Below are 57,671 nucleotides of genomic sequence, written 5' to 3' on the forward strand. Positions count from 1 at the left end.
TTGAGCCGGCCGTCGGCCAGGAGCATGTGCAGTCCGCTCTCGCGCAGGCGGGAGCCCAGGCCGTCGAGGAGTTCCACGAACCAGGGGTTGCGCAGGTCGTTGAGCAGGACGCCGACCGAGCGGGTCCGGCGCTCACTGAGACTGCGGGCGGCGGCGTTGGGCCGGTAGCCGAGTTCCTCGACGGCGGCCAGCACGGCCTGCCGTTTCTCGGGTCGCACCTGCTCGGAGCCGCGCAGCACCAGGGAGACCAGGGATTTCGACACACCGGCCCGTTCGGCGACATCACGGATGGTCGCTGGTCTCATGGTTGGACCGTTCCACGCACCCCGGGCCGCTGTCAAAGACATCCGAAAGTATTGACATAAGGACTAATGAGTTCCAGTGTGACTGAAACAGCTTATGGACCGGTCCAAAGAAGGGCAGTCATGGTGACCTCGCTCGGTGTTGCCGTCGTGGGATTCGGGTGGATGGGGCGGGTGCACACCCAGGCGTACGCGAGGGTCCCGCACCACTTTCCGGAGCTGACCCTGCGGCCGCGACTGGTGACGGTCGCCGAGGACGTGCCCGGGCGGGCGGAGCAGGCGGCCGAGCAGTTCGGTTTCGCCGCCACCACCCGCGACTGGCGCGAGGTGGTCGCCGACCCGCGCGTGCAGGCGGTGAGCATCACCGCGCCGAACTTCCTGCACCGCGAGATCGGCGTCGCGATGGCGCGGGCCGGCAAGCACATCTGGATCGAGAAGCCGGTGGGCCTGTCCACGGCGGACGCCTCCGCCGTGGCCGACGCGGTCGCCGAGGCGGGCGTCCAGGGCGCGGTCGGCTTCAACTACCGCAACGCGCCCGCCGTCGAGGCCGCCCGCGCACTGATCGCCTCCGGTGAGCTGGGCACGGTCACCCACATCCGCGTCCGCCTCTTCAGCGACTACGCGGCCCACCCGGACGGCGCCCTGACCTGGCGCTACGAGCTGGAGCGCGGCGGCCACGGAGTCCTGGGCGACCTGGCCTCGCACGGCGCCGACCTGGCCCGCTTCCTGCTCGGCGAGATCGCCTCCCTCGCCGCCGACACCGCGATCTTCCTGCCCCAACGGGCCCGCCCCACCGGCGCGACCGCCGGCCACGCCCTGGCCACCGGGGGCGAGTTGGGCCCGGTGGAGAACGAGGACTACGTCAACTGCCTGCTGCGGTTCGCCTCCGGCGCCCGGGGTGTCCTGGAGGCCTGCCGGGTCTCGGTCGGCGAGCAGAACAACTACGGCTTCGAGGTGCACGGCACCAAGGGCGCGGTGTTCTGGGACTTTCGCCGGATGAACGAGCTGGCCGTCAGCCGCGGCACGACCTACCAGGATCAGCCCGTCACCACCGTGTATGTCGGCCCGGGCGACGGCGAGTTCGGCGCGTTCCAGCCGGGCGCGGCGAACGCGATGGGCTACGACGACCTCAAGGTCATCGAGGCGTACCGCTTCCTGCGGTCCGTCGCCGAGGGCAAGCCGTACGGCGCCACCCTCCCGGACGCCGTACGCGGCGCGGCTGTCGTGGACGCCATGGTGCGCTCCGCGGAGACGGGCACCTGGGTGAGCCCGGCGTGAGGGGCTCACCCGGCCGGAGGGTCAGCCGCGTTCGGCCCGCTGGTACATCGTCTTCGCCGTGGCGCCCAGGATCTCGCCGTACATCTTGGTCGGTTGCAGGCTGTCCAGTCCGCTGTTGACCGACACGAGGGTGCCCTTGCCGGTCCTCGCGTCGAAGCCGGCCAGCCACGGGCCGCCGCTGGAACCGCCGGTCATGTCGCAGGGGATCATCTGCTCCCCGATCTCCTTCTTCGCCGTACCGACGCAGCGCAGGAGTTCCTCGCCGAGCTGAGGGTGGGTGGCGGGGTAACCGAAGGCGGAGACGGTGCCGCCGACCGGACGGTTGAAGGCGATGGGCGTGGCGCCCACCGCATCGGTGAGCTTACGTCCGTCCCTGCCGGCGTCGACGACGAGCGCGGCCACGTCGTTCGTCCCCTCCTGCGCGAAGGTGCGCGGGGCGAGGGCGGTGCGGACCGCGAAGGCTCCGTAGGGCTGCTTGCCCTTGCTGTAGGCGGGGACGAACACCATCCTCGTGCTGGTGTTGTCGGGTGAGGCGAAGCGACGGGCGCAGTGTGCCGCGGTCATCACGACGGAACGGTTGGCACTCGTCACGGCGGTGGCGGTGCACCAGGTGTCGGCGCCCTGGAAGTTGACGAAGAAGAGCCGCCCCACCGTCTTCAACTGCGGCCCCGTCCACGTCTTGCTCTTCGGCCCGGTCGGACCGAGGTCCACGGACTTTCCTACGGCCTTGATCCGGGCCGGCGTCCAGTAGGCGAGTGCCTGCCGGCGTTCCGCTGCGGTGAACGTCATGGTGGCCACCGGGTCGGCGGCCCGGGCGGCATGGGTCGCGCCGGACACGGCCGTGGCTTGGACCGGGACAACGAGGGCGAGGGCCGTGCCGGCCACGGCGAGCACCGTGACCCGGCGCGGCAGGCGCCGGGTCACGGAAGGGATGCTGTCGTGCATGGGGGTGTCTCCTCGGCTGGTGCTGATCGCGGCCCTGCTGTCCGCGTCCAAGGAGAGGGGAATCAACCGATCCGGGTTGCTTCGTCAGCAGTAGAGGTTGCCTCCCGGGCTGGTCCCGAGGATCGCGGTGAACCGGTTGTAGGCGTCCACCCGGCTCTGCACCTGGGCGGGGTTGCGGCCGTCGCACTCCACCGAGCCGTTGATACTGCGGATGGTCTGGCCGAAACCGGCGCTGTTGACCATCGCGTTGTGCGGGGTCATGGAGCCGGGGCCGCTCTGGGTGTTCCAGTACCAGAGCGCGGTCTTCCAGGCCACGGCCGAGTCGTTCTGCACCAGCCAGGGGTTGCCCAGCAGATCGATGCCCAACGCGTCGCCCGCGGCCTTGTAGTTGAAGTTCCAGCTCAGTTGCAGGGGACCGCGCCCGTAGTAGGCGGCCTGACCTGCCGGGCAGCCGTAGGACTGGCTCCAGTCGCAGTACGTCGGGTAGTTGGCGGTGTTCTGCTCGACGATGTACACCAACCCGCCCGTCTCATGGCTGACGTTGGCGAGGAAGGCGGCGGCCTCCTGCTTCTTCACGGTGTCGCTGCCGGTGTTCGCGAACCCCGGGTAGGCGCTGAGCGCGGCGGTCAGACCGCTGTACGTGTAGAACGGGTTCCGGCTCGGGAACATCTGGTTGAACTGCGCCTCGCTCACCACGAAGGTGCCGTTGGGCGTGGTGGAACCGCCGTCACAGGCGTACGGCTCCCAGTACCAGGTGCTGATGACGGGGTCGTAGCCCGGGTTGTCGTGCTCGGCGATGTAGGCCTTGCCGTCGGTGTAGCGGACGATGTTGCCGGTGACGTACGACTGGCCGGCCACCCAGTTCGGATAGCTGGAACACGAGGCCGCGGACGCGCCCGCGGCCGGAAGGACCACGGGGGTGAGGCTTCCGAGGACGAGCGCGGTCAGGACCGCGGCGATACGACGTCTCGACACAGGGGTCAACTCCTCTGCGGAGCACGGCCGTACCCCGCCACCGGTGTGGGGGGTACGGCCGCGGTGGGGGATGTCGCGGCCCACTCAACCGCCTTGGTCTGTACCAGTCAAGGGTATAGACCAGTCAACTCGCATCTCTACAGGTCAGTTGTGGTAAGCGCCGGGTCGGCGGCGATCTCCGCCTGGGTGAAGCGCTCGGTGACCCACTGTTTGCGGGAGAAGAGGCGGGTCTGGTCCGAGAAGTGGGGCGAGGCCGGGTTCGCGGACTCGCCGTAGGTGAGGAGGGTGTGGGCGCGCGGGCCGTCGGCGGTGAGTTCGACGGTCATCAGGAAGCTGGTGCCGAAGGCTCCGGCCGTCGGGGTACCGGTGCCCGAGCCGGGACCCGCGTCCACGACGTCGAAGCAGCCCACGTCGCAGCCGGGCAGCGGGATGTTGTCCCACTTCTGGACGGCGCCGAGTTCGACGTCGACCGGGAGGTCGCGGGCCGCGAGGTCCTGGACGGCGTCGGCCAGGGCGCGTTGGACATGTATGTCGTCGCCGTTGATGCCGCGTGGTGTGGTGAGCGGGTGGGCGGGGTCGTAGGGGACGCGGTGCCAGGTGTCGAGCGGGCCGTCGTCGACGAGGTCTTGGTGGAACGCGGTCCAGAGCACGATGCCCCGGCTGGTGGTGTCGGCGCGGGCGTCCCAGCGTGCGAGGGTCGCGCACGCCTGTCGTACGTCGACCTCCTGGCCGTCGGTGGCCGTCAGGCTCGGGTGGGCGCGGCACATGGCGACCACGTCGTCGCGGCCCGTCTCGGCCGACAGCACGCGGTTGCCGAGCATCGACTCTCGGAGGGTGCTCTCGGTGAAGCCCGGGGCGCCCAACCCGTCGGTGCCGTCCCGGCGTTGGGCGATCATGCTCAGTCCGAGCTGGGCGCGTTCGTCGAGGCGGGGATCGGTGTCGTAGACGCCGGGGAGGCCGGTGCTGGGCGCCTCGGGATTGACGTACTGAGGACCGTTGTTGGAGTTGGCCACGTAGTCGGTGCGGCTCGACTTCGGCTGGTGGGAGGGGCCGTAGACACCGGGCACGACCGCGTCGGGGTCGCTGCCCCAGGCGCAGGCCGATGTGGAACCGTCCAGGGCGGTGGGTCCGTCGTCGTCCGCGAGGGTGCAGTGGGCGAGTTGTACGTCGGTGAGGTGCGGGACGGCCGAGGAGTCGGTGAAGTAGGTGCCGCCACTCGTGTCGGCGGCGAGGGTGTACGTCCAGGGGATGCCCTGGGAAGCCTTCTGGGCGGCGCGGAGTTGGGCGAGGTTCCTGGCCTTGCCCATGGCCAGCCAGGTGTTCATGGAGCGCAGGTTGTCGGCGTTGGCGTCACGGATCGCGTAGGCGGTGGTCGTGGTCCAGCCGGAGGACAGGACCGGTCCAAAGCGTGAGGTGTACACGGTCCGGTCGACGGTCGACAGAGCGCCGTTGGCGTCCCGGACGGTGACCGGAACCGTACGGCGTCGCATGCGCACCGGCTTGCCGTCGAGGAGGTAGCTGGTCGGGTCGCCGGGGACGAGTTTCAGGGCGTAGACGGACGCGTGCTGGGCGTCGCTCGCGGTGTGCGTCCAGGCGAGGGTGGCGTTGTGGCCGATCTCCACCAGAGGGGTGCCGTAGAGGCCTGCGCCGGACACGTCCAGGGTGCCGGGGATCGTCAACTGCACCTGGTAGAACCGGAAGTAGCCCACGGCCCAGGGCAGGTGCGGATTGGCGAGGACCATGGCGTCGCCGGTGCGGGTGGCGTCCCGGCCCAGCGCCCAGCCGTTGCTGCCGACGTCGGCGGAGGCGAGGCCGAGCCCGCTGGCGAGTGCCGGAGTCGCGGGCGTGGCAAGGGAGTTCGCAGACCTCGCCGGGGGCGTCGCGGAGCCGATGTCCGGCGCGAGCGGTACCGTCGCGGTCACCCTGTTGACGTCGTAGACGACGTTCCACAGGTCGAGCGCGGTGATCGGCCGCACCCAGGGCTTGCCCTTGCAGCGCGCGTCCGGCAGGTGGTCGACGCCGGTGTCCCGGAGATAGCGGTTGTACCCGGCGGCGTATCCCTCGACCATGCGGCGCAGCTCCGCCGTCGGCCCCAACGGCGCTTTCCGGTCGAGCAGTTGACGCACCGTGCCCGCGCGGGACTGCGCGCCGTAGTAGGTGTCGCTCGCGAGGTTGGAGCCCGCCACCTCGCCTTCGCCGGACTGTCCGTCGGGCCCGAAGAACCGGGACCGCTCACCTCTCAAGGTCACCACGTGGTCGGCGAGTTCGCACACGTTGTCCTGCGCGAACGCGTACCCGTATCCGTATCCGAGCCCGTCGAAGTCCCGGGCCAGGATGTGCGGGACGCCGTACTCGGTCCGGCTGATCCGCACCGCGTGCCCGCCGTCGGTCAGGGTCTCGGCGGCCGAGGCGGTCGCGGGTAACACGGCCACGCCGGCCGAGGCGAGACAGAGAGCGGCCACGAAGGTCGCCAACTTGCCTGTCAGAGATCTATTGTGACGGTCCGTCACATCTCTCGGTTCATCCATGCCCGACACCCTCCAGGGTGAGCGGACGGGCGACATCGGGCCCGCGGCGGATATCCGAGGCGCATGTCAGTCTCCGGATGTACGCCTGTGGGCGTGGTCGGCGCCGCATGGCCAAAAGCCCCATGCCAGGCCTCGGTGGCGGCGACGTGATCGATGCGGATCCGCCCGGATCGTGGTCAACTGTGCCCCCGGCGCTGCCGCGCGGAGCGGTGGTTCCGGATCCGCTCGACGAGAAGAGGGGTTCAGCCCAGTGAGCTTCAGAATCCAGCCGACCGCCCAGGTCGACGAGACGGCCGCGGTCGGCGAGGGGACGACGGTCTGGGATCTGGCCCAGATCCGGGAGAACGCCCGCCTGGGCAGCGGCTGCATCGTGGGCCGGGGGGCCTACGTCGGCCCGGGGGTGCGGATCGGCGACAACGTGAAGCTCCAGAACTATGCCCTGGTGTACGAGCCCGCGGTGCTCGGCGACGGGGTATTCGTGGGCCCGGCGGCTGTGCTCACCAACGACTACTTCCCGCGCTCGGTGGACCCGCAGGGCCGGTTGAAGCGCGGCGACGACTGGCAGGCCGTGGCCGTGGAGGTGGCCGAGGGGGCGTCGCTCGGGGCCCGGTCGGTGTGTGTGGCGCCGGTGCGCGTCGGCCGGTGGGCGCTGGTCGCGGCGGGCGCCGTGGTGACCCGGGACGTGCCGGACTTCGCCCTCGTGGCCGGGGTTCCGGCCCGCCGCATCGGCTGGGTCGGCCGCGCCGGCGTCCGGCTGGTCGAGCGTGAGGGCGAACCGGGCAACTGGGAGTGCCCCGAGACAGGCGAGTTGTACGACGAGAAGGACGGCGAACTCGTCGCGCACACGTGACGCCCGTCGCTCCCAAAACGCTATTCATCGAACATCTACCGGCATAACATGTGTGCGATCTGTGCAGACCCGGCACAATGAGCGCACAGACCAGTCGTGCCCAGGGGGGTTACCGGGTGGGGGACACCTGTGCCTGAAGCCAGGAGCGGAAGCCGCTCCTCAAGCTGACATCTCACATCTGCCTTGCGCCGCGCGCCCGTTCGCGCCGCGGCGATCACCAGTCTGTTCACAACACAGGACCCACAGGGGGGTTGGTGTGTCCGAACGATGACCCACACACGTCTGGCGGCACTCGGTCATGAGGAACCGCCGCTGCTCGCACTCGCCCAACGACTGCTCACGGTCGCCGAGTCGGGGCTGCCGGCCATGCTGCTCCCCGGCGGCGAGGCCTTCGCCTTCACCATGGCCGGGCACCGGGCGGCCGACGGTTCCTGGACCCTGGAGCGGCGCGGCACCAGCACCCGGTACGCGGCCATCACCGCGCTGGGGGTGCGCTTCCTGCCCGAGGACCGGCAGCGCGCGGCGCTCGGCGGGCGGACCGCCGAGGAGTTCACCGGCCTGCTGATCGAGTCGCTGCCCGGGGTGAGCAACCTCGGTGACGCGGCGCTCATCGCCTGGGCCGCCGCCGAGACCGGGCACCCCAAGCTCTCCGACGCCCTCGCGCAGGTCGACGCCCTGGACGAGGAGGGCAGGCCGCAGTACACCGTCGAGGCGGCGTGGGTGCTGTCCGCCCTCGCGGCGGCCCGCGACACGGTCGATGTGGAGAGACGTTTCAGCTCGGTCCGCGACCGGCTGCTCCGGGCCCGGCTCGGGGACGGCCCGCTGTTCCCGCACGCCACCGGCCCCGGCCTGGTGCCCGGTTACCGCGCCCATGTGAGCTGCTTCGCCGACCAGACCTACCCCCTCCAGGCGCTGGCCCGCGCGCACGCGAGCGGCGACGGCGATCCGGAGGCGCTGGCCGCGGCCGAGGCGTGCGCGGCGCGGATCTGTGAACTCCAGGGCGACGGCGGGCAGTGGTGGTGGCACTACGACGCGCGCACCGGCCGCGCCGTCGAGGGCTACCCGGTCTACAGCGTGCACCAGCACGCGATGGCGCCGACCGCCCTGTTCGACCTGGCCGACGCGGGCGGCTCGGACTTCGGTGCGTCGATCCGCAAGGGCCTGCGTTGGATGACGGACGTGCCCGAGCTGGCCGAACACCCGGAGAAACAGGAGCCGTTGATCCTCGACGAGCTCGGCGCCACCTGGCGCAAGGTCTACCGCGGCGACCCGAAGAAGGCCGTACGCGCCGTCCGCGGAATCGGCACCCGGGCCGTCCCCGGCCTCCGGCTGAAGTGGCTGGACCGGGTGTACCCGCCGCTGGCCGTGGACCGCGAGTGCCGGCCCTACGAGTTCGGCTGGATGCTCTTCGCCTGGCAGGGGGGCCGGATATGACGGAGCGTCAGACCCTGTTCGGTGTCGAGCTGGATCCGCTGACCATGGACGAGACCGTCCAGCGCTGCCTCGAAGCGGTGCGGGACGGGCGGCAGTTGGAGATCGGGGTGGTCAACGCGGCGAAGCTGGTGAACATGCGGCGCGACCCCCGCCTCGCCGAAGCGGTGGCCGGCTGTGATCTCGTCCTCGCCGACGGCCAGGCCGTGGTGTGGGCCGGCCGTATCCTGCGCGCCCCGCTGCCCGAACGCGTCGCCGGTATCGACCTGTTCCTGCGCCTGCTCGCCGAGGCGGAGTCGACGGGCATCCCCGTCTACTTCCTCGGCGCCAAGGAGGAGGTGCTGGAGCGGATGCTGCTCCGCGTCGCCGACCGCTTCCCGGGCCTCAAGGTGGCGGGCAGCCGCAACGGCTACTTCGACGACTCCGAGCAGGAGACCATCGCGGACGGCATCGCGCGCAGCGGCGCCCAGATGCTGTTCCTCGGCATGACCTCGCCGAAGAAGGAGATCTTCACCGCCGCCCACGGCGCCCGCACCGGCGCCCGTGTGGTGCACGGCGTCGGCGGCTCCTTCGACATCCTGGCCGGCGTCACCAAGCGGGCCCCGAAGCTGTGGCAGCGCTGGGGGGTCGAGTGGCTCTACCGCGCGCTCCAGGAACCGCGTCGCCTCGGCCGGCGCTATCTCACCACCAACATCGCCTTCCTTCTCATGACGGCCCGCGAGCTGTTCCGGCTCACCCCGCAGGCCGCGCCCGCGAACAGGAGCCGCTGATGCGTGTCGTCGTGGTTGGACAGGGATATGTCGGCCTGCCGCTGGCGATCCGCGCCGCCGAGGTCGGACACGAGGTGATCGGCTACGACGTCGACGCCCGGCGGATCAAGAGCCTGGCCGCGGGTGAGTCCTTCGTCGAGGACGTCTCCTCCGAGCGGATCCGTACGGCGCTGGACAACGGCAGTTACCGCCCGAGTGAGTCGGCCCGGGACTGCGGCGGTTTCGACATCGCCGTGGTCACGGTCCCGACCCCGCTGCACGAGGGCACCCCCGATCTCCGCTACATCAAGGAGTCGGCGGTCGCGCTGGCCCGCTATCTGCGCCCCGGGGCCACCGTCGTCCTGGAGTCGACGACCTATCCGGGCACCACCCAGGAGCTGTTCGCGCCGATCCTGGAGGAGGGTTCGGGTCTCGCCGCGGGCAAGGACTTCCACCTCGGCTACAGCCCGGAGCGGATCGACCCGGGCAACGCCGTCTGGGGTTTCAAGGAGACCCCGAAGGTGGTGTCGGGCGTCAACGAGGCCTCCCTGAAGGCGGTTCAGGACTTCTACGGCCAACTCGTCGACACCACCGTGCCGGTGAACTCGCCGAAGGAGGCCGAGCTGGCCAAACTTCTGGAGAACACCTTCCGGCATGTGAACATCGCTCTGGTCAACGAGATCGCGATGTTCGCCCACCACCTGGACATCGACGTCTGGCAGGCCATCGACGCGGCCTCCTCCAAGCCGTTCGGCTTCATGAAGTTCACCCCGGGACCGGGCGTCGGCGGCCACTGCCTGCCGATCGACCCCTCGTATCTGTCCTGGCGGGTGCAGCGCGAACTCGGCCAGAGTTTCCGCTTCGTGGAGCTGGCCAACGACATCAACAACCACATGCCGGAGTATGTGACCCGCCGTATCACCGACCTGTTCAACGAGAGACGCCGGTCGGTGAACGGCTCGCGCATCCTGCTGCTCGGCCTGGCCTACAAGAAGAACACCAGCGACGCCCGCGAGTCGCCCGCGCTGCGCATCTCCCAACTTCTCCTCGACATGGGGGCCCAGGTCAGGGCCGCCGACCCGCATGTGGTCGAAAGCCTGCCGGTGGACGCCCGGTTGATCCGGGTCGAACCGGGACCGGAGGAGCTGGCCGCCGCCGACGTGGTGGTCCTGCTCACCGACCACGACGCCTTCGACTACGAACTCGTCGCCGAACACGCCCCCTTCGTCCTCGACTGCCGCCGGCGGCTGGCGTCCGGACCCACGATCGAGGTGCTCTGAACCATGCCGCGCATCGTCTGCGTAGCGGGGGCACGCCCCAACTACATGAAGATCAAACCGGTGATGGACGCCCTGGAACGCCGGGGCGCCGAGGTGATCCTCGTCCACACCGGCCAGCACTACGACCCGGCGATGAACGACGTGTTCTTCGCCGACCTCGGCATCCGGCCGCCCGACCGCTTCCTCGGGGTCGGCTCCGGCTCGCACGCCGAGCAGACCGGACGCGTGATGACCGCGTTCGAACCGCTCCTGTCCGAGGTGTCCCCGGACATCGTCGTCGTGGTCGGCGACATCAACTCCACCCTGGCCTGCGCCCTGGTCACCGCCAAGGCGGGACCGCTGCTGGCCCATGTCGAGTCCGGTCTGCGCAGCCGCGACTGGAGCATGCCGGAGGAGGTCAACCGGGTCGCCACCGACCGTGTCAGCGACTATCTGCTGGCCCCCTCCCCCGACGCCGTCGAGAACCTGCGCGCCGAGGGGTACCGGGACGACCAGATCCACCTCGTCGGCAACGTCATGATCGACACGCTGCTGGCCAACCTGGAACGGTCCAGGACCTCGGACATCCTCGATCGATACGGGCTCACCAAGGGCGAGTTCGGCCTGGTCACCCTGCACCGGCCCGCCAACGTGGACGACCCGGAAGTCCTCACCGGGCTCCTGAAGGCGCTGGGCGAGATCGCCGGCCGCTGTCCGCTCGTGCTGCCGGTGCATCCGCGCGCCTCCGAGCGGCTGGCGGAGATCGGCGTCCCCGGGGGCATCAAGCTCGTACCGCCCGCCGGATACCTGGACTTCATCGCCCTCCAGGGCTCGGCCCGCCTGGTGCTGACCGACTCCGGCGGTGTGCAGGAGGAGACCACCGCACTCGGCGTGCCGTGCGTGACCCTGCGGGACAACACCGAGCGGCCCATCACCGTCGAGCAGGGCACCAATGTGCTGGCCGGCCGTGATCCGGCCCGCATCGTGGCCACCGTGAACCGGGTGCTGGACGCCCCGCCCGCGCCGCGCCGCCCGGACCTGTGGGACGGCCGCGCGAGCGACCGCATCGCCGATGTGCTGCTGGAGGGGGGCACCGCACGCACCCGGCCCAGACCGACCGACCAGCCGGCCCCAGCCGATCCGACGTTCCCCATATGATCCGCTTGCCACATATGCTCGTCGAACACCAGGTCGCTAGGGGGGACCATGGATCTCGCTGAGATCTTCCGGGTGATGCGCAGGCGCTGGTACGTCCTGCTGCCCGGACTGCTGCTGACCGCCGGCCTGATGGTCGCCGTGCAGATGGTGGTCCCGGTCACCTATCAGTCGCAGAGCACCGTGGTGCTGCTGAACTCGAAGAAGGCCACCGAGGCCTACGACGGCAACCCGTTCCTCAGCACCCAGACCTCGCTCACCGGCATGGCCGACAGCCTGGCCCGCAACCTCAACTCCGACGGCTCCATCAGGGACCTCAAGTCCCGTGGCGCCACCGGCACGTTCGAGGCCAAGCTCGCCGACAACGCGCAGGGTCCGCTGGTCTGGCTCACCGTCACGGGCACCGACAAGGCCGCCGTCCTTGCCTCGGACCGCATCCTGAGCGCGTACGCCAAGGAACGGCTGCTGCAGTTCCAGGAACAGCAGTCCGTGGCCGCGCCGGCCAGGATCCAGATGGCGACCATCGTGCCCCCGCAGACCCCGGTGGCGCAGACCAAGACCCGGCTCGAATACCTGGTCATGGCCGGGGTGTTGGGCCTGGTGCTGAGCCTGGTCGCCGTCTTCTACGCGGAGGCGCGCCGCCGCTCCCGCACACCGCTGCCGACGCCGGAGCCCGCGCCGCCGCTCGCCACCCCCGAACCAGCGCCAGTGGAACCGCCGGTGGACCAGACGATGGCGCTGCGGACGCCGCCCGCCTGGTCCCGGTCCGCGGAGAACAGGTCCGCGACGGAGTCCCGTACCGGCCGATCCGTCATGACCGTGGCACCCGCCGCCGAGCCGCTCGACGAGGAGTCGACTCATGGACAGCGTTCGCACACCGGACAGCGGGACCGCTGACGAAACCCCCGCCGAAGCGAGCGTCACCCCGGCTCCCGCTCCGGAGGCCTTCGGCCGCAAGGTCCGTTCGGCGGCCCGCTGGAGCCTGATCAACACCGTGGTCATGCGCCTCGGCAACTTCGCCACCGGCATCCTGCTGGCCCGCTTCGCACTCGGCCCCGCGGAATGGGGTGTCTACGGCATCGCCCAGACGGTGCTGCTGGTCCTGCTCTCCGCCAACGAACTCGGCGTCGGCCTGGCCATCGTCCGCTGGGACGGCGACCCCCGCCGCTTCGCGCCGACCGTACTGACCCTGGGCACCCTGTCCAGCGGCCTGCTGTACGCGGCGATCTTCGTATCGGCGCCGACGGTGGCCGGACTGCTCGACTCCCCCGGGGCGTCCGGCGTCCTGCGCGTGATGTGCCTGTGCCTGGTGATCGACGGCATCGCCCAGGTGCCCGCGGGCTTCCTCACCCGGGAGTTCGCCCAGGGCAGGCGGATGGTCATCGACGCGCTGAACTTCGTCCTCTCCACCACCGTGACCCTGGTGCTGGCCTTCGCCGGCTGGGGCGCGATGAGCTTCGCGTGGGGCGCGGTCGCGGGCAACATCGCCGCCCTCGTCGGCTGCGCGCTGGCCGCCCCCGGCACCCTGCGCTTCGGCTGGGACCGCGAACAGGCCCGCGCACTGCTGAAGTTCGGGCTCCCGCTGGCCGGCGCGAGCCTGCTCGCCCTCGCCGTCGTCAACGTGGACACCATGGTCGTCGGCTCGACCCTCGGTCAGGTCTGGCTCGGTTTCTACGTCCTGGCGTTCAACATGTCGGGCTGGCCGGTCCGCATCATCTCCGAGGCCGCGCGCCGGGTCTCCTTCGCCGGCTTCTCCCGCCTCGCCGACTCCCCGCAGGCCCTCGCCCAGGGCTTCAGCCGCGCCCTCGGCGTCCTGGTCACCGGCACCGTCCCCCTGTGCGTCCTGCTCGCCGGCCTCGCCGGCCCGGTCGTCCAACTCGTCTACGGCGAGCAGTGGTTGCCCGCCGCGAAGGCCCTCCCCTGGCTGATGGCCCTCGGCCTGGTCCGCATCGGCTGCGAACTCGCCTACGACTGTCTCGTGGCCGCCGGACAGCGCCGCTCCCTCATCCTCGTCCAGGGCCTGTGGCTGGTGGCGCTCGTCCCCGTGCTGATCGTGGGCGCCCGGCTGCACGGCATCGTCGGGGTCTCCCAGGCCCATGTCCTGGTCGCCGTCGGCCTCGTCGTCCCCGTCTTCCTGTACGCCCTCGGCCGGGCCGGGATCGGCCTGTCCCCCATCGCCCGGGCCTGCGCCTGGCCGCTGTTCGGGGGAGCCGTGATGGGGCTGGTGATCCTCGCCGCGAAGCATCTCCTCGGCGACGGCGTCCTCGCCCTGTTCGTCATCGGCACGGCCGCGCTGGCCTGCTACGTGGTGTGCGTCCTGCCCAGCCGCCGCCTGCTGCTCGGCCCCCGTACGGCGGAGGCCGTATGACGAGGCTCCGCCTCCTGCTCGCCGTTCCGCTGCTCGCGCTGGCCACCGCCTGCTCCGGGAGTTCCGCCAAGTCCCCCGGGCCTACGGCCACTTCGGGCGGCGGCAGCACGGCCCGCACGGAGTCGGCGGCACCCGGTGAGGCGGGGTTCCCCGACGCCCACAGCACCGGACCCCGGACCGGACTGACCCCGCACTCCACCGGGAACCTCAGCATCAAGACCGACGGCACGGTCATCAAGGGCTGGGACATCACCGGCTCCCTCGACATCTACGCGGACGACGTCACCATCGTCGACAGCAGGATCACCTCCACCAACTGGTGGGGGGTCAACCTGCGCCCCGGCCACCGCGGACTCCGCGTCCTGCACAGCACCGTCACCGCGGTCCCCGGCAAGGGCCCGGACAACGGCGGCGAGGACTACGCCGTCTCCAACATGAGCACCAGCTCCGTCGAGGTCGGCTGGAGCGACATCTCCGTCTTCGGCAACGCCCTCTCCATGGGCCGGGGCAACCTCCACGACAACTACGTCCACGACCTCGTCCCCTTCCGCAACGCGGGCGGCGAGTGGCAGCACACCGACGCGGTGATCAGCGGCGGCAGCAACAAGGGCGAGCTGATCGTCCGGCACAACACCCTGCTCAACCCCGTCGCCGTGAACCGGGGAGCCTCCGCGGCCGTCGGCCTGTTCGCCGACACCGGGCCGGTCACCAACACGGTCGTCGACGACAACCTGTTGGCGGGTGGCGCGTACGCCCTCTACGGCGGCGGCAAGGGCGCCACCGGGATCAAGGTCACCAACAACGTCTTCTCCCGCCGCTACCACCGCTTCAGCGGCGCCTACGGAGCCGTCGCCGCCTGGAACACCGGTGGCAAGGGCAACGTCTGGCGCGGCAACCGGTTCTCCGACGGCACCGCGATCACCCCCGAACCGGCCGGCTGAGGAAGAGGATCATGCGACGCATCGCCCGCGCCCCCTGGGAACTCCTCAAGCGCGCCTTCGGCTGGCTGGTCCTCTTCGAACTGCGCAACAAGGTCCTCCTCGCCCCCTCCGCACTACGGCTCCGCCGCCTGGAATCCGCCGAGTCCCGCCGGCTCGCGGCCACGACCTCCGTTCCCGAGGCCCTGGTCGCCACGGTCGTCGCCACCCACCGCCGCCCGGACGAGGTACGGGCCGCCGTCCGCTCGGCGCTCGCCCAGACGGTCCGCGACCAGGTCGTCATCGTCGTCGACGACGGCGCGGGCCTCCCCGAACTCCCGGATGATCCAAGACTGTTCGCCGTTTCGCTGAGCCGCAACACCGGTGTGGCAGGCGTGGTGCGCAATGTGGGCATCCGCCTCACCCGCTCGCGGTACGTGGCCTTCCTGGACGACGACAATCTGTGGGAACCCGACCATCTGGAACGGGCGTTGGAGGTCCTGGAGTCCCCCGACGGTCCCGACGGCATCTACACGGCACTGCGTCGTGTGTTGCCGGACGGGACCCAACGGGACATCCTGTCCGTGCCGTTCGACCGCCACCTCGCCGCCCGGGAGTCTTTCCTCGACACCAACGCGTTCGTCGCCCGGCGGAACAACGCGCTGCACTTCAGCCGGCTGCGGCGGACGCCGGAGGTGATGCCCCGGGAGGACTGGGAACTCGTGTACCGGTACAGCCGCAAGCACAGCGTGCGCCATGTGCCGTATGCCACCGTGCGGTATCTGATGAACCCCGGGAGTTTCTACACCTCTTGGTTCGAGTGAGGGCCAGGAGTCGCACGCAGGGCGCCCGGTGTCAGCAGGGCGGTCGCCGCAGCGCGGCTGACCTTGCGGCCGAGGGCGGCGCGTGACGCCTCGCGCAGGAACACGGCACCCCGGAAGCAGAGGGTGGCGACGCGGCCGTGCCGACGCCCGTACAGGCGGACCCGGTTGAGGGTGAGCAGGGTCCACAGATGGGGCGACATCTGGGAGTCCCCGCCGAGGTGGACGGCCTCGGCGGACGGCTCCAACTGAGTGGCGTAGCCCAAGTCCCTTGCCCGCAGGCAGTATTCGGTCTCCTCCGAGTAGAGAAAGAAGGACTCGTCCCAAGGACCGGTGGCGGCACGGCAGTTCGCCGATATGGCCATGAGCGCGCCGGTCGCCCAGTCCGCGCGGGTGGGCCGCTCGTAGGCGGCGGGGTCGGTGACGAGTTCGCTCAGGCGAGGGAAGCGTCCGGCCCGCCGGTTGCCGATGGTGGCCTCCCCCAGCGCCCGGAGCACGGTCGACTCACGCCGTAGCGAGAAGTGGGGCACGTTCCGGCCCTCGTCGTAGAGGAGCGGTACGGCGATTCCCACGTCCTCGCCCAGCCGGTCGACAAGGCGTTTGGCGCAGCCCTGCCGCATGCGGATGTCGGGGTTGCAGATGAGCACCGTGTCGTGTGGGTCGACGGCGGTGAGCGCCGCGTTGACCCCGGCCGCGTATCCGGCGTTGCGCCCGGTCCGGACGACGGTGGCGTCCGGGGCCAGTGCGCGCAGCACCTCGACCGTGTCGTCGGCCGACTCGTTGTCGGCGACGACGAGCCGCCAGTCGAGGCCGGCCATGCCGTCCGGGAGGGCGGCGAGGAAACCGGGCAGCACCGAGGCGCTGTTCCAGGTGACGGCTATGACGGCGACGGGGCTCAACGGGACTCCACGAGTTCGGGCAGGGGGACGTCGGCGGTGTCGGCGGGGGCCGGGTCGACGGCGGTCGCCGCGCGCCGGAGCAGGCCCAGATAGCTGCCCCCCGCCCCCAGCATCAGGAAGAACATGCCGGCGAACATGGGGAAGCTGAGCGAGTCGAAGGTGGCGCTGATGACCAGGGCGACCAGCGAGGAGGCGAAGAAGGCCTGGCCCAGTTCGCGGTCGGACTCGGTGCGGGCCAGCCGCCGGATGCCGCCGCCCTGGTGGATGCCGGTGATGAAAAGGGTGAACAGGGCGATGAGCCCGAGGACGCCCATCTCGGCCGCCGTCAGCATGTACTGGTTGTCGGTGAAGAAGTACAGGTCGGGCGTGAAGGTGCCGAACCCCCGCCCGAACAGCGGGTGTTCCTTGAGATAGGGCACGATCGCGCTGTACTTGACGGTACGGGCCTGGGTGCTGCTGTCGGAGTTGGACAGGAACGACGCGAACAGGCCGGTGATCGTGCCGATCAGCCCGGGGATCAGCACCTTGAAGACGGCCACGGAGGCGGTCATCACGCCGATCGCACTCCAGCGCCGGGCCGGCTTCCAGCGCGGCACCATCACCAGGGCGACCAGCAGGATGCCGATGATCGAGGTGCGCGACACCGTCAGGGGCAGCGCGCCGGCCATGAGCAGGACCGGCCCCCAGCGGCGCAGCGCGTGGCGGTGGGCGCGGATCGGATCGAGGGCCTGCTGGATCGCGAAGGGCAGCAGGATCGCCAGCATGCCGCCGAACTCCAGGGGTTGGGCGGTGGTGGAGCGCGGCCTGGTGAAGGAGCCGCGGTCCATGACGGTCACCTGGGCCACGCTGGTCTGGAGGCCGGGGATGTGGATGGAGTCGGCGATGTTGGTGGCCGCGAAGAAGTCGTAGAAGCCGATCGCGGCGACCACGGAGCCGAGCACGACCACACGGCGCATCAGCACGTCGAGTCGGGCGCGGTCCTGTATGCCGGCCGAGGTCAGCACGACCAGCGACACCCAGACCAGGAACCCGATGAGTCCGCGGTCGGCCCCGAGGATCTCCTCGTGCGAGCTCTCGCGCATGGCGTCGGCGACGTAGGCCGCCAGGACGGCCGTGCCGAGGACGCACATCGCGACCCTCGCGAGCCTGGTGCCCGGTGCGGGCAGGACCCGGCCGCCGAGCCAGGTCGCGAGGTACCACAGCAGGCCGAGCAGGGCGAAGACGTTGGCCGGGGTGCCGACGCCACCGAGCGCGGGCAGGGCGAGGTTCGAGGGGATGAAGAAGGCGAGCACCAGATAGACGGTGAGGATCGCGGTCGCGTCGACCCGTCGGTGCACGGCTCCCGTCCGCACCCGGTCGGGATCGCCGTTCTCACGGGGTCGTCGCGCGACGGTCTTCACCAGCCGGCGCCGGCGGCGGACCACCGCGACGCCCTCCATCAGGATCGACAGCAGGAACGCGCTGACGACGCCGAGGATGACCACGGCCGCGATGTCCTGGTAGCGGCTCTTCGACTTCGCCACCGGGGTCTGCGGCAGGACCACCGGGGCCGTCTGCACGGTGTACGGGGCCGGGACCTTGGCGGCGACCTGGAGCGCGTTCAACTGCTCGCCGGCGAAGGTGGTGAGGGTGCTGGTCTCCTTGAGGACCTTCTCGCGGTCGGTTCCGGTGACGCTCAGCACGAGCAGCGGGCTGTCGCTGGCCGGCGCGAAGCCGGCCGTGTACGGATCCGTGACGCCCCGGCCGCGCAACTCCTTCGCCGCGTCGTCCGATTCGAGGGTTCTGATCAGTACGTCGGCCGTGACGATCAGCGAACCGCCCGCGTTCGAGATGGGGTTGCCGAAGGTGGGCGCGAGGCGGGCCACGGCGGAGGAGTCCAGCAGCGCGACGGAACTCTGCGACTGGTAGGAGACGGGGACGGTCGCGTAGAGATAGCCGCCGGCGAGCAGGCTGAGCACGGTGATGGGCACCATGAAGTACCAACGTCGGCGCAGAATGGCCCATATCTCACCAAGGCTCACGAACCATCCCCCCATTCGGTGGCATCCCGCCGCACGTCCTGCCAGTATCGGGGGCGACGGAAGGAACTCACATGTCGCCCGGGAACGTCGCCGACGCGCTGCTCCGCCGCTGGTACGTGCTGGTGGTGGCGCTGCTGCTGACGGCCGTCGGCGCGTACCAGGTGGTGCGCCCGGCCCCGCAGTACGTCGGCTCCGCGGTGGTCGTCCTCAAGCCGCCGGTGACACAGAACCAGCCCAACCAGCTCACCAATCTCCAGCCGCCGCTCGCCGTGGTCTCCTACGGCGTCATCCAGCAGCTCCAATCCCCGGCCGGGGCCGAGGAGTTGAGCGCGGCGGGCGTCCACGGGACCTACCATCTCGTCCCCCGCAACAGCGGCACCAGCGCGACCCCGCGCTATCTGATCCCCTCCTTGCAGGTGCAGTCGCAGGCGTCGGATCCCGGCGCCGCCACCACCGCGGTGCGCCGGATCATCGGCGTCTACACCCGGCACGTCGAGGAGTTGCAGACGGCGCAGAAGGTCCCCGCGGCAGGGCGGATCACCGCCTCCGTGCTGGTCTCCCCGAGCGCCGCCATGGTGCAGGGCAACAAGAGCCGGGGCCTGGCCGGGGTCGCCCTGCTGGGCGCGGCCGGCGGGGTCGTCGGGGCGCTGTGGCTCGACCGGTTCCTGATGGGCCGTCACCGGAGGGCCGCCGTGGACCACCGGCGCACCGCCGGTCCGGTCCCGGCGGCCCTCTGAGCTGAACTGACGGTTCATCAGATACCGCGGCGCTTCCACGACTCCCACCACAGCGCCTCCCGCCCGCGCTCGGCCACGGCCGACCACACCAGGGGCTGCAGATACGGCATCGCCTTGGCGCCGATCCGCCGCCGCAGCCGCAGCGCGCGGTACTCGGGCAGCTTGGCGTACCCCGGCAGGCACTCCTCGGCGAAGGCCACGCACTCGTCGACCGGTACGACGCCGGTGCGCCCCCGGTCGTAGGCGCGGTAGGCCCGGCGCAGCGCGAAGCGGGCGAGCCTGGTGTGGACCTGCTGGGCCAGGCGCTCGGCCTGGGGCAGTTGGTCGGCGCACTTCACCAGCACCGAGTCGAAGGCCACCAGGCGTTGGCGCAGGTCGTCCAGTTGGCCGCCGAAGTCGGTCGTGGACATGTTCTTGCCGTGGACGCGGTAGAAGGCCTGGTCGGCGCCGCGTACATAGCCGACGTCGGCGTGTGCGGCGAGCCGCATCCACATCTCGATGTCGCCGGCGTGCGGCAGGGCCGGGTCGTAGCCGCCGACGGCGCGCTGGAGGCTGGTGCGGACGACGACTTCCGGTGAGGTGATGCAGCCGGTGCCCTCGCTGAAGCGCCGCTCCAGCCACCACTGCCCGGGGTAGACGACGGAGCCGGTGCTCCGTGTGCGGGCGGCCGGCAGGGGGCCGCCGTGCTGGAAGCGGAGGGGGCGTCCGTAGGCGAAGCCGGCCTCGGGGTGGGCGTCCAGGAGTGCGGCGGACCGGACCAGGGCTCCTGGGACCAGCCGGTCGTCGGCGGACAGGAGCGCCACGTAGTCGCCGTCGGCCCATTCGAGCAGGCCTTCGTTGTAGGTGGCGATGTGGCCCTTGTTGGTCTCGTGGACCAGGACCTCGATGCGGGGGTCGGCGGCGGCGAGCTTGTGCGCGGTCTCCGCGGAGTCGTCGGGCGAGGCGTCGTCGATGATGAGGACCCGGACGTCAACGCCGTCCTGCTCGTCCAGGACGCTGCTCACGCAGTCGGCGAGGAAATGGCCGTACTTGTAGCAGGGGATGACAACACTGACGGTACTCATCGGTGGGAAGGCCAATCCCCGGTGGCGGCCCCCGGGTTGGAGGGGGCCGCCACCGGTGGGTGCTAGTGCTTCTTCTTGCGGACGGTCTTGCTCTCCATGGACCAGGTGTGCGACCTCACCGTGTGCCGGTGCTTGTCCGTGACCGTGACCGTGATCTTGAACCGGGCGCCGTCCGGCAGCGGTGCCGACAGATGGACGGACGCCTTGTGCGTGGCCTTGTCGTACGACACGACGGCGGTGACGTGGAGCTTCCTGGCGGCGGCCGCTCGGGCCCCGGGCAGGATCGTCACCGTCGCCTTGACCGACGACACATCGGTCTTGGCGGGCAGCGTCGTGACCAGGGCACCGGCCGCGTCGGCGGTGTGCGTCAGCGAGGACGCGGTCACCTCCGAGGCGGCGGTCTCCGCGGCCAGCGATCCGCTCGGGTCGTCGGCGGTGAAGACCGGGCCGACCCAGTAGTTCGCGGATCCGTAGGAGCCGTTGGGGAACGCGACGTCGGAGCCGTAGCGGTAGAGACCGTTGTGCGCCGAGGCCGTGTCGGCGGTCGCGGTCAGCGGATAGGACTGGTGGGCCGCGGCGAAGTAGCCGCCGTCCACCGCGTAGTTGCCGTTGGGCGCGTGGTACGAGACGACGTACGACGTGTCCGCGGTGACCGCCACCGGAGAGGCGAAGGTCAGCGTCTGCCAGCCGGTGGCCGTCTCGTTGGTGAAGGTGCCCGACGCCAGCAAAGTGCCGTCGTCGGACCAGAGACTGCCGGTGTGGGTGCCGGTGTTGCCGGTCCCCTTGTAGAAGGTGACGCCGGTGATCCAGCCGGCCGCCGAGGACTTGAACCGGGTGCCCAGCTCAAGGGAGTTGGAGTCCCCGGTGACATCGGTCGTGGCCGGCACGATGGAGGCGTTCCACAGGGTGCACGGGCAGGTGACCGCGGGCGGGGTGGAACTGGTGTGGAAGGTCCACGTCACCGGGGCCGTCATGGCGTTGCCCCACAGGTCGGAGGCCTGGACGGACGCGGTGTAGGTGGTGTTGAGCTCCAGTTCCGTCGACGGGGTGAAGGTCGCCTTGTTCGACGAGGGGAGCGTCACAGCCCCTGGCACGGTGTTGCCGTCCGGGTCCTTCACGGTGAACGTGAGGCTGTCCGCGTCGACGGCCGAGCTGAACGTCGCCGACACCGGTGCCGTGATGGACACACCGGTCGCCCCCGAGGTCGGCGAGGTCGAACTCACCGTGGGCGGGGTCGTGCTGGCCGTCGAGGTGTCCAGCACCACGTCGACCCAGTAGTTGCTGCCCGAGGACGCCGAGGACGGAAAGGCGCTCGTCGAACCGTAGTGGTAGACGCCGTTGCCGCCGTCGGTGCCGGACTGGAGCGCGGTGAGCGGGGCGAGGCCGGCTGGGCCGTCGCTGAAGGCGCCGCCGTCGTAGGAGTATCCGCCGTTGGGGGCGAAGTACGAGGCGACATAGGTGGTGTTGGCCTTGACGGTCACCGGGGTGGCGAAGTTGAGCTGCTGCCAGCCGGAGGCCGTCTCGCCTGTGAAGGTGCCGGTGGCCAGGCGGGTGCCGGAGGCGCTCCACAGGCTGCCGGAGTGGGTGCCGGTGTTGGCCGGCGACTTGTAGAAGCGGACCCCGGTGATCGAACCGGCCACCGTGGTACGGATCTTGACACCCAGCTCCAGCGAACTGCCGTCACCCGCGTTGACGGTGCCGGGCACCGCCGAGGCCGGCCAGATGGAGCAGGGGCAGGCCTGCGGGCCGACGGTCACCGGGACGGTGGTGACGGCGCCGATGTTGACGCTGTCGTCCACCGCGCGGACCTTGATCGACTCCGAGCCCGGGGTCGTCGGCGTCCAGCTGTAGCTCCAGGACGTCAGACCGCTGGCGGCGTTCCAGGTCGTGCCGCCGTCCGTGGACACCTCCACGCGGGCCACCACGCCCCCGCCGGAGTCGGCGGCGGTACCCGTGATGGTGACCGGCTTCAGCGCCGGGACGGTGACCCCGGAGGCCGGAGCCGTCACCGTGACGGCCGGGCCGGTGGTGTCGGTCGTGGCGGTGGCGGCGACGAGGTTGCTCTGCAGGGTGTGCGGCTGGACACCCATGTCGGCGAGGACGTTCACCGTCGCCTGCTGCATCCGGGCGTCCTCGGTGACCACCGTGTCGTCGGGGTTGTAGGTCGGGATGTTGGTCAGACCCCACGACCACTGCACGGTTCCGGCCCCGAACACCAGGGCCCCGGAGTCCTGGTCGCGGAACTCGACGAGATTGTGCGTCGCGGTGCCGTTGCCGTAGACGTTCCCCCAGTCCATGCGGAGCTTGGCGTCCTGGATGTCGACCGTCGTGGACGACACGTCGATCGCGCCGGCGGGTCTGGTGCTGTTGCCGATGTCGCTGTCCCACTCGTAACCGAGCGTGCCGGTCGGGAAGGTGGCCGTCTGGCTCGACGTGAGGTTCGCGATGGAGGTGTTGCGCCAGATCCGATTCCTGCCGTACGAGCCGGGGACGGTGATGGCGTCGCTGCGGTAGCCGTTCACCGTGAACATGGAGCCGGTGAGGATGTTCGGCGGCTGGTAGCTCTGCCCGTAGTTCGTGCTGGCCGGGTCCATCCAGGTACCGGTCCACGTGCCGCTGGGGTCGGCGATCCCGTTGGACTGCGCCATCTTGGTCATCTTGTAGCAGACCAGGGTGCGGTCGGCGGTGTTGGTGCCGTCGATGCTCGGAGCGAGCCTGGTCTTCCAGAAGACCTCGTTGCCGCTGAAGAACGCCTGCTGGACGCCGGCCTTTCGCGCGGCCAGGACATTGGAGTACTGGCTCTGCGTCCAGTACTCGTCATGCCCGGAGGACATGTACACCTTGTGTTTCTCCAGCAGGGCGGCGCCGGTCGACGCCGAGACGTCCACGCCGGAGGTGTAGCTGACGTCGTAGCCGTTGCGCTCCAGCCAGGACAGCATCATGAACTCGGACCCGTAGATGCCGTTGTCGCCGCCGATGTCCAACGGCCGGTTGTAACTGACCTCGTAGGCGCGGCCGTCCGGCGCGGGGCCCAGGCCTCCGTAGAGGTCCTGGCCGCCGTAGTCGTTGTAGGCCTGCCAGGTCTGGTCGCTGGTCTGCACGACGACGTCGGAGGTGGAGGAGTCCTTGCGGACGACGAACGGGTACGGCATCAGGCCGTCGCCGTCGGTCTGCGTCAGGTTGGCGATGTACAGGCCGGACACGGCGTCGCTGGGAACGGTCCAGCTCGCGGTCACGGGCCAGTTGCCGCAGTCGACCAGGCCGGTGTTCTTGGTGGTGCAACTGGCCGGGCTGGTGGTGAAGTTGGCGGGGTGGGTCACGGCTGCCTGGGCCGCGGTCGACATCTCGCGCGCGCCGTCACCGCCGTACCAGCCCAGTCGGTAGATCTCGACGGTGTAGGAGACCTTCGACTGGACCTTGAACTGGACGGTGTCGCCCGCCTGGACGCTCTCCTTGGTGGAGAAGCCCTGGATGTCACCGTAGGCGTTGGGCGAGAACCAGTCGGACATCGGGCTGCCCGTCTTGGAGTTCTCGCAGACGATGGGGTTGCTGCCCGATCCGCAGGGATCGGACACCGCCTGGGCGGACCCGGCCAGCGGGAGCACCGCCAGGATCAAGGCTGCTATGACGGCGAGGCGGCCGCCCCGGAGCCGTCTGCTCCATCTTTTCATGTGTACCTCTCAGCAGTGCTGTGCTGGACCGACCCCTGGGGGCGGGTCGTGTTGCTGAACCTCAGGGGACCGGTCAGCGGCCGAGGGCGTCGGTGAACACGTCCACGACTCGTCGCTGCTGGTCGGGGGTGATCTGCGGGTAGAGCGGCAGCGAGAGGATCCGGTCCGCCGCCCGCTCCGCGTTCGGGAAGTCGCCTCGGCCGTAACCGAGCCCGCGGTACGCCTCGGTGAGGTGGACCGGTGCCGGGTAGTGCACTCCGGCACCGATGCCCTCGGCGTTGAGCTTGCCGACGACGTCGTCGCGGTCGGCGCCGGCGACCTGGACGACGTACAGGTGCCAGACGTGGAGGCTGCCGGGCGCCGTGGTCGGGAGGACGACCCGTCCGGCGGCGGCGAGTTCGGCGAGCAGCTCGTCGTAGCGGGCGGCGGCCGTGCGCCGGGCCGCGTTGCCGTCGGCGAGCCGGGCGAGCTTGGCCCGCAGGACGACGGCCTGGAGTCCGTCGAGGCGGCTGTTGAACCCGGGGACGTCGTGGCGGTACTTGGCGACACCGCCGTGGTTGGCGATCGCCCGTACCAGGTCGGCGAGTTCACGGTCGTCGGTGAGGACCGCGCCCGCGTCGCCGTAGGCACCGAGGTTCTTGCCCGGGTAGAAACTGGTGGCCGCGATGGAGCCGCTGCCCGGCGTCCGGCCGTCGCGGGTCGCGCCCTGGCACTGCGCGGCGTCCTCCACGACCCTTACCCGCTCGGGCAGTTGGGCCGTCAGCGCCGCCACATCGGCCAACTGCCCGTAGAGGTGCACCGGCACCACCGCGCGGGTCGCCGGGCCGACCGCGTCCAGCGCGGCCCGCGGGTCGAGGAGGTAGGTGTCGGGCAGGCAGTCGGCCAGGACGGGCCGGGCGCCGATCCTGGCGACCGCGCCCGCGGTGGCGATGAAGGTGTTGGCGGGGATCACGACCTCGTCACCGACCCCCACCCCGCTCGCGCGCAGGGCGAGTTCGAGGGCGTCGGTGCCGTTGGCGACGCCCACGCAGTGCGCGACCCGGCCGAAGTCGGCGTACTCGCGCTCGAAGGCCGCCACCTCGTCGCCGCCGACGAACGCGGTGTTCGCCAACACCCGCTCGAAGCCTGCGCGTACGTCGTCGGCGACCTCGGCGTGGGCCGCCTTCAGATCCACCAGCGGTATGTGGGTCATGCGACTGGTCCCCCCCGGTTGCTGTGTCGACAGTTCGTCCAGTGCGGGCGCGGGCGCCGCGCGCAGTCTGCGGGCCGGGCTCCCCGCCCAGACCTCGCCCGGCGGTATGTCGCCGAGCACCGTGCTCCCCATGCCGGTCAGCGACCAGGCGCCGACCGTCCTCCCCTCCCTGACCAGGGCCCCGGCCCCCACATAGGCGCCGCGCTCCAGCCGGACCCCGCCCCCCAGGCGGACGCCGGACGCGAGCGTGGCGTAGTCCTCGACCACGTCGTCGTGGGTGAGGACGACCTGCGGCATCACCGCGACCTGCGCGCCCACCCGTACGGCGGCGGTCAGGACGCAGTGCGCGAGCAGGACCGAGCCGGGGCCGACCGTCGACGTCCGCGACACGGAGGCCGTCGGGTGGATCACGGTGGCGTAGCGGTCCGCGGGGAGGGCGAGCCGGCGGACCAGCCGGGCGCGGGCCGCGTAGTCGCCGGGGTTGCCGACGCAGATCACCACCCGTGCCTCGGGCAGTTCGTGGACGAGGTCGCAGCCGCCGAGTACCGGCACGCCGTCCATGTCGGTGCCGTGCAGGGCCGGGTTGTCGTCGAGGTGTCCGAGCAGCTTGAACTCGCCCGTGTCCGCCACCGCCTGTGCGGTCTCCCGCGCGAATCCGCCCGCGCCGACGATGACAAGTCCGTTCATCTTCGGGCCTGTTCGCGCAGTGCCGCGACGACCCGGTCCTGCTGGGCCTCGGTCATCGTGTGGAACAGCGGCAGGATCAGCGACCCGCGGCTGATCCGCTCGGTGACCGGCAACGGCCTGGCGGGGTGGTCGGCGTAGGCGGGTTCGAGGTGCGAGGCCATGATGCCGCGCCGGGCGGAGACACCGGCCTCGGCGAGCGCGGCGAGGAGGTCGTCGCGGCCGACGGGGAAGTCGGCGGCCAACTGCACCCAGTAGGACTGGTAGTTGCTCTGCCCGTGCGCGGGATCGGTCACCGGGGTGAGGCCGGGGACGTCCTGGAGCAACGCGGTGTAGCGGGCGGCCAGTTCACGTCGGCGGGCGATCATCGTGTCGAGCTTGCCGAGTTGGACGAGGCCGATCGCGGCCTGGACGTCCGTCATCCGGTAGTTGTAGCCGACCTCCAAGTACTGCTCAAGGACAGGCTTGTTGCTGGCATGGCGCTCGGCCGCCGAGGCGTTCATCCCGTGCTCGCGCAGCCGGCGCAGGCGGGCCGCCCACTCGGCGTCGTCGGTGGTGATCATGCCGCCCTCGCCGGTGGTGACCACCTTGCGGGGATGGAAGGACCAGGCGGCGATCAGCGCGCCGTGCCCCACCGGTTTGCCGCCGACGGTCGAGCCGATGGCGCAGGCCGCGTCCTCGACCAGCGGCAGGTCCCAGTCGGCGCAGGCGGCGCGCAAGGCGTGGACATCGGCGGGCACCCCGCCCTGGTGGACGGCAAGTACCGCCCTGGTACGGGGAGTTCGTACGGCGTCCACGGTGGCCGTGGTCAGGTTGCCGGTGGCGGGCTCGACGTCGGCGAACACGGGCTCGGCCCCGACGTAGCGCACGGCGTTGGCGGTGGCGATGAAGGACAGCGAGGGCACCACGACCTCGTCGCCGGGTCCGAGGCCGAGGGCGACGAGCGAGAGGTGCAGGGCGGTGGTGCAGGAGCTGACGGCGATGCCGTGCTCGGCGCCCACCCGTTCGGCGAAGGCCCGCTCGAAGGCGGCGACGCGGGGCCCCTGGGCGACCCACCCGGACAGCACGGCGTCGGAGGCTGCCTTCGCCTCGTCCTCGCCGAGCCAGGGGATCATCACGGGGATGCGGTCGGTGCTCACCGGGCGGCCTCCCGCTCCGCGCGCCACCACGCGACCAGATCGCGCAGTCCCGTGCGCAGGTCGATCTCCGCCGTGAAGCCGAGCCGTTCGGTGGCCCGCGAGGTGTCGGCGAGCCGCCGTACCACCGAGTTCACGCTGCGGGCGGGTCCGTGCACCGGTTCCAGACCGGTCGCCCCCATGGCTTCGAGCAGGCCGTCGGCCAGCTCGCGCAGCGAGGTCTCGGTGCCGCTGGCCACGTTGAACACCTCGTCGGTCAGGTCCGACTCGGCGGCCAGCACATTGGCCCTGGCGATGTCCCGGACGTCGACGAAGTCCATGGTCTGCGTGCCGTCGCCGAGGATCAGCGGCGGCTCGCCCGCCTCGATGCGCTCCATCCAGCGGATGAGCACCTCGGTGTAGAGGCCGTGGATGTCCATCCGGGGGCCGTAGACGTTGAAGTAGCGCAGCGCCACGTAGTCCAGTCCGGACATGGCGTGGAAGCTGCGCAGCATCCCCTCGTTGAAGGCCTTGGCCGCGCCGTAGAACGTGTCGTTGTTGTAGGCGTGATGGCGCTCGGTGGTCGGGAAGGTCTCGGCCATGCCGTAGACCGAGGCCGAGGACGAGGCGATCACCTTGCCCACTCCGGCCTCGACCGCCGCCTCCAGGACGTTGAAGGTGCCGTCGACCAACACCTCGTTGGCGAGCCGGGGTTCCTCGGCGCACTGGGTGATGCGGATCGCGGCGAGGTGGAACACCAGGTCGGCGCCCTCGGTGGCCTTCCGTACGGTGTCGGCGTCCCGGATGTCGCCCTCGACGACCTCGACCACGCCACTGGGCAGGGCCCGGGCGAGGTTGGCCGTCCGCCCGCGCACGAAGTTGTCGAGTACGACGACCTCGCGGGCGCCGCCCTCGGCCAGCAGGTCGACCAGGTTGGAGCCGATGGTGCCCGCTCCCCCGGTGACCAGGATCTTCTTGCCGCGTACGCTGCTCAACTGCTGTGCCCTCTCCGTGGTTTGGTTGCTCAACGCCCGGCGCGCAGACCGACGACCGCGCCCTTGAACGCGAGACTTCGCGACGCCGCTTCGAGGATGTCCAGCACGCGCAGGCCGGCCCGGCCGTCGGTGAGCGGTGCCCGGCTCTCGCCGATCGCGTCGGCGAACTCCTCGACCATGCTGCGCAGCGCCTCCTTCTCGCCGATGGCGGGCGCGACCATGTCGCCGGAGCGGTACGAGATGAGCGCGTCGCGGCGCTCGTCCGCGTCGATCTCCTGGGGCGCGGCCAGGTCCACGCCCCGGTCGTAAATGGCCACGCGCTGAAGGGGGTTGAGGTCGTCCCAGACCAAGGTGCGTTTGGCGCCGCCCACCATGGTGGTGCGCACCTTGGTCGGGGAGAGCCAGTTGACGTGCACGTGGGCGATGGCCCCGGTGTTGAGCTGGAGCGTCAGATAGGCCACGCAGGCCTGTCCGGCGCCGATCGGGTCGGCCCCGTGGGCGGCGACGGCGACCGGTTCGACGTTGTCCGGGAGGATGAAGTCCAGGATCGACAGGTCGTGCGGGGCCAGGTCCCACATCACGTCGATGTCCTTCTGGACGAGCCCGAGGTTGATGCGGACCGAGTCGACGAAGTGGATGTCGCCGAGTTCGCCGGAGCGGACCAGTTCCCGGATGCGGCCGACCGCCGGGGTGTAGCAGTAGGTGTGGTCGCACATCAGGGTGAGCCCGCGCTCCTCCGCCTCGGCCACCAGGCGCATGCCGTCGGCGTACGTCGCCGCGAGGGGCTTCTCCACCAGGACGTGCTTGCCGGCGCGCAGGGCGGCCAGGGCGATGTCGAGGTGGGTGCCGGCCGGTGTGGCGACGGCGACGGCCGCCACGGAGGGATCGGCGAGGACGGCCGCGTAGTCCGCGGTCGCCTGGACCGTCGAGTAGCGGCCCAGGACGCGTTCGGCCCGGTCCACGGCGAGGTCGCACAGCCAGCGCAACCGGAAGCGTTCACTGGCCTGGAAGTTGCGTACGAGGTTGGGCCCCCAGTAGCCGGCCCCGACGACCGCGACCCCCAACGGCTCGCTGCTCCGCGTCACTTGGTTCCTCTCTCTTTGGCCCCTTTGGCCCCTTTGGTCCCCGTGGTCCATCAGTAGGCCCCCGTTCCCCGCACCACCGCGGACCCGGTGCGCAGCAGAATCTCCAGGTCGAGGCCCATCGACCAGTTGTCCACGTATCCGAGGTCGAGCCGGACCGCCTCGTCCCAGGGCAGGTCGGAGCGTCCGCTGACCTGCCACAGCCCGGTCAGGCCCGGTTTGACGAGCAGCCGGCGCTTGACCTCCGGTGTGTACTCCTCGACCTCCTCGGGCAGCGGAGGGCGGGGTCCGACGAGCGACATGTGGCCGCCGATCACATTGATGAGCTGCGGCAGTTCGTCGAGCGAGGTGCGGCGCAGCAGCGATCCGACGCGGGTGACGCGCGGGTCCTGCTTCACCTTGAACAGCAGGCCGTCGCTGTTCTCGTTGAGGTGTTCCAGTTCCTCCCGCAGGGCCTCCGAATCCGGCCGCATGGTACGGAACTTGAGCATCGTGAAGTAGTCGCCGTAGCGGCCCGCGCGCTGCTGCCGGAACAGTGCGGGGCCGGGGCTGTCCAGCCGGACGACCAGGGCGATCAGCAGCATGGGCAGCGCGAGGAGTGCCAGGAGCAGGGCCGCGAGGGACCGGTCCAGCAGCTCCTTGGGCAGCCGGGACAGCCGGGAGAGGTTCGGTGCCTGGACCCGGACCAGCGGCACGCCGTTGGTGGGCCGTATCTCCAGCCGGGAGGCGGACACGTCGGTCAGTACGGGGGCCAGCAGGAAGTCGACGCCCTGGACGGCGGCCGTCCAGGACATGCGGCGCAGGACGGAGGCGTCGAACTCGGGCGCCGGGAGCGCCACGACGGTGCCGATGCCGAGGGCCGGGATGACGTCGTTCATGTTGCCGACGCCGCCGAGGACGGGGAGCCCCAACTTCCTTATGTCGGCGGCGTTCTCGGGATCGCTGAGGCAGACCCCGGCCGCGTGCAGCTCCTGTGCCGAGCCGCGCCGCAACACGGCGACCAGGTCCGCGACCCCGCGGGCCGGTCCGACCAGGAGCGTCGCACTGCCGCCCCGGCCCCGGGCCCATCTTCGGTGCAGTCGGCGGCGGAGCGCGTAGCGGGCGGGGAGGGCGATCGCCACGGCGGGCACCGCAGCCATGACCATGTCATGAAGGAGGCCCGAATCGTGGGCGAACAACCAGTAGGCGACGACGGCCGGCGCCGGCAGTGCGATCGCGCCGCGCAGTACCCGTCGGTACTCCTCGGTCCCCAGACCCAGCGTGCTGCGGTCGTAGGAGCGGTGGGCGGCCATGGCCGCGATCCAGGCCGGGGGCAGCACCAGGGCCACCGCCCAGCGGCCGTAGGCCGCGTGGATCAGGAAGGCCGCGGCGACCGCGGCGCAACTGTCCGCGACCAGCAGGACGATCCGGTACTTCTGTTCCCAGCGTCTTCGACGAGCTTGTGGACTTCTACGTTCCACAACCAGCGGCTCATGCGTGACCTCAATGGTCATGGCCCCCCACCACATGCGCGGTTACCGAAGTGCTCTCCTGCACCACGGCACAGAGAAAACGAGGGAGCTTCGGCGGTTCCCCAACCACCTCACGCACCCTGCATGTTGGTCACTGCGTGCACCCCCCAAACCGGTGCGGCGGCCCTCAATCTAGACCACTGACCGCAGTCGCGGGAACACTTGGACGAAACACACATCGCAATAGAGACACCGACGGCATACTGCACCAGGTGACGAGCATTGTGATACCGGCCCACAACGAAGAGCGGGTCATCGGCCGACTCCTCGACGCGCTGCTGGCCGATTCCGGACCCTCGGGTTCCTCCGGCGGCGAGCCCGACATCGTGGTCGTATGCAACGGCTGCACGGACGACACCGCTCGGGTCGCGGCCCAACGGGGGCCTCGGGTAAGGGTGGTGGAGATCCCCACCCCCTCCAAGCACACCGCTCTGCGGACCGGCGACGACCACGCGCGCGGCTTCCCGCGCCTGTACGTGGACGCCGACGTCGTGCTCGCGGGCGCCGATGTACGGGCGCTCACCGAGCCCCTGGACGACGCCGCCTCGGGCATCCTCGCCACCGCCCCCGAGCGGCGCATCCCGCTGGCCGGCTGCGCCTGGCGGGTGCGCGCCTACTACCGGGTCTGGCAGCGACTCCCCGCCGTACGCGAGGGGTTGTTCGGCCGGGGCGTGATCGCGGTCTCCCGGGCCGGGCACGCCCGGATCGCCGCGCTGCCCCCGCTGATGGCGGACGACCTGGCCGCGTCCCTGGCGTTCGCCCCCGAGGAGCGGCGCGTGGTCGGCGCGGCCAGTGTCGTGGTCCATCCGCCGCGCACCTGGCCGGACTTGATCAGGCGGCGGATCCGGGCCGCGGTGTCCACCGCCCAGGTCGAGGAGCACAAGGCTCCCGCACAGGCCTCGGCGCGCACCGGCACAGCGGATCTGACGGCCCTGCTCCGCGCGGAGCCGAGGCTGTTCCTGGGGGTCGTCGTCTTCGTCGCGGCCGCGCTGCTGGCCCGACGGAAGGCCGAAAAGGCCATCCGGGAACAGGACTTCGGCACCTGGCTGCGGGACGAGAGCAGTCGGCAGAACTGACCCGCACCGCACCAGGAGTTCTCGATCATGTATCTCACCGACCGCTCCACTCCGCCGAGTTCGGACACCGCGCAGCGCCGAAGACGCGGCCTGGGCTCCAGGGCCGCCCCGGTCGTGTTCGTCCTGGGCACGGTCAGCCTCATCACCGACATCTCCTCGGAGATGGTCACCGCCGTCCTACCGCTCTACCTCGTCACCACCCTCGGCTTCAGCCCGCTCGGCTTCGGCGCCCTCGACGGCGTCTACAACGGCTTCAGCGCACTGGTCCAGCTCATCGGCGGCCACCTCTCCGACCGGGTCCGCAACCACAAGCTGATCGCCGGGCTCGGCTACGGCCTCTCCGCGCTCTGCAAACCGCTGCTCCTGCTGGCGAGCAGTGTCGGCGCCCTCGGCACGGTCCTCGCCCTGGAACGCACCGGCAAGGGCCTGCGCACCGCCCCACGCGACGCGATGATCTCCCTGGCCACCGCGCCCGAGAACCAGGGCCGGGCCTTCGGCGTGCACCGCGCGATGGACACCACCGGCGCGATGCTCGGCCCCCTCGCGGCCTTCTTCATCCTGCGCGCGGCCACCGACGGCTACGACGCCGTGTTCGGGGTGAGCGCGTGCGTCGCGGCGCTCGGCGTGCTCGTACTGGTGCTGTTCGTACCCGGCAAGGAGCAGGGCGCCCGGCCCGCTACGGCCGCCGAGGGCCGGTCGGGCGGACCCGGTGACACGGACGTACCGCCCGCGGCCGTGGCGGAGGGCGAGCACTCCATCGACCCGGCCGCGCGCGGTGGGCAACCGAACCGGACCACCCCCACGGACGACAGCGGGCACCGCGTCGACCTGTCCCCGGCGCCGAACGCCCGCGCCGGGCGACCGGACCCGACCGCCGCCACGGATGACGGCGGCCCCACCGACGCCCCCGCGCTGCCGGCCCAGCGCGACGGTCGGCAGGACCCGCGACCGGCGGGCGGCAAGCGGCCCGTAGACCTCCGCGAAGCGCTCGCGCTCCTGCGCCTGCCCCGCCTGCGGGCGCTCGCCGGCTGTGCCGCGCTGCTCGGTCTGACCACCGTCAGCGACGCCTTCGTCTACCTGCTGCTGCAACGGCGCGCGGGCATCGGCGAGCAGTGGTTCACGCTGCTGCCGCTGGGCACCGCCGTCGTGTTCCTGCTCCTCGCGATGCCCGTCGGCGCACTGGCCGACCGGATCGGGCGGCGCACCGTCTTCCTCGCCGGGCACGCGGCGCTGCTCACCGGCTACGCCCTCCTGCTCTGGGCCCCGGCCACCCCTGTCCTGCCGCCGCTCGTCCTCGCCCTGCACGGCATCTTCTACGCCGCCACCGACGGCGTGCTCCCGGCCGCGCTCGCCGACATCGTGCCCGAGCAACTGCGCGCCACCGGGCTCGCCGTCGTCGGCACCAGCCAGGCGCTGGCCCGGTTCTGCTGCTCGCTGGCCTTCGGCGCCGCCTGGACCGTGTGGGGTGACGGCCCGGCGCTGGCCGGCGCGGCAATCGGCCTGCTGTGCTGCGCGTGCGTCGCCGGCCTGGTGCTACGACCGACCGGCAAGGCCCGCTCATGACCACCACAGCCACAGGGAACCAGATGCCACCGCTCCGCCGCCGCCTGCTCATCCTCGTCACGGCGGTCCTGCTCCTCACCGGACTCGGCACGGGCGTGGTCCTGCACGCCGCCGCCCGCGCGGACCGGGCCGACCGCCCGAAGTCGGGCGATCCCGCCGTCAGCACGGGCAAGTTGACCCTCGACCAGAAGCGCCGCCTGACCTTCGTCAACGCTGCCGCCGGCCCGCACCGCACCGCCGTCGCCTCGGTCCCGTCCACCGACCCGGGGGCCGGCCGGACCGCCTCGAACCTGAAGTGCGTCCGCTTCTACGCCGCCGCGGGCACCGGCGTCTGCCTCCAGTCCACCCCCGGCGTCCTCAGGCAGAGCAACCGCGCCCTGCTCCTGGACGACAAGCTCCGTACCCTGCGCAGCTTCCCGCTCGCGGGCACCCCCAGCCGGGCCCGGGTCTCACCGAGCGGCCGCTTCGTCGCCTGGACCGTCTTCGTCTCCGGCGAGTCCTACTCCTCCGCCTTCTTCTCCACCCGGACCTCGGTCCTGGACACCCGCACCATGCGGCTGACCCCCAGCCTGGAGACGTTCTCCATCGTCAAGGACGGCACGCCCTACCACGCCTCGGACGTCAACTTCTGGGGCGTCACCTTCGCCTCCGACGACGACACCTTCTACGCCACCCTCAACACGGCCGGCAAGACCTACCTGGTCCGGGGTTCCCTCTCCCACCGGTCGGTCACCACCCTGATCCAGAACGTGGAGTGCCCCTCGCTCTCCCCCGACGGGACCCGGGTCGCCTTCAAGAAGCGGGTCCTGTCCCGCACGGACCTCTGGCACGAGTACGTCCTCGACCTGAGCACCCTGCGCGAGACACCACTGGCCGAAAAGCACAGCGTCGACGACCAGGCCACCTGGCTCGACGACAGGACCGTCGCCTACGCCCTCCCCACCGACGGCAAGGTGGGCGACACCGACCTGTGGAGCGTCCCGGCCGACGGCACGGGCAAGCCCCGGCTGCTGATCGCGGACGCGTCTTCGCCGGCGCCGTTGTAGGGCGGAAGCGGTTGCTCTGCTGCCGAGTGGGACCGGGACCGGCCGGGTAGTTGCCCATGATGTGAACCCTGACGACCTGGCCTACTGCGAGATCCACCCGACCGTCGGAGTCGCGCGCCTCGGAAACGCCCCCGAGGGCTTCTTCGTCGGGCCCGAGACCCCCATGGTGAGGGTGCGTCCGGAGGGCGGTTTCAAGGATGCCGACGGGCGGGTGAAACGGCAGGCCGCACGCTTCCGATTATTCGGATACGACAAGGACCACCACCCGCTGGGCGAGGTCACCGCGAACGAGGCGACGGTGCGGTGGACGGTCGAGCTCGCCAACGCGAAAGCGGCCTGGTTCAAGTTCCACGGCCGCTTCCATCAGTCTCAGGCGCCCGAGAACCGGCGCAACCCCACCGTCGGCGCCTCCGATCCACGGCAACGGGCCGCCCTGGTGATCAGCCCCGGCCCGCGCACGGTCGAGGGCACGAACGCCGACGGCGCCGACGCGAGGTTCGACACCGGCACGTTCCTGGGCACCCCCGTCCCCCTCGGCGAGCTCCGCACGGACGAGGCGGGACGCCTGCTGGTCCTGGGCGGCTTCGGACACTCGGCCTCGGTCGTACCCGCCAACCCCCTGACGCACTACGCGAACAACGACAACTGGTTCGACGACACCTCGGACGGCCCGGTCACCGCGACCGTGACCGTCGGCCCGGGGCGGACGATCCCGGTCACCCCGGCGTGGGTCCTCGTCGCACCGCCCGACTTCGCACCCGACACCACCAACCTGGTGACGCTCTACGACGTCGCCCGCGAGGCCGCCGAGAACTCCGGGCGACTGCCGCGGGCATCGGAGGTCTCCTTCCGCAGCGACATCCAACCGCTGCTCACCCGCATCGGCGGATACGCCTGGGTGAGCGGGAACGCGGTGCGCGGCCACGGCCGGGGGCGCGCCGGTGACTTCCTCGATCCCGGCCGCCTCGCCCGCCTGGCCTCGAACGCCCCCGAGGACGCGGCGCCGCGCGAGGAGCTCTTCGGCAGACTGCGCACCCCGGGAGCCGAGGACGTGACCCAGGCGAACTACTCGTTCATGCCCCAACTCGCGGGCGACGACGGCGATCCCGTCGAGGGCAAACCGCGGACCTGGTTCACGATCCTGCCGGGACAGTACGAGCGGATGCGCCGCTGGGCGTCCGGCGACTTCGTAGCAGATGCGAGCGACGAACACGACGACCCCACCATCACCGAGCCCGTATCGCTGACCCAACTCCCGCTCCACGAGCAGCCGCACGCGCTCGTCCGTGCCGCGCTCGAAGCCTGCAACGGAGGCCCGTTCTTCCCGGGCATCGAGATGACGTTCGTCGCGGACGACCCCGCCACCTGGGCGGCGCCCTTCAGGCTCCGCGACGACCTCGCTCCGGGAGATGTCACCAAGTACCTGGCCCTCCCTTGGCAGGCCGACTTCTACGAGTGCAGCACGCACTGGTGGCCGGCCCAGCGCCCGGACGACGTCCTGCCCGAGGAGCGGTACCGCGAGCTGATCCGCGCGGCGACGGAGACGGCCGGGGAGCAGAGCGTGTACCGGACGCCCTGGGCGCGCGGAATCGGTCAACAGGCGGTGGACCAGCCGCGGTTGGAGCAACTGCCCGGCGAGACGGAGGACGACTACCAGGACCGGGTCCAGCGCGCCTGGCTCCGCGGCCGCGCGTACGCCGGGGACAACGACATGGTCGAGAACTGGAGCCGCCTCGGATTCGTCGTGGCACGCACCGGCCCGTCCGGGGAGACCGTGCAGGTCGAGACGGAACGGGCGCGGCAGGTGGGCCTCAGCGATCGCGAGTGGTTCCACCTGCTCCAGCACCCGAACCGCTACCCGCAACAGGCCCAGGCCGCCCGGCACTACGCACAGGCCGTACTGGACCACGCGGCGTCCGACCCGACGCTGCCCCTGTTCTACCGCCCGTTCCGGTACTCGCCCGAAGCCTTCGAGTCCCGCCTCCAGAGCATCTACGGCGATCTCGTGGCGCAGGGCGAGTCCGCGGACCCCGCCTCCCATCCGTTCCTGCGCACGCGCCCGCACATGATCGAGCGCATCCGCCAGTTCGCGCCCTTCAACCTGCTCGACGGCGCGTGGCTGCGGAACGTCACCCGGGCCGGTCCCATCGACGAGGTCCACGCCCTGCTGTTCTCCATCTGGGTGGACGAACAGGGCAACGGCAACCCGGCCCTCAACCACGCCAACCTCTACACCGACCTGCTGCACAGCCTGGGCCTGTATCTGCCCCCGGTCGACTCCTACGACTTCGCGATGCTGCCCGAGATGCTCGACTCGGCCTACACAGCCCCCGCCTTCGAGCTCGCGATCTCCCAGCACTCCGAGGAGTTCTTTCCCGAACTCCTCGGCATGACCCTGGAGTTGGAGTGGGAGGTGCTGAGCCTCAAGCCGACCGTGCGGCTGCTCGAGTACCACGGCATCAATCCGCAGTTCTTCACGATGCACATCGGCATCGACAACGCGGCGAGCGGGCACGGGGCGAAGGCACGCGACGCGGTCGTCCAGTACCTGGAGGGCGTCTACGACAGCGGTGGCGACGCGGCCGTGCAACAGCAGTGGCAGCGGATCTGGAACGGTTACGTCGCCTTCGCCACCGTCGGCACCGTGGGCAGCGACCTGCGGTACCTGCTGCGCCATCCGCCCACCGCGGAGGACCGGTTGCTCGACCTCATCGCCCGCAAGGCGCCGTACGCCGCCCAGAACCACAGTGGGAAGGACCTGGGCGAGACCCCGCTGAACGACTGGTTCCTCGACCCGGCCGGTCTGCTGCGGGAGCTTCAGGACTCCGGGCTCATCGTGCCGGGTGACCCCGGCAGGAGCCCCTTCTTCGAGAAGACGACGTACACCGGCCCCATGTACAAGGTCTTCTCCGACGAGGAGTTGGAGCTGTGGCGTGAGTGGACGCGCTCGCTCACGGCTCCGCCGCCGGAACCCGTCCTGACCCCGCTGAAGGCGATGACCCTCCTGGTCGACGCGCTCCGCGACCGTCAGGCGGGGAACCCCGCCCACACCAAGGTGTTCCTCGCCGGCCCCGACCCGGCCGATCCGGAACGGACCCGGACAGAGTCGGTGGCCTGGTGGTTCACCCAGCCGACAGGGGCGCTGCTCGCGGCCCTCGCCCATCCGGACAACGATCTGGTCTCCCCCGGCCATCCGGAGGAGAGCCGGTTCCTCAGCGACCTGATCGCCCCGGCCAAACCGATGGGGGCCGCTTTCACAGGGGCAGTACCACGCACCGGAAAGTCCGGCCGTGACATCACCGCCGACTGGATCACCGCGGGCTGCCCCGTGCCGGACCTGACCCCACCGGCGGGACCCGCCCTGCTGGACGCACCCGCGTTCCGGGCAGCCGCCACCGGGGTGGACGGAGACGCACCGGTGATCCACGGAATGGGCGTGGTCCACTGATGCCGCCCGGCGCCGGGACGACCGTCTGCGACGTGGTGATCGCGGGCGGCGGACCGGCCGGGTCAGCCACCGCGCTGACCCTGCTAAGCCAGGGCGCGTCCGTCGTGATGGCCGACCTTGTCGTCGCGGACGCCGTCCGGGCACAGGAGTGGAAACTCGGCGAAAGCCTCACCCCGGGCGCTCGCCCCCTGCTCGAACGCCTCGGGATACTCGACCAGTTGGCCGTCGGCCCGCACACGCCCAGCTTCGGAAACCGGTCGTGCTGGGGACAAGTGGCGCTCACCGACAACGACTTCCTCTACGGCCCACACGGACCGGGGTGGCATCTCGACCGCGCGCATTTCGACCGGACGCTGTTCGAGGCCGCCCGCGACGCGGGAGCCGAGCCCCGCACCCACAAGGTCAGAGCAGTGCGCCGCGTCCATGACCACTGGCAGCTCACGCTGGGCGGCGAGACGGTTCACGCACGCTACCTCGTCGACGCCACCGGGTCCGCGGCGAACATCGCCCGCCGCCTGGGCGCGGATGCCCATCGTGAGGACCACCTGATCGCCCTCGCCGCACGCCTGCCGGGAGGGCCCACACCGCGGACCTCGCTGGTCGAGTCCGTCACGCTCGGATGGTGGTACACGGCGCCACTGCCGGACGGAACATCGGTCGTCATGCTGATGACGGACGCCGACCTCGTCGCCGAACACGCCCTGCACACTCCACGGAACTGGTGGAAGGCACTGATGGCGACCACACACATGCACCCACGCGTATCTCACGACGGCGACCCGGACACGCTCCGGCTCCGGATCGCACCCGCCGCCACTTCCCGTACCTCCCCGGCGGCCGGCCCCGGCTGGGCGGCGGTCGGTGACGCCGCGACCGCCTCGGATCCGATCACCGGCCGGGGAATCCTCACGGCGCTCGCCACCGGCATCGCCGTGGCGGACGCCCTCCGTGCAGATGCCGGCGGCGACCACGGAGCACTCGACCGGTACGCGGAACAGATCCGGGCCGTCCACACCGAATATCTGCACGCACGCATGCTGTGCTACCGGTCCGAGACCCGCTGGAACACCCGCTTCTGGACCCGTCGCCGTAGCCGGTCGCCAGCGTGTGTGGAGAGAAGAGTGTCCGAGGGGGGACTTGAACCCCCACGCCCGTTAAAGGGCACTAGCACCTCAAGCTAGCGCGTCTGCCATTCCGCCACCCGGACCAGGTGTCTGCCGCCTGACCGGAGGTGTTCCCCGCGGCGACATGGACAACAATACCAAGCTTTCGGAGCGCCTTTCACCTGCATATCCACCCGGTAACGACCCCCGCGATCACTCCCCGACAGGCTCCTCCACCACCAGTGCGCGCAGCGCCCGCACCAGCGACATCGCCGTCTCCTCGTCCAGTGGCGCGAGGAATCGGCGCTCCGCCGCCCGCCGGGCCCGCTCGGCCCGGCGCAGGCAGTCCTGACCGGCCGGCGTCAGTTCGACGATGTTCTTGCGGCGGTCGCGCGAACTGCGACGCCGCTCCACCAGCCCGCGGTCCTCCAGCCCGTCGATCAGCGACACCATCGTGGTGCGGTCGACCCCGAGCCGCCCGGCGGCCTCGACCTGCGACAACGGCTGCCCCGCCGAGAGCACCACCAGAACGGCCAGCTCATGACCGTCCACCCCGTGCGGCGCCAGCGCCTCGGCCGAGGTCCTGGCCAGGCGGGCCTGGGCGTGCTTGAGGAGGTAGCCGAGCCGGAACTCCAGGGGCGTGGGGGGCTGATCGTCGACCATGTGCCGACTGTATCCCGCCTACATCCCTCAACTGATCGTCAGTACTGCTGATGATTCGGTACGCTGACGGCCATGACACACACGACAGCAGACATGACGGCCGTGCGCTTCGGGATCAAGACCACTCCCATGCATGTGCCCTACGAGGACATCCGACGGGTCTGGCTGGAGGCCGACGGCGTTCCGGAGATCGCGGACGCGTGGCTGTGGGACCACCTGCTGCCGGTCGCCGGGCCGAAGGACGGGCAGATACACGAGGGCTGGACGCTGCTCAGTGCGCTCGCCGCGCAGACGGAGCGGCTGCGGCTCGGGCTCCTCGTCACCAGCAACCGCCTCCGCCCGCCGGCCGTGCTCGGCAAGATCGCGGCCACGGTGGACGTGATCTCCGGCGGGCGTCTCGTGCTCGGGCTGGGGGTCGGCGGCACGCGTCAACCACCGGGAGCCGGCGGTGTCCAGGGCGCGAATCCGGCGATCGCCGAGTACGAGGCGTACGGTCTGACGCTCGTCCCGCCGGGCGAGGGCCTCGCCCGGCTCGCGGAGACCGTCGAGATCCTTCGTCGCATGTGGACGCGGGACGTCTTCGACTTCGAGGGCCGTCACTACCGGCTGTACGGCACGCGGTGCGAACCCAAGCCGGTGCAGCGCCCCGGTCCGCCGCTGCTCATCGGCGGCTGGGGCACCCGGCTGCTGCGGCTGGTCGCCGAGCGCGCCGACATCTGGAACGTTCCAGGTCCACCGCACAACACCGTCGAGTACGTCGCCGAGCGCGCCCGCGTCCTCGACGCGTACTGCGCCGATCTGGGCCGCGATCCGGCCACGATCACGCGCTCGGTGCAGCTCCTGGTGTCGTACGACGATCCGGCCACGACCCGGGAGACGGTCGGCCGGCTCGTCGACGCCGGGATGAACCACATCGTGCTGAGTCTGCCGCGCCCGTATCCGCGGGGCGTGGCCCGGTGGCTGGCCGACGAGATCATCGCCGGGCGGCACTCGGCGGACCCGAGTGCCGCCCGGCCACCGGTCACGACGTGAGCCGATGCCCGCCGGTCACGGCATGAGCTGGTACTCCGGGAAGTTGCCGGGCAGCCGCTCCCCCACCGGACCTTGGGTCACCGCGCGGATGAGAAGTTCGCCGCCGACGAAGGCGCCGCGCCAGGATGCGCCGAACCCGCCGAACAGTTCGTCGCGGTCACCGCGGGAGCGTGGCTTCCCGTGGCCGACCTTGAACGCCCGGATCTGCGGGGCCAGTCGGTCGTAGGTCGCCCGGTCGTCGGTGGACAGGGTGGCGACCAGCGCGCCGTTGGACGCGTTCATCGCGGCGAGCAGTTCCGCCTCCGTGTCGACCAGGACGATGGTGTCGACCGGGCCGAACGGTTCCGCGTGGTGCAGCGGGGACGACGGCGGCGGGTTGAGGAGGGTGACTGGTCGGACGTACGCCGAAGTGTCCTGGCCGGGAAGGAAGTCGGCCTCGGAGAGCGTGCCGCGGTGCAGCGGTACGGCGCCGCGGTCGATCGCCTCGGCCACCTGGTCGTGGAGTTCCTTGGCCTTGGCCGCATTGATCACCGGGCCGAAATCCAGGTCGGGATACGGGTCTTGGGCGTGGGGGACGGCAAGAGGGTGGCCGACGCGCAGGGTTCGGACCGCGGGGAGGTAGGCGGAGAGGAACTCGTCGAACAGTTCGCGTTGGACGACGAAGCGCGGATACGCGGTGCAGCGCTGCTTGCCGTAGTCGAAGAGCTTGGGGATGACGGCGGCGAGCGTGTCCCAGTCCGTGTGGTTCCAGATGCCCCAGGTGTTGAGCCCCTCCTGTTCCAGTACATGCCGTTTGCCGAGGTCGGCGACGGCGGTGGCCACCGCTGCCCCGGTGTCCCGTCCGCCGACGAAGGAGACGCAGCCGATCTCGGGCGCGCGGACCAGCGCCTGCGAGAGTTCGCCCCCGCTGCCACTGACGAGGGTGACGGGAATGCCCTCGCGTGCCGCGAGCGCGGCGGCCAGGGTGAGACAGGCGACGCCGCCGTCGGTGGGGGTCTTGGCGATGACCGCGTTACCGGCCAACGCCTGGACCAGCATGGCGTGGACGAGCACGCTCATCGGGTAGTTCCAGCTCGCGATGTTCGACACCGGGCCGTCCAGCGCGGTGCGGCCGGCCAGCATCGGTTCGATGCCGTCGACGTACCAGCGCACACCGTCGATGGACCGGTCCACGTCCGCCTGCGCGAGCCGCCAGGGCTTGCCGATCTCCCAGACCAGCAGCAGCGCGAGGAGTTCGCGGTGTTCGGTGAGGGCGTCCAGCGTGGCGGCGACGCGGGCGCGCCGCTCGTCGAGCGGGACGTGCCGCCAGGCCCGGTGCTGGTCGAGGGAGGCGCGTACGGCCTGGTGGGCGGTGGACCGGTCCAGCCGGGGCGGGCCTGCGATCGGACTGCCGTCTACGGGGGTGGTGGCGGGCAGGGCCCGGCCGTCCCGCTGCCAGGCGGAGTTCCAGAGGTTGAGGACCCGGTCGTCCTGGAAGGCTTCGGGCGCGACGGCGAGACAACGCCGCCAGGCGTCGCTCCAGGACGTGCCTGCTTTGAGGGTTGATGCCATGCTTCTGCTCCGCTCTCGGTGCACAGTCGGGGCGGGGTGAGGCAGGAACTGTCGTACAGGTGAAGCTAGTTACGCTCGAAGGAGCGCGACAGTCACGTCACATCGACTATGAGTGACATCACCTACCCCTCCAGGTGGTCGAGACGGTCCAGCACCAGCCGCGCGGTCTCCGTCGGGGTCTGGCCGACCTCGACTCCCACGGCCTCCAGCGCCTCCTTCTTCGCCGCCGCCGTACCGGAGGAGCCGGACACGATGGCGCCCGCGTGGCCCATCGTCCGGCCCTCGGGTGCGGTGAAGCCGGCGATGTAGCCGACGACGGGCTTGGTGACGTGGTCGCGGATGTACGCGGCCGCCCGCTCCTCCGCGTCGCCGCCGATCTCCCCGATGAGGACGACGAGTTCGGTGTCGGGGTCGTCCTGGAACGCGGCGAGGCAGTCGATGTGGGTGGTGCCGACGACGGGGTCTCCGCCGATGCCGACGCAGGTCGAGAAGCCGATGTCCCGGAGTTCGTACATGAGTTGGTAGGTGAGCGTGCCGGACTTGGAGACCAGGCCGATGCGGCCCGGCTTGGTGATGTCGGCGGGGATGATGCCCGCGTTGGCCTGGCCGGGGGTGATCAGGCCGGGGCAGTTGGGGCCGATGACCCGGGTGCCCTTGGACTTCGCGTACGCCGTGAAGGCGACGGAGTCGTGGACGGGGATGCCCTCGGTGATGACGACGACGAGACCGATGCCCGCGTCGGCGGCCTCGGTCACGGCGGCCTTGGCGAAGGGCGGCGGCACGAACACGACGGTGACATCGGCTCCGGTCGACCGCATACCGTCGGCGACCGACCCGAAGACGGGGACGGCCATGGGGGTGTCTCCCAGGCCCTTGAGGCACTGGGGGACGTCGAAGTCGACGGTGCGGCCTGCCTTGCGGGGGTTGACCCCGCCGACGATGTTCGTGCCGGCGGCTAGCATCCGGCGGGTGTGCTTCATGCCCTCGCCGCCGGTCATGCCCTGGACGAGGACCTTGCTCTCCTTGGTGAGGTAGATCGCCATGTCCCGGCTCCTTAGCGTGCGTTGGCGAGGTCGGCGGCGCGGCGGGCGGCGCCGTCCATGGTGGTGGCCTGCTGGACCAGTGGATGGGCGTGGGCGTCGAGGACGGCCCGTCCTTGGGACGCGTTGTTGCCGTCGAGCCGGACGACCAGCGGTTTGGTCAACTCGACGGTGTCCAGGGCCCGTACGATGCCGTCGGCGACCGCGTCGCACGCGGTGATGCCGCCGAAGACGTTGACGAAGACCGACTTCACGGCCGGGTCGGCGAGGATGACGGACAGCCCGTCGGCCATGATCTGGGCCGAGGCGCCGCCGCCGATGTCGAGGAAGTTGGCGGGGCGGGCGCCGCAGCCGGCGACCACGTCGAGCGTCGACATGACCAGGCCCGCGCCGTTGCCGATGATGCCGACCTCGCCGTCGAGCTTGACGTAGTTGAGCCCCTTCGCGGCGGCCGCCGCCTCCAGCCGATCGTCGTGCGCCTCGCCCTCGACGCCCCAACGGGCCTGCCGGAAGCGGGCGTTGTCGTCGAGGGTGACCTTGCCGTCGAGGGCGAGGATCTGCCCCTGCCGGGTGCGCACCAGCGGGTTGACCTCGACCAGGACGGCGTCCTCGCGAACCAGCACCTCCCAGAGCCGCACGAGGACGTCGACGGTCTGCGGCGGCAGCCCGGCCGCCTCGGCGATCTCGCCCGCCTTCGCCGAGGTGACGCCTTCGGCCGGGTCGATGTGTATACGGGCGACCGCGTCCGGTCGACGGGCGGCGACCTCCTCGATCTCCATGCCGCCCTCCGCGGAGGCGATCGCGAGGAACCGGCCCGCCGCGCGGTCGAGGACGTAGGAGACGTAGAACTCGCTCTCGATGTCGACCGGTTGGGCCAGCATCACCGCGCCGACCGTGTGGCCCTTGATGTCCATGCCGAGGATCTGCCGTGCGGTCAGCTCCGCCGCGGCCGGATCGGCGGCGAGCTTCACGCCGCCCGCCTTGCCCCGTCCACCGGTCTTCACCTGGGCCTTCACCACGACCCGGCCGCCCAGCCGGCGGGCGATCCCACGTGCCTCCTTGGACGAGGCGGTGACCTCGGCCCGAGGCACCAGGATGCCGTGTTCTTCGAAGAGTTCCCTTGCCTGGTGCTCGTACAGGTCCATCTCGGCTCCTGACTCGAAAGTGCCGCACGCCCCCTGGACACCACCCACCGGATGCGGGATAACAAGTTTCATACAGTATTCGTCGACTGTATGCAATGTACCGCGAGAGCGCTCCAACCCCCTACGAAGGGACAGGACTTCGCCATGCCCGACGACACCCAGGACGTGATTTCCGGTGGTCATCTCGTCGCCAAAGCCCTGAAGGCCGAGGGGGTCGACCGCATCTACACCCTGTGCGGCGGCCACATCATCGACATCTACGACGGCTGCGTCGACGAGGGCATAGAAGTCGTCGACGTACGCCACGAGCAGGTGGCGGCCCACGCGGCGGACGGCTACGCCCGCATCACCGGCAGGCCGGGGTGCGCGGTCGTCACCGCGGGTCCCGGTACGACCGACGCCGTCACCGGTGTCGCCAACGCCTTCCGCGCGGAGTCCCCGATGCTGCTGATCGGCGGCCAAGGCGCCCTCACCCAGCACAAGATGGGGTCCCTCCAGGACCTCCCGCACGTCGACATGATGACGCCGATCACCAAGTTCGCGGCGGCGGTGCCGGACACCGCGCGGGCCGCCGACATGGTGTCGATGGCGTTCCGCGAGTGCTACCACGGCGCGCCGGGCCCCTCCTTCCTGGAGATCCCGCGCGACGTCCTCGACGCCAAGGTGCCGGTGAGCAAGGCGCGGGTGCCGAAGCCCGGCGCCTACCGCGCCTCCACCCGCTCGGCCGGCGACCCCGAGGCGATCGAGAAGCTCGCCGACCTGCTCGTGCACGCCGAGAAGCCGGCGATCCTGCTGGGCAGCCAGGTGTGGACGACCCGCGGCACCGAGGCGGCGATCGACCTGGTGCGCACGCTCAACATCCCCGCCTACATGAACGGCGCGGGCCGCGGCACCCTCCCGCCCGGCGACCCGCACCACTTCCAGCTCTCGCGCCGGTACGCCTTCTCGGGCGCCGACGTCATCGTGATCGTCGGCACGCCCTTCGACTTCCGCATGGGCTACGGCAAGCGCCTCTCCCCCGACGCGACCGTCGTGCAGATCGACCTCGACTACCGCACCGTCGGCAAGAACCGCGACATCGACCTCGGGATCGTCGGCGACGCGGGACTGGTGCTGAAGTCGGTCGCGGAGGCCGCCTCGGGACGCCTCAACGGCGGGGCGTCCAGGCGCAAGGAATGGCTCGACGAGCTGCGCGCCGCCGAACAGACCGCGATCGAGAAGCGGTTGCCCAGCCTGCGGTCGGACGCCTCACCGATCCACCCCTACCGCCTGGTCGGCGAGATCAACGACTTCCTCACCGAGGACTCCATCTACATCGGCGACGGCGGCGACATCGTCACCTTCTCCGGGCAGGTCGTCCAGCCCAAGTCGCCCGGCCACTGGATGGATCCGGGCCCGCTGGGCACCCTCGGCGTCGGCATCCCCTTCGTGCTCGCCGCCAAGCAGGCGCGGCCCGACAAGGAGGTCGTCGCCCTGTTCGGCGACGGCGCGTTCTCCCTCACCGGCTGGGACTTCGAGACCCTCGTCCGCTACGACCTCCCCTTCGTCGGCATCGTCGGCAACAACTCCTCGATGAACCAGATCCGTTACGGCCAGGCGCAGAAGTACGGCCTGGAGCGCGAGCGGGTCGGCAACACCCTCGGCGACGTCCACTACGACAAGTTCGCCCAGATGCTGGGTGGTTACGGCGAGGAGGTCCGCGACCCCGCCGACATCGGCCCCGCGCTCCGGCGCGCCCGGGAGTCGGGCAAGCCGTCGCTGATCAACGTCTGGGTCGACCCGGACGCGTACGCCCCCGGAACCATGAACCAGACGATGTACAAGTGAGGTGAACGGCCATGACCGCCAAGGCACTTGAGGGCATCCGCGTCCTCGACATGACGCATGTCCAGTCCGGACCCTCCGCGACCCAACTGCTGGCCTGGCTCGGCGCCGACGTCGTCAAGCTGGAGGCGCCGACCGGTGACATCACGCGCAAGCAGTTGCGCGACCTCCCGGACGTCGACTCCCTCTACTTCACGATGCTCAACTGCAACAAGCGCAGCATCACCCTCAACACGAAGACCGAGCGCGGCAAGCAGATCCTGACCGAGCTGATCCGGCGCTCCGACGTCATGGTGGAGAACTTCGGGCCGGGCGCGGTCGACCGTATGGGGTTCACCTGGGATCGCATACAGGAGATCAATCCCCGGATCGTGTATGCGTCCATCAAGGGCTTCGGGGACGGCCCGTACACCGACTTCAAGGCGTACGAAGTGGTCGCGCAGGCGATGGGCGGGTCGATGTCGACCACCGGCTTCGAGGACGGGCCACCGCTGGCCACGGGCGCCCAGATCGGTGACTCGGGCACCGGAGTGCATACAGTAGCCGGGATACTGGCGGCACTCTTCCAGCGGGAGAGCACCGGGCGCGGTCAGCGGGTCAACGTGGCCATGCAGCATGCCGTGCTGAACCTCTGCCGGGTGAAGCTGCGCGATCAGCAGCGGCTGGCGCACGGGCCGCTCGCCGAGTACCCGAACGAGGACTTCGGGGACGAGGTGCCCCGCTCGGGCAACGCGTCCGGCGGCGGCCAGCCCGGCTGGGCGGTCAAGTGCGCGCCGGGCGGCCCGAACGACTACGTGTACGTCATCGTGCAGCCGGTCGGCTGGCGGCCGCTGACCGAGCTGATCGGCCGGCCCGAGCTGGCCGAGGACCCGGAGTGGGCGACTCCGGAGGCGCGGTTGCCGCAGCTCGCCAAGATGTTCCAGCTCATCGAGGAGTGGTCGGCCACGCTGCCCAAGTGGGAGGTGCTGGAGCGGCTCAACGCCCACAACATCCCGTGCGGGCCGATCCTGTCGACCAGGGAGATCATCGAGGACGCCTCGCTGGTCGCCAACGAGATGGTCGTGACGGTGCCGCACCCCGAGCGCGGCGAGTTCGTCACCGTGGGCAGCCCGCTCAAGCTCTCCGACTCCCCGGTGGACGTGACCAGTTCACCCCTGCTCGGCGAGCACAACGAAGAGGTCTACATCGGCGAACTCGGTCTCGGTGACGAAGAGTTGCGCCTGCTCAAGACGGACGGGGTGATCTGACGTGATGGCAGAGGACCGGACCCTGAGGGTGCGCGCCCTGCTCGACTCCGTGCGGGCCGAGGGGCGGCTCGCGCTCACCGCGCCCGAGGGCAAGGTGATCGCCGACGCGTACGGGATCGCCGTACCGGGCGAGGAGTTGGCGACGGACGTCGACGAGGCCGTCGCGTACGCGGCGCGCTTCGACGGGCCCGTGGTGATGAAGATCGTCTCGCCCGACATCCTGCACAAGACCGACGCCGGAGGGGTGGTCGTCGGGGTCGAGGGCGCGGCGGACGTACGGGCCGCGTTCCACAGGATCGTCGACAACGCGCGCGCCTACGACGCGCAGGCCCGCATCGAGGGCGTCCAGGTACAGGAGTTGCTGCCGCAGGGGCAGGAGGTCATCGTCGGCGCGGTGACCGACCCGACGTTCGGGAAGGTGGTCGCGTTCGGGCTCGGCGGGGTGCTGGTCGAGGTCCTCAAGGACGTGACGTTCCGGCTCGCGCCGGTGAGCGCGGACGAGGCCCTGTCCATGCTGGACTCGATCCGGGCGGCGGAGATCCTGCGCGGGGTGCGCGGCGCACCGGCCGTCGACCGCTGGGCGATCGCGGAGCAGATCCGCCGGGTGTCCCAACTGGTCGCGGATTTCCCGGAGATCGCGGAGGTGGACCTCAATCCGGTGATCGCGACCCCGGAGGGTGCCGTAGCGGCGGACATCCGCGTCATCCTCGCCGAGTCGCAGCCGGTACCTCGTCGACGGTATACACGCGACGAGATCCTGACGACCATGCGTCGGCTGATGGAGCCCACCTCGGTCGCGGTGATCGGTGCCTCCAACGAGCAGGGCAAGATCGGCAATTCGGTGATGCGCAACCTCGTCGACGGCGGTTTCGCCGGCGAGATCCATCCGGTGAACCCCAAGGCCGATGACATCCTCGGCCGCAAGGCGTACAAGAGTGTCACGGACGTTCCCGGTGAGGTGGATGTGGCCGTCTTCGCCATTCCCGCCAAGTTCGTGGCAGCGGCACTGGAGGAGGTGGGACGCAAGAACATCCCCAACGCCGTCCTCATCCCCTCCGGGTTCGCCGAGACGGGCGAGGTCCAACTCCAGGACGAGATAGTCGAGATCGCCGAGCGCTACGGCATCCGGCTGCTCGGGCCGAACATCTACGGCTACTACTCGACCTGGCAGGATCTGTGCGCCACGTTCTGCACGCCTTACGACGTGAAGGGCGGGGTGGCGCTGACCTCGCAGTCCGGTGGCATCGGCATGGCCATCCTGGGCTTCGCGCGGACCACGAAGACGGGTGTGTCCGCGATCGTCGGGCTCGGCAACAAGTCGGACCTGGACGAGGACGACCTGCTGACCTGGTTCGGCGAGGACCCGCACACCGAGTGCATCGCGATGCACCTGGAGGACCTCAAGGACGGGCGGGCGTTCGTCGAAGCGGCCCGAAAGACCGTGCCCCGTAAGCCGGTTGTGGTGCTGAAGGCCGGCCGTACGGCGGCCGGCGCGAAGGCCGCGGGCTCGCACACGGGCGCGCTGGCCGGCGACGACGCCGTCTACGAGGACATCCTGAGGCAGGCCGGTGTCATCCGTGCCCCCGGGCTCAACGACATGCTGGAGTACGCGCGCGGACTGCCGGTGCTGCCCGCCCCCAAGGGCGACAACATCGTCATCATCACCGGCGCGGGCGGCAGCGGTGTGCTGCTCTCCGACGCGGTGACCGACAACGGCCTCTCCCTGATGGAGATTCCGCCGGATCTCGACGCGTCCTTCCGGGAGTTCATCCCGCCCTTCGGGGCCGCGGGCAACCCGGTCGACATCACCGGGGGCGAGCCGCCGTCGACGTACGAGGCGACGATCCGGCTCGGTCTGGAGGACCCGCGCATCCACGCACTGGTCCTCGGCTACTGGCACACCATCGTCACTCCCCCGATGGTCTTCGCGGAACTCACCGCCCGCGTGGTGGCCGAGTTCAGGGAACGCGGCATCGAGAAGCCGGTGGTGGCGTCGCTCGCGGGTGACGTGGAGGTCGAGGAGGCCTGCCAGTACCTGTACGAGCGCGGGGTGGTGGCGTACCCGTACACGACGGAGAAGCCGGTGGCCGTGCTGGGCGCGAAGTACCGATGGGCGCGTGCGGCAGGCCTGTTGGGCGGTGGTTCATGACATAGGCGATCACGGGGTCGGCCGACAGTGCGGTCGGCCGACCCCGGGACCCGTGCGCACACGAAAGGCATTGGACAGGGGGCGCTGGCCAGAACTTTCGACGCAAGGGGCACTGAGCGATGGCAACAACGGACTGTTCGACGTCCGTCCCTTTCAGGGAGGTGACGGACCGTCACGGCCGCGTGTACCGCATCGGTGAATCCGATGTCGACATCATGGGCCGTACCCGCAGGTGGATGGTCGTCCTGCCCTGGGTGGGCATGATGGGCATCAGCTCCGCCGAGTACGCGTTCACGTCGGCGGAGGACACGCTCCATGACGCGCATCTGTGGAGCGGCGGGCACATCTTCTGGCTGATGGGCGTCTGGGTGTTCTTCCAGGCGGCCGTGGCCTTCCCGGCCGGACAACTGCGCGAGAGCGGCAGACTCCCGGCCCGTACGGCCATGTTGATCGGCGCGCTCGGCACCCTGCTGGGCTATCTGGCGCTGGCCTTCGCACCGAACGTGCTCGTCGCCTATCTCGGCTTCGGCATGTGCAGCGGTATCGGCGCCGGTCTTGTGTATGCGACCTGCGTGAACATGGTCGGCAAGTGGTATCCGGAGCGCAAGGGCGGCAAGACGGGCTTCGTCAACGGCGGATTCGCCTACGGGTCCGTGCCGTTCGTGTTCCTGTTCACCTCGGTGCTCGACCTGGGCAACTACAAGGTGCTGCTCAGCATGGTCGGCGTCGGGCTGTGTCTGGTGGTGGCCTGCGCGGGCTGGTTCTTCCGCGATCCGCCCAAGAACTGGTGGCCCGCGCAGGTCGATCCGCTCACGGCCGCCCAAGACCCCAGGATCCGGCGGGCGTTGGAGAAGAACCCGCCGGCGATCAAGCAGTACACCCCCAAGGAGGCCGCCCGCACACCCGTGCTCTGGATGATGTGGTTCTGTCTGCTGTGCACGGCCGGAATCAATATCTTCGGCATCGCCTTCCAGGTGCCGTTCGGCAAGGACATGGGCTTCGCGGGCGGGATCGTGGCCACAGCGATGTCCCTCAAGGCGATCGTGAACGGCACCGGGCGCGGTGTCATCGGCTGGATCTCCGACCGTTTCGGCCGCCGCCACACGCTGATCATCGTCTGTCTCGTGCTCGGCACCGCGCAGTTCGGGGTGCTGGTCTCGGGCCAGATGGGCAGCATGCCGTTCTTCCTGTTCTGCTCCATGGTCTCCGGTTTCGGCGGCGGGGCGATCTTCCCGCTGTTCGCGGCCATGACGGCGGACTACTTCGGTGAGAACAACAACGCCAGTAATTACGGGATGGTCTACAGCTCGAAGCTGATCTCGGGGCTCGTCGGCTCCGGTCTGGGCGCGGTCGTCGTCGGTGAGTGGGACTACCACGGCGCGTTCGTCCTGGCCGGTTCCGTGGGCCTGGCCTCCGCCGTGCTGGCGCTCTTCCTCAAGGCTCCGGGCAGGCCCAGCGCCCGGCGCATCGTCCCCAACCCGCACCCGCTCGGCGAGGAGATGGCGTGACATGACCGCAGATCCCATCACCACGAACGATTCCGGCGCCGCGAACCGTCCCTACCGTGAAGTGACCGACGCCAACGGCCGTGTCTACCGCGTCGGCGAGACCGACCGGGACCTCCTCGGCCACTCACGCAAGATCATGGTCTATCTGCCGTGGATCGCCATGATGGCGATCAGTGTCTTCGAGTACGCGTACGGCTCGGCGGAGGACACCCTGTCCAGCGCGCACGGCTGGACGCAGAGCAACACCTTCTGGATCCTGAGCGTCTGGGTCTTCTTCCAGGCCGGTATCGCCTTCCCGGCGGGCTGGATGCGGGAGAAGGGCATCCTGACGGCCCGCAGGGCGATGTACGTCGGCTCGGTGCTGTGCGTCCTCGGCTTCCTCGCGCTGTCGCACCTGGACAACGTGTGGCTGGCGATCATCGGCTTCGGTGTCATCGGCGGTGTCGGCGCCGGACTGGTCTACGCGACCTGCATCAACATGGTCGGCAAGTGGTTCCCCGAACGGCGGGGCGCCCGCACCGGGTTCGTCAACGGCGGCTTCGCCTACGGCTCGCTGCCGTTCATCTTCATCTTCAACTACGCCTTCGACACCGGGAATTACCACCGGGTCCTGGATCTGATCGGCTGTTACATCCTGATCGTGGTGTTCGGGTGCGCGTTCTTCTTCAAGGACCCGCCGAAGAACTGGTGGCCCGCCGACATCGACCCGCTGACCTACGGCGGCAACGCCAAGAGCGCGACGAGCCTCGCCAAGAACCCGCCCGCCGTACGGCAGTTCACCCCCAAGGAGGCCATACGCACCGGCATGCTGCCCCTGATGTGGCTGTCGATCGTGCTGACCGCCGGTGTGTCGATCTTCGGGATCTCCTTCCAGGTCGACTTCGCCAAGGAGGTGGGCTTCGGCCCGCTGGTGGCGGCCTCGTCGATGGGCATCATGGCCGTCATCAACGGCATCGGCCGCGCGGTGGTCGGCTGGCTGTCGGACCTGTGGGGCCGCAAACTCACCCTGGTCTTCGTCATCCTGGTGCTGGGTCTGGCCCAGTTCGGCGTGATCTGGGCCGGTCATCTGCGCAGTGAATGGCTGTTCCTGTTCTTCGCCTTCCTCTCCGGCTTCGGCGGCGGCGCCTTCTACCCGATGTTCGCCGCCCTCACCCCGGACTACTTCGGCGAGAACTTCAACGCCACCAACTACGGCCTGGTGTACAGCGGAAAGCTGGTCAGCGGCCTGTTCGGCGGCGGCCTCGGCTCCATGGTGGTCGCGGCCTGGGGCTACAACGGCGCGTACGCGCTGGCCGGCGGCGTCTCGATGGTGGCAGCGGCCATCGCCCTGTTCCTACACCAACCGGGCCGCGAGGACAGGGAATCGGCCCCACTTCCCCAACCCCAGCCCGCGACCTGACAGTTCACACCGACACGCCGCACATCGGATGGCCCTCCCGGGCGGGAGGGCCATGCGGCACTGCCTGACATCGCCTGCGTCGGCGCGGATGTGAAACGGTGTGCCCCGTGCCGGAGATGACGAGCGGGTTGGCGGCGGCCTTGGCCCGGGTGGGGACGGCGGCCGCCGTAAGGCTCATCGCTCTCGCGGTTGCCCGGGCCGACGACAATCAGGCCGACTGGTTGCACACCGGCGTGCACGACGCCTCCGACGGCGCATCACAGGCCCGGTGACACCACCCCTACGAACGCTCGGGCTTCTCGCGCTCGTGGTACGACCGCCGGGTGTGCTCGGTGTGTTCGCGCATCAGCAGGCTCGCGCGCAGCTCGTCGCGGGCCGCGATCGCGTCGATCAGGGTGCGGTGCTCGATCCAGGACTTCAGGCCGCGCTGGCGGGCCACCGGCGTGTAGTACCAGCGGACCCGGCGGTCGACCTGTGCGGCGAGTTCGGCGAGGACCGCGTTGCCGGCCAGCTCCATGACCTTCGCGTGGAAGCGGGCGTTCATGGCGACGGCGGCGTCCACGTCGTCCGCGTCGACGGCCCGCTCGCCCTCCGCGCACAGCTCCTCCAGGACGGCGATACCGGCGCTGCCCGCGTTGGCGGCGGCGAGCCGGGCGGCCTCGGCCTCCAACAGCGTGCGTACGGTGAGGAGTTGGTCCGCCTCCTCCTCCGTCGGCTCGTGCACGAACGCGCCCTGCGCGGGCCGCAGATCGACCCAGCCCTCGGTGTTGAGCCGCTGCAGCGCCTCCCGCACGGGCTGCCGGGACACCCCGAGGTGCCCGGCGAGTTCGCTCTCGACGAGATGCTGGCCGGGCTGCAGGGCGCGCGTGGTGATGAGTTCGAGCAGTGCCTCGTAGACGCGGTCGCGCAGCGGGCCCGGGCGTTCGAGCTTGGGCACCGCCCCCTGCGGCAGTCCTGCGGACAACATCGCGGTCCCCCTCCTTGACGGCATCCTGCTGTGTGCATACCGGAAAGCCAGTATGGATTGTCTTTCGTCTACAGTCTACGGCGCACAGTAGCCAGGGGGAGCGTGCGTCGGTCTCGTCACATCCGAACGTGTGCGCAGGTCACGGGCACCGGACGACCTGGCCGGCGTAGGACAGGTTCCCGCCGAAGCCGAACAGCAGGACGGGGTCGCCGGTGCGGACGGCACCTTGTTCGACGAGTTTCGAGAACGCGAGGGGGATGCTCGCGGCGGAGGTGTTGCCCGATTGGACGACATCGCGGGCGACGACCGCGTTGACGGCGCCGATCTTCTCGGCGAGGGGCTCGATGATGCGCAGGTTCGCCTGGTGGAGGACGACCCCGGCGAGGTCGGCGGGGGTCAGCCCGGCCTTCTCGCAGGCCTTGCGGGCGATCGGCGGGAGCTGGGTGGTGGCCCAGCGGTAGACGCTCTGGCCCTCCTGCGCGAACCGCGGGGGCGTGCCCTCGATCCGTACCGCGTTCCCCATCTCGGGCACCGAACCCCACAGCACCGGTCCGATGCCGGGTTGGTCGGCGGCCTCGACGACGGCGGCGCCCGCTCCGTCGCCGACGAGGACACAGGTCGTACGGTCGCTCCAGTCGGTGACCTCGGACATCTTGTCGGCGCCGATGACCAGGGCCCGGGTGGCCGCTCCCGCGCGGACGGTGTGGTCGGCGGTGGCCAGGGCGTGGGTGAAGCCGGCGCACACCACGTTGACGTCCATGGCGGCGGGCGAGGGGATGCCGAGGCGGGCGGCGACGCGGGCGGCCATGTTCGGGGAGCGGTCGATGGCCGTGGAGGTGGCGACCAGGACCAGGTCGATGTCCCGGGGCGTCAGGCCGGCGGCGGCGAGAGCCTTGGCGGCGGCGTGCGCGGCCAGCTCGTCGACCGGTTCGTCGGGCCCGGCGATGTGACGGGTACGGATGCCCACCCGGGAGGTGATCCACTCGTCACTGGTGTCGACCATGCCCGCCAGGTCCTCGTTGGTGAGTACCTTGGCGGGCTGGTAATGGCCGACGGCGGCGATCCGCGTGCCGTTCATGGGTGGTCCCCCTCGTTGCCTTGGGTAGCGGGATCCACCAGTCTTGCCAGTGACTCGCGGGTACGGCGTCAGGTGATGCCACAGGAAACAGCCGTCCGGGTTGTCGGCTTCTGTCATCCGTCCCGCGGTTGACGGCGGGGAGGGGACATTCAGCCGGTGAACAGTTGCTTCGCCTTGAGAATCAGTTCGTACAGCCCGTACACGAGGGGTGCGCCCACCCAGAGCCAGGCGAAGGCGATCAGCGGTCGCCGGTCAGGCGGACTCTGACTGGTGTCGTTCGACATCGACGGCCTCCCTCTGGGCGGGGATGTGGTGGCGGGCGTTGACGGGCCGGACGAGTTCGTTGGCGACGAAGCCGACGACGAGCAGCCCGATCATGATCAGGAAGGAGGTGTCGTACAGGGAGGCGCCGTGTTTGCCGGCGTCCTTCTGGTGGTCGGCGATCCAGTTCACGATCAGTGGGCCGAGCACGCCGGCGAGGGACCAGGCGGTGAGGAGCCGGCCGTGGATCGCGCCGACCTGGTAGGTCCCGAAGAGGTCCTTCAGATAGGCGGGCACGGTCGCGAAGCCGCCGCCGTAGAAGGAGAGGATCACCAGCGCGCACAGGATGAACAGCGGTTTCGAGGAGTCGCCGAACAGCGCGATGAGCGCGTACATGATCGCGCCGACGCCCAGGTAGAGGCGGTAGATGTTCTTGCGTCCGATCAGGTCGGAGGTCGACGACCAGCCGATACGGCCCGCCATGTTGGCCGCCGAGAGCAGGGCGACGAAACCGGCGGCGGCCGACACCGAGACCGGCGTCGAGGTGTCCGCGAAGAAGTCCGTGATCATCGGGGCGGCCTTCTCCAGGATGCCGATGCCCGCGGTCACGTTCATGCACAGGACGACCCACAGGCACCAGAACTGCGGGGTGCGCACGGCGCTGTTGGCGGAGACCTGCACGCCGGTCAGGACACTGGGGGCGTTCTCGACGGGCTTGTCCGTGCGCGGCACCCGCACCAGGAGGACGCCGAGCGTCATGAAGACGGCGTACGACAACCCGAGCACGAGGAACGCCTGCGCGATGCCGGTGTTGTCGGAGCCGAACGACTTCAGCATCTGGGCGGACCACGGGGAGGCGATGAGGGCGCCGCCACCGAAGCCCATGATGGCGATGCCGGTGGCCATGCCGGGCCGGTCCGGGAACCACTTGATCAGGGTGGAGACCGGTGAGATGTAGCCGATGCCGAGGCCGATCCCGCCGACGAAGCCGTAACCGAGGACGATCAGCCAGAACTGCTTGGTCTCCGCACCCAGCGCGGAGATCAGGAAGCCGGAGGAGAAGCAGATGAGGGCGACGGTCATCGCCCAGCGCGGCCCGTTGCGTTCGACTAGCGTGCCGCCGAACGCGGCCGACAGACCGAGCATCACGATCGCGAGCTGGAAGGGCAGCGCGCTCTGCGTGCCGCTGAGGTTCAGTGAGGATTCGAGCGGCGGCTTGAAGACGCTCCAGGCATAGGCCTGGCCGATGGAGAGATGCACCGAGAGGGCGGCGGGCGGAACCAGCCAGCGGCTCCACGCCGGAGGTGCTACTGGGGGACTCATGATCCCGGACGGTAGGCAGTGGTACGGGAGTTGAGAAGGCGGCGCGTCGACCGTATGCGATGAGCGGTATGCAGTCTGCGCCGAACGGTCCCTGCCGGAACGGTCTCCGCCGGAACGGACCCTACCGGAACAGCCCTTGCGGACGTTCGCTGTCCGAACCCTTGTCGCCCTCGACTCCATACTGTAGACAATATTTCGTCGACACTGTTCGGCTGCCGTCCGCACCGGCCTCGTCGACCGGACGGCAGCCACCTCCGCGGTACTCCCTCGACCGAACGGAGACTCTCCAGTGAAAGTCGCAGTCCTCGGCGCCGGAGCGATCGGCGCCTATGTCGGAGCCGCGCTGCACCGTGCGGGCGCCGATGTGCATCTCGTCGCCCGTGGACCGCATCTCGCGGCCATGAGGCAGCACGGTGTCCAAGTGCTCAGCCCGCGGGGCGACTTCACCGCCCGCGTCCACGCCACCGACGACCCCGCCGAGATCGGCCCGGCCGACTTCGTCCTCCTCGGCCTGAAGGCCAACTCGTACGCGGCGTGCGGGCCGCTGATCGAGCCCCTGCTGCACGACACCACGGCGGTCGTGGCCGCCCAGAACGGCATCCCGTGGTGGTACTTCCACGCGCACGGCGGCCCCTACGACGGGCAGCGCGTCGAAAGTGTGGACCCGGACGGCGCGGTCAGTGCGGTGCTCGCGCCCGAACGGGCCGTCGGCTGTGTCGTCTACGCGGCGACGGAGCTGGCGGGGCCGGGAGTTGTCCGCCATCTCGAAGGCACCCGGTTCTCTATCGGGGAGCCCGACCGGAGCATCTCGGCACGCTGCCTGGCGCTGAGCGAGGCCATGCAGGCCGGCGGGCTGAAGTGTCCGGTCGAGCCGGAGCTGCGCAACGACATCTGGCTCAAGCTGCTCGGCAACATCTCGTTCAACCCGATCAGCGCGCTGGCCCGGGCCACCATGCGGCAGATGTGCCTGCACGGCGGTACCCGCAAGGTCATCGAGATCATGATGACCGAGACGCTCTCCGTCGCCGAGGCCCTGGGCTGCGAGGTCGGCGTCTCCATCGAACGGCGGCTCGCGGGCGCGGAACGCGTCGGCGACCACCGCACCTCCACGCTCCAGGATCTGGAGCGCGGCAAACCGCTCGAACTCGACGTACTCCTCGCGGCCGTCGTCGAGTTGGCGGAGATCACCGGCGTGGAGGTGCCCACCCTGCGCACCGTGCACGCCATCTCGGACCTGCTCGCGCTGAGGAGTGCCGCATGAGGAGTGTCGTATGAGGAAACGCGACCGGACCCCGAAGACCTACACCCGACTCACCCACCCCCTCGTCCGCGACTCCCGCAACGAGCCCTTCCGGCAGGCCACTTGGGACGAGGCCCTGGACCGGGCCGCCCGGGGTCTGGCGGCGGCGCGCGGATCGTTCGGCATGTTCTCCTGCGCCCGCGCGACCAACGAGATGAACTATGTGGCGCAGAAGTTCGCCCGGGTCGTCATGGGCACCAACAACGTCGACTCCTGCAACCGGACGTGTCACGCCCCGAGCGTGGCGGGCCTGTCGGCCGCCTTCGGCTCGGGCGGCGGGACCTCGTCGTACGAGGAGATCGAGCACACCGACGTCATCGTGATGTGGGGTTCCAACGCCCGCTTCGCGCACCCGATCTTCTTCCAGCACGTGCTGAAGGGGATACACAACGGGGCCCG

The 57,671-nt window shown here is 70.3% G+C and carries 45 protein-coding genes, 1 tRNA gene and 1 pseudogene (2 of these 47 only partly in view); 25 read left to right on the forward strand and 22 right to left on the reverse strand.

Going from position 1 to position 57,671, the window contains the following annotated elements; translation table 11 throughout:
- On the reverse strand, window positions 1–305 hold the beginning of the coding sequence (locus ABZT04_RS28335; protein WP_356059811.1) for a LacI family DNA-binding transcriptional regulator. Its footprint begins 709 nt before the window's first position; only the first 305 of its 1,014 coding nucleotides appear in the window; the start codon lies at window positions 303–305; its stop codon lies beyond the left edge, outside the window.
- A gap of 120 nt (window positions 306–425) precedes the next feature.
- On the opposite strand from ABZT04_RS28335, the gene ABZT04_RS28340 reads away from it, so the two are divergent.
- A complete protein-coding gene (locus ABZT04_RS28340) occupies window positions 426–1,580 on the forward strand; it encodes a Gfo/Idh/MocA family oxidoreductase (protein ID WP_356059812.1) in 1,155 nt (384 codons plus the stop codon).
- Between the two features lie 21 nt (window positions 1,581–1,601).
- Here ABZT04_RS28340 and ABZT04_RS28345 read toward each other — a convergent pair whose 3' ends face one another.
- The 3 genes from ABZT04_RS28345 to ABZT04_RS28355 form a co-directional block, all read right to left on the reverse strand.
- Window positions 1,602–2,525: a trypsin-like peptidase domain-containing protein gene (locus tag ABZT04_RS28345; protein WP_356059813.1), complete on the reverse strand. Its 924-nt coding sequence runs from the start codon at window positions 2,523–2,525 to the stop codon at window positions 1,602–1,604.
- Window positions 2,526–2,609: 84 nt separating this feature from the next.
- Window positions 2,610–3,500: a glycoside hydrolase family 19 protein gene (locus ABZT04_RS28350; protein ID WP_356059814.1), complete on the reverse strand. Its 891-nt coding sequence runs from the start codon at window positions 3,498–3,500 to the stop codon at window positions 2,610–2,612.
- Window positions 3,501–3,637: 137 nt separating this feature from the next.
- The gene (locus tag ABZT04_RS28355; RefSeq protein WP_356059815.1) at window positions 3,638–5,932 is read right to left on the reverse strand and encodes a penicillin acylase family protein; all 2,295 of its coding nucleotides are present in this window, start codon (window positions 5,930–5,932) and stop codon (window positions 3,638–3,640) included.
- A gap of 346 nt (window positions 5,933–6,278) precedes the next feature.
- On the opposite strand from ABZT04_RS28355, the gene ABZT04_RS28360 reads away from it, so the two are divergent.
- The 9 genes from ABZT04_RS28360 to ABZT04_RS28400 all read left to right on the forward strand — a co-directional run bounded on the left by ABZT04_RS28360 (window position 6,279) and on the right by ABZT04_RS28400 (window position 15,581).
- On the forward strand, window positions 6,279–6,878 hold the full coding sequence (locus tag ABZT04_RS28360; RefSeq protein WP_356059816.1) for an acyltransferase: 600 nt from the start codon (window positions 6,279–6,281) through the stop codon (window positions 6,876–6,878).
- Between the two features lie 267 nt (window positions 6,879–7,145).
- Entirely contained in the window at window positions 7,146–8,312 is a 1,167-nt protein-coding gene (locus ABZT04_RS28365) for a hypothetical protein (protein ID WP_356059817.1), read from the forward strand.
- A complete protein-coding gene (locus tag ABZT04_RS28370; protein WP_356059818.1) occupies window positions 8,309–9,079 on the forward strand; it encodes a WecB/TagA/CpsF family glycosyltransferase in 771 nt (256 codons plus the stop codon). Before ABZT04_RS28365 ends, ABZT04_RS28370 begins: the two co-directional genes overlap by 4 nt.
- Window positions 9,079–10,338 carry a nucleotide sugar dehydrogenase gene (locus ABZT04_RS28375; RefSeq protein WP_356059819.1) on the forward strand — a complete coding sequence of 420 codons (1,260 nt, stop codon included), beginning with the start codon at window positions 9,079–9,081 and terminating at the stop codon, window positions 10,336–10,338. The genes ABZT04_RS28370 and ABZT04_RS28375 overlap by 1 nt, the downstream gene beginning before the upstream one ends.
- A gap of 3 nt (window positions 10,339–10,341) precedes the next feature.
- Window positions 10,342–11,475: a UDP-N-acetylglucosamine 2-epimerase (non-hydrolyzing) gene (gene wecB, locus ABZT04_RS28380; RefSeq protein ID WP_356059820.1), complete on the forward strand. Its 1,134-nt coding sequence runs from the start codon at window positions 10,342–10,344 to the stop codon at window positions 11,473–11,475.
- A 48-nt stretch (window positions 11,476–11,523) separates the two neighbouring features.
- A complete protein-coding gene (locus ABZT04_RS28385) occupies window positions 11,524–12,369 on the forward strand; it encodes a Wzz/FepE/Etk N-terminal domain-containing protein (RefSeq protein WP_356059821.1) in 846 nt (281 codons plus the stop codon).
- A complete protein-coding gene (locus ABZT04_RS28390; protein WP_356059822.1) occupies window positions 12,332–13,840 on the forward strand; it encodes an oligosaccharide flippase family protein in 1,509 nt (502 codons plus the stop codon). The genes ABZT04_RS28385 and ABZT04_RS28390 overlap by 38 nt, the downstream gene beginning before the upstream one ends.
- Complete coding sequence (locus ABZT04_RS28395; RefSeq protein WP_356059823.1) at window positions 13,837–14,781, forward strand: hypothetical protein; 945 nt, start codon at window positions 13,837–13,839, stop codon at window positions 14,779–14,781. The genes ABZT04_RS28390 and ABZT04_RS28395 overlap by 4 nt, the downstream gene beginning before the upstream one ends.
- 11 nt (window positions 14,782–14,792) lie before the next feature.
- Window positions 14,793–15,581: a glycosyltransferase family A protein gene (locus ABZT04_RS28400; RefSeq protein WP_356059824.1), complete on the forward strand. Its 789-nt coding sequence runs from the start codon at window positions 14,793–14,795 to the stop codon at window positions 15,579–15,581.
- Here the strand turns inward: ABZT04_RS28400 and ABZT04_RS28405 are convergent.
- Both ABZT04_RS28405 and ABZT04_RS28410 read right to left on the reverse strand, forming a co-directional pair.
- Window positions 15,560–16,477 carry a glycosyltransferase family 2 protein gene (locus tag ABZT04_RS28405; protein ID WP_356059825.1) on the reverse strand — a complete coding sequence of 306 codons (918 nt, stop codon included), beginning with the start codon at window positions 16,475–16,477 and terminating at the stop codon, window positions 15,560–15,562. The genes ABZT04_RS28400 and ABZT04_RS28405 overlap by 22 nt on opposite strands.
- Window positions 16,474–18,450 carry an O-antigen ligase family protein gene (locus ABZT04_RS28410; protein ID WP_356059826.1) on the reverse strand — a complete coding sequence of 659 codons (1,977 nt, stop codon included), beginning with the start codon at window positions 18,448–18,450 and terminating at the stop codon, window positions 16,474–16,476. The genes ABZT04_RS28405 and ABZT04_RS28410 overlap by 4 nt, the downstream gene beginning before the upstream one ends.
- A 119-nt stretch (window positions 18,451–18,569) precedes the next feature.
- Here ABZT04_RS28410 and ABZT04_RS28415 point away from each other — a divergent pair, with 119 nt between their 5' ends.
- On the forward strand, window positions 18,570–19,235 hold the full coding sequence (locus ABZT04_RS28415) for a hypothetical protein (protein WP_356059827.1): 666 nt from the start codon (window positions 18,570–18,572) through the stop codon (window positions 19,233–19,235).
- Between the two features lie 17 nt (window positions 19,236–19,252).
- Here ABZT04_RS28415 and ABZT04_RS28420 read toward each other — a convergent pair whose 3' ends face one another.
- From ABZT04_RS28420 to ABZT04_RS28450, 7 genes are all read right to left on the reverse strand, one after another.
- Window positions 19,253–20,299 carry a glycosyltransferase gene (locus tag ABZT04_RS28420; RefSeq protein ID WP_356059828.1) on the reverse strand — a complete coding sequence of 349 codons (1,047 nt, stop codon included), beginning with the start codon at window positions 20,297–20,299 and terminating at the stop codon, window positions 19,253–19,255.
- A 62-nt stretch (window positions 20,300–20,361) separates the two neighbouring features.
- Window positions 20,362–23,970: a DUF4082 domain-containing protein gene (locus tag ABZT04_RS28425; RefSeq protein ID WP_356059829.1), complete on the reverse strand. Its 3,609-nt coding sequence runs from the start codon at window positions 23,968–23,970 to the stop codon at window positions 20,362–20,364.
- 73 nt (window positions 23,971–24,043) lie between these two features.
- On the reverse strand, window positions 24,044–25,849 hold the full coding sequence (locus tag ABZT04_RS28430) for a NeuD/PglB/VioB family sugar acetyltransferase (protein WP_356059830.1): 1,806 nt from the start codon (window positions 25,847–25,849) through the stop codon (window positions 24,044–24,046).
- The gene (locus ABZT04_RS28435) at window positions 25,846–26,985 is read right to left on the reverse strand and encodes a DegT/DnrJ/EryC1/StrS family aminotransferase (protein WP_356059831.1); all 1,140 of its coding nucleotides are present in this window, start codon (window positions 26,983–26,985) and stop codon (window positions 25,846–25,848) included. Before ABZT04_RS28435 ends, ABZT04_RS28430 begins: the two co-directional genes overlap by 4 nt.
- Window positions 26,982–27,956, reverse strand: coding sequence for an NAD-dependent epimerase/dehydratase family protein (locus ABZT04_RS28440; RefSeq protein WP_356059832.1), 975 nt, complete (start codon window positions 27,954–27,956; stop codon window positions 26,982–26,984). Before ABZT04_RS28440 ends, ABZT04_RS28435 begins: the two co-directional genes overlap by 4 nt.
- A 29-nt stretch (window positions 27,957–27,985) precedes the next feature.
- Entirely contained in the window at window positions 27,986–29,041 is a 1,056-nt protein-coding gene (locus ABZT04_RS28445; RefSeq protein ID WP_356059833.1) for a Gfo/Idh/MocA family oxidoreductase, read from the reverse strand.
- A 50-nt stretch (window positions 29,042–29,091) separates the two neighbouring features.
- Entirely contained in the window at window positions 29,092–30,498 is a 1,407-nt protein-coding gene (locus ABZT04_RS28450; protein ID WP_356059834.1) for a sugar transferase, read from the reverse strand.
- Between the two features lie 263 nt (window positions 30,499–30,761).
- Between ABZT04_RS28450 and ABZT04_RS28455 the strand changes: the two genes are divergently transcribed.
- The 5 genes and pseudogenes from ABZT04_RS28455 to ABZT04_RS28475 form a co-directional block, all read left to right on the forward strand.
- A complete protein-coding gene (locus tag ABZT04_RS28455) occupies window positions 30,762–31,625 on the forward strand; it encodes a glycosyltransferase family 2 protein (RefSeq protein WP_356059835.1) in 864 nt (287 codons plus the stop codon).
- Window positions 31,626–31,652: 27 nt separating this feature from the next.
- Window positions 31,653–33,188, forward strand: a complete 1,536-nt coding sequence (locus ABZT04_RS28460; RefSeq protein ID WP_356059836.1) for an MFS transporter — start codon at window positions 31,653–31,655, stop codon at window positions 33,186–33,188.
- Complete coding sequence (locus ABZT04_RS28465; protein WP_356059837.1) at window positions 33,185–34,234, forward strand: TolB-like translocation protein; 1,050 nt, start codon at window positions 33,185–33,187, stop codon at window positions 34,232–34,234. Before ABZT04_RS28460 ends, ABZT04_RS28465 begins: the two co-directional genes overlap by 4 nt.
- Window positions 34,235–34,295: 61 nt before the next feature.
- On the forward strand, window positions 34,296–37,682 hold the full coding sequence (locus ABZT04_RS28470; RefSeq protein WP_356059838.1) for a LodA/GoxA family CTQ-dependent oxidase: 3,387 nt from the start codon (window positions 34,296–34,298) through the stop codon (window positions 37,680–37,682).
- Window positions 37,682–38,719: pseudogene (locus ABZT04_RS28475) on the forward strand (NAD(P)/FAD-dependent oxidoreductase); the annotation flags it as partial. The gene ABZT04_RS28470 and the pseudogene ABZT04_RS28475, both read left to right, overlap by 1 nt.
- Window positions 38,720–38,804: 85 nt before the next feature.
- On the opposite strand, the gene ABZT04_RS28480 reads toward ABZT04_RS28475, so the two are convergent.
- Together ABZT04_RS28480 and ABZT04_RS28485 are read right to left on the reverse strand one after the other, a co-directional pair.
- A tRNA-Leu gene (locus ABZT04_RS28480) sits at window positions 38,805–38,889 on the reverse strand.
- Between the two features lie 109 nt (window positions 38,890–38,998).
- Window positions 38,999–39,448 (reverse strand): MarR family winged helix-turn-helix transcriptional regulator, encoded by a 450-nt coding sequence (locus tag ABZT04_RS28485; RefSeq protein WP_356059839.1) that lies wholly within the window; start codon window positions 39,446–39,448, stop codon window positions 38,999–39,001.
- Between the two features lie 72 nt (window positions 39,449–39,520).
- Between ABZT04_RS28485 and ABZT04_RS28490 the strand changes: the two genes are divergently transcribed.
- Window positions 39,521–40,480 (forward strand): LLM class flavin-dependent oxidoreductase, encoded by a 960-nt coding sequence (locus ABZT04_RS28490; protein WP_356059840.1) that lies wholly within the window; start codon window positions 39,521–39,523, stop codon window positions 40,478–40,480.
- Between the two features lie 15 nt (window positions 40,481–40,495).
- On the opposite strand, the gene ABZT04_RS28495 is transcribed toward ABZT04_RS28490, so the two are convergent.
- The 3 genes from ABZT04_RS28495 to sucC form a co-directional block, all read right to left on the reverse strand.
- Window positions 40,496–42,031 (reverse strand): aldehyde dehydrogenase family protein, encoded by a 1,536-nt coding sequence (locus ABZT04_RS28495; RefSeq protein ID WP_356059841.1) that lies wholly within the window; start codon window positions 42,029–42,031, stop codon window positions 40,496–40,498.
- A gap of 122 nt (window positions 42,032–42,153) precedes the next feature.
- Window positions 42,154–43,074, reverse strand: a complete 921-nt coding sequence (gene sucD, locus ABZT04_RS28500; RefSeq protein WP_356059842.1) for a succinate--CoA ligase subunit alpha — start codon at window positions 43,072–43,074, stop codon at window positions 42,154–42,156.
- Window positions 43,075–43,085: 11 nt separating this feature from the next.
- The gene (gene sucC, locus ABZT04_RS28505) at window positions 43,086–44,216 is read right to left on the reverse strand and encodes an ADP-forming succinate--CoA ligase subunit beta (RefSeq protein ID WP_356059843.1); all 1,131 of its coding nucleotides are present in this window, start codon (window positions 44,214–44,216) and stop codon (window positions 43,086–43,088) included.
- A 144-nt stretch (window positions 44,217–44,360) separates the two neighbouring features.
- Here sucC and ABZT04_RS28510 point away from each other — a divergent pair, with 144 nt between their 5' ends.
- The 6 genes from ABZT04_RS28510 (at window position 44,361) to ABZT04_RS28535 (ending at window position 52,615) form a co-directional block, all read left to right on the forward strand.
- Window positions 44,361–46,043: a thiamine pyrophosphate-binding protein gene (locus tag ABZT04_RS28510; RefSeq protein ID WP_356059844.1), complete on the forward strand. Its 1,683-nt coding sequence runs from the start codon at window positions 44,361–44,363 to the stop codon at window positions 46,041–46,043.
- A gap of 11 nt (window positions 46,044–46,054) precedes the next feature.
- The gene (frc, locus tag ABZT04_RS28515) at window positions 46,055–47,287 is read left to right on the forward strand and encodes a formyl-CoA transferase (protein ID WP_356059845.1); all 1,233 of its coding nucleotides are present in this window, start codon (window positions 46,055–46,057) and stop codon (window positions 47,285–47,287) included.
- A 4-nt stretch (window positions 47,288–47,291) separates the two neighbouring features.
- Complete coding sequence (locus ABZT04_RS28520; protein WP_356059846.1) at window positions 47,292–49,436, forward strand: acetate--CoA ligase family protein; 2,145 nt, start codon at window positions 47,292–47,294, stop codon at window positions 49,434–49,436.
- Window positions 49,437–49,555: 119 nt separating this feature from the next.
- A complete protein-coding gene (locus ABZT04_RS28525; protein ID WP_356059847.1) occupies window positions 49,556–50,944 on the forward strand; it encodes an OFA family MFS transporter in 1,389 nt (462 codons plus the stop codon).
- A gap of 1 nt (window position 50,945) precedes the next feature.
- Window positions 50,946–52,343, forward strand: a complete 1,398-nt coding sequence (locus ABZT04_RS28530) for an OFA family MFS transporter (RefSeq protein ID WP_356059848.1) — start codon at window positions 50,946–50,948, stop codon at window positions 52,341–52,343.
- A 107-nt stretch (window positions 52,344–52,450) separates the two neighbouring features.
- Window positions 52,451–52,615: a hypothetical protein gene (locus ABZT04_RS28535; RefSeq protein ID WP_356059849.1), complete on the forward strand. Its 165-nt coding sequence runs from the start codon at window positions 52,451–52,453 to the stop codon at window positions 52,613–52,615.
- Window positions 52,616–52,623: 8 nt separating this feature from the next.
- On the opposite strand, the gene ABZT04_RS28540 is transcribed toward ABZT04_RS28535, so the two are convergent.
- From ABZT04_RS28540 to ABZT04_RS28555, 4 genes are all read right to left on the reverse strand, one after another.
- Window positions 52,624–53,310, reverse strand: coding sequence for a GntR family transcriptional regulator (locus ABZT04_RS28540; RefSeq protein ID WP_356059850.1), 687 nt, complete (start codon window positions 53,308–53,310; stop codon window positions 52,624–52,626).
- Between the two features lie 139 nt (window positions 53,311–53,449).
- Window positions 53,450–54,388, reverse strand: coding sequence for a beta-ketoacyl-ACP synthase III (locus ABZT04_RS28545; RefSeq protein ID WP_356059851.1), 939 nt, complete (start codon window positions 54,386–54,388; stop codon window positions 53,450–53,452).
- Window positions 54,389–54,537: 149 nt separating this feature from the next.
- On the reverse strand, window positions 54,538–54,672 hold the full coding sequence (locus tag ABZT04_RS28550) for a hypothetical protein (protein ID WP_267930280.1): 135 nt from the start codon (window positions 54,670–54,672) through the stop codon (window positions 54,538–54,540).
- A complete protein-coding gene (locus ABZT04_RS28555; protein WP_356059852.1) occupies window positions 54,641–55,972 on the reverse strand; it encodes an OFA family MFS transporter in 1,332 nt (443 codons plus the stop codon). The genes ABZT04_RS28550 and ABZT04_RS28555 overlap by 32 nt, the downstream gene beginning before the upstream one ends.
- Window positions 55,973–56,261: 289 nt before the next feature.
- Here ABZT04_RS28555 and ABZT04_RS28560 point away from each other — a divergent pair, with 289 nt between their 5' ends.
- Both ABZT04_RS28560 and ABZT04_RS28565 read left to right on the forward strand, forming a co-directional pair.
- The gene (locus ABZT04_RS28560) at window positions 56,262–57,233 is read left to right on the forward strand and encodes a 2-dehydropantoate 2-reductase (protein ID WP_356059853.1); all 972 of its coding nucleotides are present in this window, start codon (window positions 56,262–56,264) and stop codon (window positions 57,231–57,233) included.
- A 10-nt stretch (window positions 57,234–57,243) separates the two neighbouring features.
- Window positions 57,244–57,671, forward strand: partial view of a molybdopterin-dependent oxidoreductase gene (locus tag ABZT04_RS28565; protein ID WP_356059854.1) — the beginning only. Its footprint extends 1,498 nt past the window's final position; 428 of the gene's 1,926 nt are visible here — the first part of the coding sequence; its start codon is at window positions 57,244–57,246; the stop codon falls past the right edge of the window.

Origin of the sequence: Streptomyces sp. NPDC005492, assembly GCF_040605995.1 — a bacterium.
Taxonomy (GTDB): Bacteria; Actinomycetota; Actinomycetes; order Streptomycetales; family Streptomycetaceae; genus Streptomyces.

Bases quoted from the DNA above. Each gene is read 5' to 3' on its own strand.
- ABZT04_RS28400 (WP_356059824.1), top strand. From the start codon at position 14,793: ATGCGACGCATCGCCCGCGCCCCCTGGGAACTCCTCAAGCGCGCCTTC.
- ABZT04_RS28495 (WP_356059841.1), bottom strand. From the start codon at position 42,031: ATGGCATCAACCCTCAAAGCAGGCACGTCCTGGAGCGACGCCTGGCGG.
- wecB (WP_356059820.1), top strand. From the start codon at position 10,342: ATGCCGCGCATCGTCTGCGTAGCGGGGGCACGCCCCAACTACATGAAG.
- ABZT04_RS28375 (WP_356059819.1), top strand. From the start codon at position 9,079: ATGCGTGTCGTCGTGGTTGGACAGGGATATGTCGGCCTGCCGCTGGCG.
- ABZT04_RS28395 (WP_356059823.1), top strand. From the start codon at position 13,837: ATGACGAGGCTCCGCCTCCTGCTCGCCGTTCCGCTGCTCGCGCTGGCC.
- ABZT04_RS28415 (WP_356059827.1), top strand. From the start codon at position 18,570: ATGTCGCCCGGGAACGTCGCCGACGCGCTGCTCCGCCGCTGGTACGTG.
- ABZT04_RS28410 (WP_356059826.1), bottom strand. From the start codon at position 18,450: ATGGTGCCCATCACCGTGCTCAGCCTGCTCGCCGGCGGCTATCTCTAC.
- ABZT04_RS28385 (WP_356059821.1), top strand. From the start codon at position 11,524: ATGGATCTCGCTGAGATCTTCCGGGTGATGCGCAGGCGCTGGTACGTC.
- ABZT04_RS28555 (WP_356059852.1), bottom strand. From the start codon at position 55,972: ATGAGTCCCCCAGTAGCACCTCCGGCGTGGAGCCGCTGGCTGGTTCCG.
- ABZT04_RS28345 (WP_356059813.1), bottom strand. From the start codon at position 2,525: ATGCACGACAGCATCCCTTCCGTGACCCGGCGCCTGCCGCGCCGGGTC.
- ABZT04_RS28520 (WP_356059846.1), top strand. From the start codon at position 47,292: ATGGCAGAGGACCGGACCCTGAGGGTGCGCGCCCTGCTCGACTCCGTG.
- ABZT04_RS28340 (WP_356059812.1), top strand. From the start codon at position 426: ATGGTGACCTCGCTCGGTGTTGCCGTCGTGGGATTCGGGTGGATGGGG.
- ABZT04_RS28540 (WP_356059850.1), bottom strand. From the start codon at position 53,310: ATGTTGTCCGCAGGACTGCCGCAGGGGGCGGTGCCCAAGCTCGAACGC.
- ABZT04_RS28510 (WP_356059844.1), top strand. From the start codon at position 44,361: ATGCCCGACGACACCCAGGACGTGATTTCCGGTGGTCATCTCGTCGCC.
- ABZT04_RS28545 (WP_356059851.1), bottom strand. From the start codon at position 54,388: ATGAACGGCACGCGGATCGCCGCCGTCGGCCATTACCAGCCCGCCAAG.
- sucC (WP_356059843.1), bottom strand. From the start codon at position 44,216: ATGGACCTGTACGAGCACCAGGCAAGGGAACTCTTCGAAGAACACGGC.
- frc (WP_356059845.1), top strand. From the start codon at position 46,055: ATGACCGCCAAGGCACTTGAGGGCATCCGCGTCCTCGACATGACGCAT.
- ABZT04_RS28460 (WP_356059836.1), top strand. From the start codon at position 31,653: ATGTATCTCACCGACCGCTCCACTCCGCCGAGTTCGGACACCGCGCAG.
- ABZT04_RS28365 (WP_356059817.1), top strand. From the start codon at position 7,146: ATGACCCACACACGTCTGGCGGCACTCGGTCATGAGGAACCGCCGCTG.
- ABZT04_RS28420 (WP_356059828.1), bottom strand. From the start codon at position 20,299: ATGAGTACCGTCAGTGTTGTCATCCCCTGCTACAAGTACGGCCATTTC.
- ABZT04_RS28530 (WP_356059848.1), top strand. From the start codon at position 50,946: ATGACCGCAGATCCCATCACCACGAACGATTCCGGCGCCGCGAACCGT.
- ABZT04_RS28390 (WP_356059822.1), top strand. From the start codon at position 12,332: ATGGACAGCGTTCGCACACCGGACAGCGGGACCGCTGACGAAACCCCC.
- ABZT04_RS28490 (WP_356059840.1), top strand. From the start codon at position 39,521: ATGACACACACGACAGCAGACATGACGGCCGTGCGCTTCGGGATCAAG.
- ABZT04_RS28465 (WP_356059837.1), top strand. From the start codon at position 33,185: ATGACCACCACAGCCACAGGGAACCAGATGCCACCGCTCCGCCGCCGC.
- ABZT04_RS28425 (WP_356059829.1), bottom strand. From the start codon at position 23,970: ATGAAAAGATGGAGCAGACGGCTCCGGGGCGGCCGCCTCGCCGTCATA.
- ABZT04_RS28430 (WP_356059830.1), bottom strand. From the start codon at position 25,849: ATGAACGGACTTGTCATCGTCGGCGCGGGCGGATTCGCGCGGGAGACC.
- ABZT04_RS28370 (WP_356059818.1), top strand. From the start codon at position 8,309: ATGACGGAGCGTCAGACCCTGTTCGGTGTCGAGCTGGATCCGCTGACC.
- ABZT04_RS28550 (WP_267930280.1), bottom strand. From the start codon at position 54,672: ATGTCGAACGACACCAGTCAGAGTCCGCCTGACCGGCGACCGCTGATC.
- ABZT04_RS28525 (WP_356059847.1), top strand. From the start codon at position 49,556: ATGGCAACAACGGACTGTTCGACGTCCGTCCCTTTCAGGGAGGTGACG.
- sucD (WP_356059842.1), bottom strand. From the start codon at position 43,074: ATGGCGATCTACCTCACCAAGGAGAGCAAGGTCCTCGTCCAGGGCATG.
- ABZT04_RS28485 (WP_356059839.1), bottom strand. From the start codon at position 39,448: ATGGTCGACGATCAGCCCCCCACGCCCCTGGAGTTCCGGCTCGGCTAC.